A 53,654-nucleotide genomic window follows, 5' to 3' on the forward strand; every position below is an offset into this window, starting at 1 on the left:
GCAAACCCGCGCCCAACCAGCGGCTGGTCTTCAACAACAAACCGCAAGCGGGGTACCCGCAATGAAGCGCCCGCTTCTCGCCTTTTTGATCTTTGTCTTATCCGGATGTGCCGGTGCATATGGCCCTCCAGACATCCCATACAAACGCTGGCGTGTAGGTATAGGTGCACCCCGCTTCATGGAGGTCTGGGTGGAACGCGTGGATGTCATCGATCGCCGTGGTTATGCGTACTTCGATATCCACGGCGGTGTGGTGGCCTACAACGACAAGACGCCCGGCTGGTACAACGGTGGAGGGAAGATGATGCCGGCCAGCAATGTCGACTTGCCCGAGACTCTATTCGTGCGCTGGCAGTCCCTGGTGGAACCACAGACCTACAAGCTACGCATCGATATCCCGCAGTGGGTGCGCGACGAGATGCTCAAGCCGCGGCGGGCTTTCTGCCGAGCCGATGGCGAATGGGTCGATAACCTGTACCGATATGACATCTCCATCGGCATGGCCCCCGGCGGCATCGTCAAGGCCTGGGTGGGTGGGCCGTGCCTGTCGAATATCGAGATCGGGCGCTACCAGGCCAAGGTCGATACGAGGGGCCCCTATGAGGGCAACTCCAATGGGCGCTATTACCGCCCCCCCACTGAGGCCGCGCAGGCCTATATCGAACAACACGGTATCCCTTATGAATCCTGGTAATCGCCACGCTTGGGCAGGCAGCCGGCTGGCAGAACGGCTCCCCGACACCCGGGTCATCCTCAACAACAAACCGCAAGCGGGGTACCCACAATGAAGCGCCTGCTGCTGGCCCTTGTCATCCTTGCCCTGGCCGGTTGCGCGGCAGGCTCCAGCCGGCCGAGGCTGCCCTATGACTACTGGTATGTCGGGATAGGCGCACCCCGCTTCATGGAGGTTTGGGTGGAAAGCGTGGATGTCATCGATCGCCGTGGTTATGCGTACTTCGATATCCACGGCGGTGTGGTGGCCTACAACGACAAGACGCCCGGCTGGTACAACGGTGGAGGGAAGATGATGCCGGCCAGCAATGTCGACTTGCCCGAGACTCTATTCGTGCGCTGGCAGTCCCTGGTGGAACCACAGACCTACAAGCTACGCATCGATATCCCGCAGTGGGTGCGCGACGAGATGCTCAAGCCGCGGCGGGCTTTCTGCCGAGCCGATGGCGAATGGGTCGATAACCTGTACCGATATGACATCTCCATCGGCATGGCCCCCGGCGGCATTGTCAAGGCCTGGGTGGGTGGGCCGTGTCTGTCGAATATCGAGGTCGGACGCTACCAGGCCAAGGTCGAGCCACTGGGGCCCTCACAGGGCAAAACCAATGGGCAGTACGCCTGGCCCGCGCTTGAGCCTGAATCGGCGGCTTATATCAAGCAACACGGCATCCCTTATGGGTCCTGGTAGTTGCCTCGACTTTCCCCAGCGCCCACCTGAGCCAACCCCGCGCCGCCCGTGCCCTGCGGCGTGTGGGCATGATGTTTCAAGATGATTATGCGTTTTGTGCAGTATGCGAATCTTAAAACATGAAACATTTTAATATTTGCATATGCTCAAAATGTATTTCTCTTATCAAATTCGGCCCCATAGGATGGCTCCACATAGAGCTATTTCGTAGCTCGACAGCATTGATTGATAACCGGATGCGATATCCGGCAGCAGCCAGGGAAGGGCGCCATCGGGCGATCCGTGCCCGGTGGAAGGGAATCAAGGAGAGTGCCTGCAATGCCTTTGACCAGACGACAGCTCATCGCCCGTATCGGTGCCGTGGGGGGCTACCGGGCCGCCACGGCGGCCATGGGCATGCTCGGGGTGATGAGCCCGGCCTTGGGCGCCAGCCAGGAGAATTACGCGGCGCTGCAGCCGGCCAGCGGGCTGGGGCAGGGCGCCAGCGTCACCGTGGTCGGCGCCGGCATCGGTGGGCTGGTGGCGGCCTATGAGCTGCGCAAGGCGGGCTTCACGGTGAACCTGCTGGAGGCCCGCGAGCGGGTCGGCGGGCGCAACTGGACGCTGCGCAAGGGCGATCGCGTCGAGTACACCGACGGCACCACCCAGGTCGCCGAGTTCGACGAGGGCTTCTACTTCAACGCCGGCCCCGCGCGCCTGCCCAGCCACCACCAGCTGATGCTCGGCTACTGCCGCGAGCTGGGTGTGGAGCTGGAGGTGCTGGTCAACACCAGCCGCAACGCCCTGGTGCGCCCGGACCTATCTGCGCCGCCGATGCAGATCCGCCAGGCGGTGAACGACAGCCGTGGCCACCTGGCCGAGCTGCTGGCCAAGGCAGTCAATCGCCAGGCCCTGGACCAGGAACTGAGCGCGGATGACCGACGCAACCTGCTGGGCTTCCTCAAGACCTGGGGTGATCTGTCGGAGAAGCTCGAATACCTCGGCTCGGCGCGCTCCGGCTACAAGGTCTGGCCCGGCGCCGGCGACCAGCTGGCGCAGAAGAACGAGCCGCTGCCGCTGCGCACGCTGCTCAACCCGGCCCTGGGCACGGCGCTGATGATCGACGAATACCCGGAGTTCTCGCCCACCATGTTCCAGCCGGTGGGCGGTATGGACCGCATCCCGGCGGGATTCCAGCGCCACCTGCAGTCCTCCCTGCGCCTGGGCGCCGAGGTGCGCTCGATCCGTAACCATGAAGACCGCGTGGAGATCGCCTACCTGGACCGCCGCAGCGGCCGCGAGCAGCGGGTGACCAGCGACTACGCGGTGATCGCGCTGCCCCTGCCGCTGCTGGCGAAGATCGACGCCAACTTCACCGCGCCGGTGCGCCAGGCGATCTCGGCGGTGCAGTTCGGCTACGCCAACAAGGTGGCCTGGCAGTCGCGGCGCTTCTGGGAGACCGACTACCAGATCTACGGCGGGCTGTCCTTCCTCAACCAGGAGTCCTCCGGCCTCTGGTACCCCAGCGGCGGCTTCAACCAGGCGGAGGGCATCCTCATCGCCGCGTACAACAACGGCGAGGTGGCGCGCAAATTCGGCGACAAGGGCATCGACGAGCAGATCGCCCTGTCGCGCCAGGCCGTGGAGCTGCTGCACCCCGGCCACGGGCAGGACCTGCGCAAGCCGCTGGCCATCGCCTGGAACCGCATTCCCCACAGCCTCGGCCCGTGGATCAGCCACGAGGTGGCGGAGCCCGACTACGGCCTGCTCAACCAGGCCCAGGGCCGGGTGCACCTGACCAGCGACGGCCTCGCCCACAGCGGCGTGGGCATCTGGCAGGAAGCCGCCGCCGGTGCTGCCCGGCGCGTAGTGCGGAATATCTTCGAGCGTGCGCAAGGCACGTCGCAACACCGGCAAACGGCCTGAACCACGCCGCGCCGCATCCATAACCAGAACCTAGTTGCCAGGTAGCGGACCTCCGAGGCTGGCGTTGAAAACCTTGGAGCTTTCGTGATGCCTTTCAAACACGCCCTTCTGGGGTTGGGGGTCCTTTTCGCCGCCGCTGGCCACGCCGCGGAGATCGAGCGGGTGCCTTCGACCTATCCCAACTCGCCGATCCTGCAGTCGGCGACCCTGCCGGCCGGTACGGCGCTGACCTTCGTCTCCGGCATCCTCCCGGACCCGGCCGACCCCAAGGCCGCCAAGGATGACCTGCGCGCCGCCGGCGACACCGAGGCGCAGACCATCGCCGTGCTGCGCAAGGTGGAGGCCGCCCTGGCGCCGCGCGGCCTCGGTCTGGGCGATGTGGTGCAACTGCGGGTGTACCTGGTGGGCGACCCGAAGCTCGATGGGCGCATGGACTTCGAGGGCCTGCAGCGCGGCTTCCGGCAGTTCTTCGGCAGCGAGAAGCAGCCGCTGAAGCCGACCCGCACCACGGTGCAGGTGGCCGGGCTGGTGTTGCCCGGCGCGCTGATCGAGGTCGAGGCGGTGGCCGCCAAGGCCCGCTGACCCACTCCCTCCCCATTGAACGAGCCAGATGCGGCCGGGTTGCGGTCGCCTACAGGAAGTCCCGTGATGCGTAACGCCTTCAGCAAGACCTTCTCGCTTTCCCCGATCAGCGCCGCGCTGCTCCTCGCCCTGGGCGGCGAAGCGCTGGCCGCCAGCGACCCGACCCTGTCCACGGTGGTGGTGACCGGCGTGCGCGGTAGCCAGCAGCGCACCGTGACCGACAGCCCCGCGCCGGTGGATGTGATCTCCGGCGAGCAACTGAAAACCAGCGGCCAGAACGGCCTCAAGGACATGCTCACGCGCCTGCTGCCGTCCTTCAACGCCCCCACCATCAACGGCGGTGGTACCGCCTTCCTGGTGCGCGGCATCAGCATGCGCGGCCTGGGCGGTGACCAGGTGCTGATCCTGGTGAACGGCAAGCGCCGCCACAACACCGCGATGATCAACAACAACGCCCGGGTCGGCACCGCCGCCGTGCCGGTGGACCTGGACCTGATTCCCACCGCCGCCATCGAGCGCATCGAGGTGCTGCGTGACGGCGCCGCCGCCCAGTACGGCTCCGACGCCATCGCCGGGGTGATCAACATCATCCTCAAGAAGGACGCGGAAGGGATCACCTCGGACAGCTCCCTCGGCCAGTACTACAGCGGCGACGGCACCACCGGCCACGAGGCGGCCAACTTCGGCTTCGGCCTGGGGGAGGGCGGCTTCTTCAACCTCTCCTTCGACGCCAAGGTGCAGGAACCCTACGACCGCGCCGGCGCCGTGCGCGGCAACTTCGGCACCCTCGCCAACGGCCAGCCGGACCCGCGCATCACCCAGCGCCACGGCTGGGGCGAGGAATACGGCCTGGGCCGCGACCGCACCTACAGCAGCGCCTACAACCTGGAGCTGCCCCTGGGCGAGGACCTCAAGCTCTATTCCTTCTCCACCCTGAGCTACCGCGACGGCAAGAAGGTGCTCGGCCACCGCGCGCCCACCGACATCACCGCCACCAACTGGCTGCCCAACGCGCCGTACCCCAAGGGTGGCCAGGCCACCCGCGAAGTGGAGGAGACCGACTACCAGTTCCTCGGCGGCATCAAGGGCCTGGCCGCCGACTGGGACTGGGACCTCTCCACCACCTACGGCCGCGACAAGGCCAAGCTCTACACCGACAACAACATCAACCTCTCCAACGACCCGCTGCGGAGCCAGCACCGCTTCCACCTGACCGACGAGATCTTCGACCAGTGGACCACCAACCTGGACTTCAGCCGCGCCCTGGACATCGGCTGGAGCAGCCCGCTGGAAACCTCCTTCGGCATCGAATACCGCTGGGAGAAGTACGAGCTCACCGAGGGTGAACCCAACTCCTACAACTACGGCAGCTACGTGATCCCCAGTGGCCCCACCGCCGGCACGCGCCCGGACCCGGGCCTGTTCTCGGTCAACGGCACCACCCCCGAGGACGCCGGCGACATGATCCGCCACAGCGGCGCCGCCTATGTGGACTTCGGCCTCAACATCACGCCGGAGTGGTACACCGCCTTCGCCCTGCGCCACGAGAAGTACAACCAGGACATCGGCGAGACCACCAGCGGCAAGTTCACCACCCGCTACGAGTTCGCCCCCGGCTATGCGGTGCGGGCGGCGGTGAGCAACGGCTTCCGCGCGCCGTCCCTGGCGCAGAACGTGTTCTCCTCCACCAGCTCGGTGACCATCTTCGGCAGCGGCGGCACTACCACCACCGCGCGCACCAAGCAGATGCGCCCCGGCTCGCCGGAAGCCATCGCCCTCGGTGCCGAGACCCTGGAGCCGGAAACCTCGCGCAACTACAGCCTGGGCTTCACCGCCGAACCCACCGACCGCCTGCGCCTGACCGCCGACTTCTACCTGATCGACATCGACGACCGCATCCTCCAGACCGGCGTGCTCACCGGCTCCGCGGTGTCGGCGATACTGGTCGCCAACGGCCTGTCGCCGAACCTCTCCGGCCAGTACTTCGCCAACGCCGCCGACACCCGCACCAAGGGCGTCGACCTGGTGGCCGAGTACCGCCAGCCGCTGGACGAATACGGCACCGTGCGCTGGAGCCTGGCCTACAACCACAACAAGACCACCATCCGCGACCTCGCCGAGACGCCGTCCGAGCTCTCCAGCCTGGGCGCCGGCTACGTGCTCTTCGACCGCCAGCAGCAGACCGACCTGACCAAGGCCACGCCCAAGGACAAGTGGATCCTCAACACCAACTACAAGGTGGACGACTGGACCCTGAACCTGACGCTGACGCGCTACGGCGAATACACCGAAGGCTCGAACATCCCGGCCAACGATCGCACCTACAGCGCCAAGTGGATCACCGATATCGACGTCGCCTACGACGTCACCCAGAACCTCACCGTGGCCCTGGGTGCCAACAACCTGTTCGACGAATACCCGGACAGCATCGGCATCGTGCCCTGGGCCGGCACCTACGAGTACGGCATGTTCTCGCCCTACGGCCTGGGTGGCGGCTACTACTACGGCCGCGTGAGCCTGGCGTTCTGATGATGGGCAAGGGCCGTGTGCTGCTGGGCCTGCTGTGCCTGGCGCTGGGTTCTGCCCCCGCGCTGGGCGCCGAGGCGCTGCGTGTGTCGAGCCAGAAGAACTCGCTGAAGGTGCTGCTGCAGGCCGCCGGCGAGCTGGACGAGGTGCCGTACCCGATCGAGTTCGCCTCCTTCGGTGCGGCGGCGCCCACGGCCGAGGCCCTCAGTGCCGGTGCTGTGGATATCGGCACCCTGGGTGTCGCGCCCTTCGTCTTCGCCGCCTCGGCCGGTGCCGGGCTGAAGACGGTGGGCGTGGTGCGCCTGAAGGTCACGCCCAGGGCCGTGGCCATCGTGGTGCCCGAGGGCTCGCCCCTCACCGACGCAGCGTCCCTGGTGGGCAGGCGCATCACCACCACGCGGGGCTCCATCGGCCACTACCTGGCGCTGGCCGCCCTGCGTTCGGTGGGCCGCAGCGGGCGCGATGCGCAGTTCGTGTTCCTGCAGCCGGGTGAGTCGCGCAGCCTGCTGGCCAATGGCGAGGCGGATGCCTGGGCCACCTGGGACCCCTACACCAGCATGGTGAAGATGGAGGGCGGCACGCGGGTGCTGGTCAGTGGCGAGGGGCTGTTCGCCGGCAACATGTTGCTGGTGGCCAACCCGGCGGCGATCCGCGGCAAGCCCGAGCAACTGCGGGACTTCCTCCAGCGTGTGGGCCGCGCCTGGGACTGGGCCAATGCCCATGTCGAGGAATTCTCGACGCTCCAGGCGCAGCAGAGCGGCCTGCCACTGGAGGTGCATTTGCGCTCCAACCGCTACTCACAGCCCCGGCGGGTGGACGTGGACGAGGCCCTGGTCAGGGACCTGGCCGACACCGCGCGGCTGTACCAGGACGAGGGCGTGATCGGGCCGGGATTCGAAGCCGAAACCCAGGTGGATCGACAGTTCAACAGTGCCCGATAAGTTGGCCGCAATCGCATTTCAAGTTGCTGTTTTGCGCAACTTTGAACTGTAACTTTCATAATCTTCATGCGTGGCGTTAATAGTTGTTCGGGTTGATTTGAAATAACCCCGTATTAATTGGAAACAAAGTTTGGATGCTAGAGAAAATCGATATTTCACAAGCCCTTGGAGCTTGTTGAATATGCAAGCCAGGTGATCATTCGATCACGCACACATAACAGGCAGGGACGCCTGCTGTTAATCCGAATGACAACTTTCAGGGATACGCAAGGAGTCTTCATGCTGACCATTACCACGGTCGAAGAATTGACCGCAGCGCATATACAAGATGTTATCCACGCCCGCACTTACGGCATCCTCATCAAAGGCTTCGCTTCGGCCGATACCGTGGCCCTGGCGCTCGACCGCCTGAGCCGGCACGAGCTGCGCGGCGCCTTCAGCGAGCAGACCGAATTCGTGCGTCTGGGCAAGGCCTATATCGAAATCGGTGACGAGGCCAGCCGGGTCGAATACCACGCCCAGGCCATCACCAATATCCGCAAGATCCGCAGCGTGTTCAGCCCCCTGGCGTCGCCCATCGACGAGCTGCGCCTGCTGCTCGACGAGGCCTGGCCCAAGGGCGCTCGGCTGCTGGATGTGAACGGCGAGAAGTGCTTCGTAGGCATCGCCCGCTTCCAGGGCAATGGCGTCGACCTCACGCCCCACACTGACAACCTGGAGCGCAACGCGCCCCAGGACCACGAGCCGAAGCTGCTCACCCAGCTCTCCACCAACATCTACCTGCAGATACCCGAAGACGGCGGCGAGCTGGAGATCTGGGGCATCCACCCCGACGAGATCGAGTACGACCGCCTGCGCGGCGAGCGCGCCTATGGCATCGAGCGCCACCTGCTGCCGCCGCCGGACCTGGTGATCAAGCCCGAGCCCGGCGACCTGATCTTCCTCAACCCCCGGCTGATCCACGCGGTGCGCCCCTCGGCCACCGCCACCCGGGTCACCCTCGGTGTATTCATCGGCTATTTCGGCGACGACCAGCCCCTTGCCTACTGGAGCTAAAGACATGAGCGATGTGGAAGCGATCAACCTCAAGGCCTATTTCAACAAGGGCGGCGAAGAACTGGATTTCACCGGCAAGCACTGCGTGCTGGCCGTGAGCGTGGGCCAGGAATACCACGAGGAGCAGAAGCTCAGCTCCACCGTGCACCTGATCAACAAATCCGGCTTCAGCCGGGTGAAGGTGGTGGTGGCCGACACCCTGCAGCGCCACAACAAGCACGGCAAATCCCCGGGGGAGGCACTCTCTGCCTCCATCCGTGACGGCGATGCCTGGCTGGCGCGCAACCGCAAGTACCTGGCCGGCCTGGAAGCGCCGGTGACCATCAGCCGCTGGAACCAGGAGCTGGCCTCCGACCGCTACGCCGAACTGCGCCAGCAGGTGAACCAGCTGTACCGCGAGAGCGAGGACCTGCGCGGCGCCATCGAAGCCACCATCGGCGTGTTCATCGAGCGCCTCCGATTGCGCGACCCGGACGCCGACACTGAGCGCGCCGCCGCCCAGTGCCGCGAATACATCCTCGAAGAGGTGCCGATCATCCTCCCGCTCTGGGCGGAGGAGGGCTACGACTACGTCATCTACCCGCAGCAGATGACCAACGCCATGGCCACCGCCCGGCGCCTGCTGATCGAACCCCATGCGCCGGACCTCGTGCACTGGCTGCCGCTGAAGTTCAAGAAGCGCGGCATCCCGATCCCCTTCACCCTGCCGGGCGCGGTGCACCCGGCCTGGGCCGGGAGTGCGATTGCGATCTAGCCAAGCATCGCGAATGAATTCGCTCCCACACCGCCAACCCGGCACGCACCTGTGGGAGCGGATTCATCCGCGAATAAAGCGCAGCCCTTCGGGCTGCATGGGCGAATGAATTCGCCCCTACAAATTCCCAGTACCAAAAACGGCCCCACGCCACACGGACGACGGCCTCCAACCTGAATGACGGATAGGAGTTTCCATGAGCGTTTTTGCGCAACAGCAACGCAAATGGTGGGCCTTGCTCGGTGTGAGCATCGCCAGTTTTCTCGGCTGCGTGGATTTCACCATCGTGAACACCGCGCTGCCGGCCCTGCAGGCCGACCTGAATGCCTCGGTGGGCGGGCTGCAATGGGTGATCAACGGTTTCATCCTGGCGCTGTCCAGCGCCATGGTGCTGGTGGGCCGCCTGGCCGACCTGCATGGCCGCCGGCGGGTGCTGAACATCGGCCTGGCAGTATTCGGCCTGGCTTCCCTCGGCGCCGGGCTGGCATCCGATATCGATACGCTGGTGGCGGCGCGGGTGGCCCAGGGGCTGGCCTGCGCGGTGCTCTACACGGCCTCCGGCGCCATCGTCTCGGCCACCTTCGCCAGCGAAGAACAGGGCAAGGCCTTCGGCGTGCTGTTCGGCGTCAACGGCGTCGGCCTTGCCGTGGGGCCGGTGCTCGGCGGGGTGATCACCAGCGCCTTCGGCTGGCAGTGGATCTTCCTGGTCAACGTGCCCTTCGTGCTGCTCAGCCTGGCGATCATCGCCCTGGCGGCGGACGAGTCTCGGGCCGAGCAGGATGGCGCGCGGCTCGATTGGGCCGGCGCTGCATTGCTGCTGGTGGGGCTGCCGAGCCTGGTGCTGGTAATCGTCCAGGGTGGCGCCTGGGGCTGGGCCTCGGCCACCACCCTGGGGCTGATCGGCCTGGCGGTGCTGGCCTTCATCGCCTTCGTCGCGGTGGAGCTACGGGTACGTGCGCCCATCGTCGATTTGCGGCTGTTCGCCAACCGCCGTTTCGTCGCGGCCGTCAGCGCCAGCTTCGGCCTGGCGCTGTTCTACTGCGTGGCCTTCTTCGTGATGCCGCTGTACCTGTCGCTGATCCGTGGCGAGAGCGTGCAGGCCAGCGGCCTGTTGCTGCTGCCCACCACCCTGGGCGTGGCGCTGCTCTCGCCAGTGGTGGGGCGGCTGGTGGACCGCAAGGGCCCGGCGCTGCTGATCCAGGCCGGGCTGTTGTTCTTCGCCTTGTCGGCGCTGCTGCAGGCCGGCTTCAGCGAAGGCACCTCACTGCCGCACCTGCTCAGCGCCTTCGCGGTGATGGGCCTGGGCTGGGCCTGCATCCTCGGGCCGTCCACGGTGCTGGGCATTTCCTCGGTGCCGCAGCACGTGGGCTCGGTGGCCATGGGCTCGCTGATGACCCTGCACAACGTCGGCGGCGGCCTCGGCCTTGCCGTGGGCGTGGGCATCTACCGCGGCTTCGCCGCCCACGAGCTGGCCGGCGCCACGGGCGTGTCGGCGGATACCGACTGGCTGGCCCGTGCCGCCGCCGCGCCGGAGCAGGGCGCTGCACTGCTGGGCGAGCACCTGGTGCAGGCCCCTGAGGTGCTACAGGGCTGGGTGCACGGCGCCTTCCTCCAGGGCTACCAGGCGGTGATGCTGTTCCTCGCCGCCAGCGTGCTGCTGGTGTGGGCCAGCGTTGCCGTGCTGCTGCGGGCCAAGGCCGCTGCGCCCGTCGAGGCGGCTGCCGAGCAGGAGCCCAGCCATGGCAAGGCGTGACGGCCGCCTGCGCCTGGGTGCCTTTCTCTCCGGCTCCGGCGCCCACGCCGGCAGCTGGCGGCACCCCCGGGCGGATGCCGACGCCTCGATCAACTTCGAGCGCTACCGGCACTACGCCCAGACCCTGGAGCGCGGGCGCTTCGATGCGTTGTTCCTCAACGACAACGTGGCGGTGGGCGAGCTGGACCCGCGCGTGCTGCGCAGCAGCGCCTACAGCCTGCGCTGGGACCCCTTGACCCTGTTGCCGGCGCTGGCGGTGACTACGCAGCACATCGGCCTGATCGCCACCGCCAACACCAGCTACAACGAGCCCTACAACATCGCCCGCAAGTTCGCCTCGCTGGATCACCTCTCCGGCGGGCGCGCCGGCTGGAACCTGGTGACGGCGCTGATCGGCGGGGAGAACTTCAACCGCGCCGAGCACCTGCAGCATGCGGATCGTTACCAGCGCGCCGGGGAGTTCTTCGAGGTGGTCACCGGGCTCTGGGACAGCTGGGCGGACGACGCCTTCCCCCTGGACAAGGCCTCCGGCACCTGGCTGGAGCCGGCGCGCATGCGCGTGCTCGAACACGAGGGCGAGCACTTCCGCGTGCGCGGCCCGCTCAACGCGCCACGGCCCCTGCAGGGCTGGCCGGTGATCGCCCAGGCCGGCTCCTCCGAGGCCGGCCGCGCCCTGGCGGCACGTACCGCCGAGCTGGTGTTCACCGCGCAACAGACCCTGGAGGAGGGCAAGGCCTTCCATGCCGATATCCACCGCCGCCTGGCCCGGGCCGGGCGCGGGGAGGATGAACTCAAGGTATTCCCCGGCCTGGCCCCGGTGGTGGGGCGCACGGCCAGCGAAGCCGAGGAAAAGCACGAAGAACTTCAGGCCCTGGTGGACCCGGAGGCGGCGCTCAAGGCGCTGTCCTTCCTGGTGGACATCGGCATCGACCTGGAACGCCTGCCGCCGGATGCGCCGGTGGTGTTGCCCGACCCGCTGCCGCTCACCGAGCGCCACAAGAGCCGCCAGCAACTGGTGGTCGACCTGATCCGCCGCGAGAAGCCCACCGCCACACAGCTGCTGCGCACGCTGGGTGCCGGCGGTCATCGCCTGCTGGTGGGCACGCCGAGCCAGATAGTCGAAGAGATGGCCTGCTGGTACGAAGAACGTGCGGCCGACGGCTTCAACCTGCTGTTCACCCACCTGCCCGGCGGGCTGGAGGACTTCGTCGACCTGGTGATCCCCGAGCTGCAGCGCCTGGGCCTGTTCCGCCGCGAATACGAAGGCCGCACCCTGCGCGAGAACCTCGGCCTGCAACGCATCGCCAACCGGCATTTCTCGTAGATGCGCTGGCTGCTATCCGCATGGGTTTCGCTGTGCTCTACCCATCCTACGAAGAGCACATCACCTGGGCCGTAGGATGGGTAGAGCTATGCGAAACCCATCATCCAGGTCGCCACCGATCAACGCCCAACGGTGGGCGGTGAGACCACCCGGGCAAGCAGATCGAGCCCTGCGCACATCACGAAATACAGCAGCGCCACGAAGAGGAACACTTCGGTGGGGTGCACCATCACCCGGTTGCTCACCTGGGTGGCGACGAAGGACAGCTCGCCAACGCCGATGACGTAGCCCAGGGAGCTGTCCTTGATCAGCGACACCCACTGGTTGAGGAAGGAGGGCAGCATGATCGGCAGCGCCTGGGGCAGGACGATCAGCCGCAGCACCTGCCAGGGGCGCAGGCCCAGGGCGCGGCCGGCGTCCCACTGGCCCGGCGGCAGGCTCTGGATGCCGGCGCACACCGAGTGCGCCAGGTAGGCGCCGCCGATCAGCGACAGCGCGCAGACCACGGTCGCCAGCGCCGGCACATCCATCTGGAACAGCACCGGCAGCAGGAAGTAGCTCCAGAAGATCAGCATCAGCACCGGAATGGCACGGAAGAAGCCCAGCACCGCCAGCAGCACCAGGCGCGGCCGGCCTTCGAGCACCGCCAGGGCGATGCCCAGGACCAGGCCCAGTGCCGCCGAGGCGATGCCCGAAAGCAGCGACAGCAGCAGGGTCAGCGCGGCGCCGCCCAGGGGGCCATCGGGCCAGGCACCGAGCAGGAAATAATCGAGGTTGTCGAGAATCACCGAGAAATCCATCTCAGGCCTCCCCGCGCACGTGGCGGCGGTGCTGGTGGATCAGCGTGCCGGCCACTTCGATGGCGATCGCGGCGCCCAGGTAGAGCAGGGTGGCGATGCCGAAGGCCTGGAAGGTCTTGAAGGTTTCCGTCTCCACCTGGCGCGAGGCGTAGGACAGCTCGGCAAGGCCGATGGCCATGGCCAGGGAGCTGTTCTTCAGGGCGTTCATGTACTGGCCGAACAGCGGCGGCAAGGCCGTGTGCAAAGCCTGGGGCAGGATGATGTAGCGCCACACCTGGCCCGGTCGCAGGCCCAGGGCCATGCCCGCTTCGCGCTGTTGCGGGCGCACCGAGGCGATGCCGGCGCGCAGCTCTTCGGCGATGAAGGCGCTGGTGTAGAGCGACAGGCCCAGTGCCGCGGCGAGGAATTCGAAGGAGGGCCAGGCCAGCGTGACCGGGCCCAACGCCAGCTCATGGGGCAGGTTGAGCCAGAACACCAGCTCCTCCGGCAGCAGCGCGGGCACGCCGAAGTACCAGAAGAACAGCTGCACCAGCAGCGGTGTGTTGCGCAGCACCGAAAGGTAGCTGCGTGCCGGCCAGGACAGGCGGCCGGGCAACTGACGGCCGACGGCGACCAGGGCGCCGAGCAGGGTGCCGATGACGCAGACCAGCAGCGAGGTGCCGAGGGTCAGCAGGAAGCCGTCCAGCAGCCAATGCAGGTAACGGAGAGCGAGGAGGTCGCCGAACATTGTCGAGGTCTTTCAATGGGTGATCCCCGCATAGGCGGGGATCGGGGAGGGAAGGCGTGCGGTGTGGTCCGTGGGCTCCGGGCGCGGGCCCACCGGTTCATGGCGCGATCAGTGCACCGTGCCGATCTTGTACAGGCGCGCCAGCGGGGTCTTGGTGTCCGGGCCGAACCAGGTGTCGTAGATGGCCTGGGCGCGGCCCTTGTCTTCCAGCTCCTGCAGGGTCTGGTTGACGTACTCGGTCAGCGCGGTTTCACCCTTGGGAATGCCGACGCCGATCAGGTCGCTGGAGATGGTGAAGGGCGGGACTTCGTACTTGTCCTTGTCCGGCACGTTGGCCAGCAGGCCGATGAGCTTGGGGCCGTCCTGGGTGATGGCCTGGACCTGGCCGTTGCGCAGGGCGGTGAAGGCGAAGGGGGTGTCGTCATAGGCCACCACCTTGGCGCCGGGGAATTTCTCCCGCAGCACGCCTTCGTTGACCGTGCCCTTGTCGACGCCCACGCGCCATTTGTTCAGGTCGTCGGTGTTCTTCAGGGTGCCTTTCCTGACGATGAACTGCTGCCCCGAGGAGAAGTACGGAATGCTGAAGTTGACCTGTTCGGCGCGCTCCGGGGTGATGGTGAAGTTGGCCAGCACCAGGTCGACCTTGTTGGCCACCAGCAGCGGCACGCGGTTGGCCGGGTTGGTGGGTTGCAGCTGCAACTTGACCCCGAGCTTGTCGGCGATGGCGCGGGCGTAGTCCACGTCCAGGCCGGCCAGTTGCTTGGTCTCGCCATCGACGAAGCCGAAGGGCGGGTTGCTGTCGAACGCCGCGACGCGCAGGACGCCGGCCTTGCGGATGTCATCGAGGCGGTCCGCCTGGGCCAGGCCGGAGAGGGTGGCAAGGGCGAGTGCGAGGGCGGTGAGGGCAGTCAGCTTCTTCATGAATATTCAGCTCCTTTGGCGGGCCCTGGCGCGCATGGCCGGGCTCCGCTCATCTGTCGGGGGCGGTCGCTTCCGGGTGGGAAGCGCCGCCGTTCGCCGGAGGGGGTTGCCCGCTGGCGAGGCGATTCTGGCAGGGGGCTGGAGCGGACAAAAAAGAATTAATTTGTCTTTTTAAATTCGATAAACGAATAAGCAGGAGCGGCGCGGGCTGCGCTGAAAGTGGCGGGCTAGAGCGGTTGCCTGGCGCGGCTCAGGGCGCCGGGCGTTGCGGCTGCACCGAGTGGCCGAAGTTGGCGCCCATGCGCACGCCGGTAGCGGCCGGCGTGGCGAGGCCCAGCTGGTTGGCCGGGCGGCGCTCGATGGGCACCTGCAGGGCGGCCTGGTTGCGGCGGGCCGCCTCGGCGCCCTCCGGGTTGGCCAGGCGCTGGCTCAGGCAGTCATAGGACAGGGCCTTGTAGCCGTTCACTTCGGCGCTGATGCAACTGCCTTGCGGGGTGCCTTCATCGGCGCTGGCCAACAGCGGCGCAAGGGCGAGAACGAGGCCGGCGAGGGCGATGCGTGCGGGCATGATTGCCTCCAGATGCTGGATCATTGCCGGGAAATCTACGGTAAAAGCGCCGTCATCGCTGCGAAGTCTTTTTTGCAGGGGCCGTCACACAATCGACATGAACAGACCTCAGGATTGCCTTCCTGGGTCAAGCCAGCAACGCATCGACACGCAGTACGGGTCGGAATCCGCCTATGTCAATGGAAGCCGTGGCGAGGGGCTGCCTCGCGCCAGCGGTGCTGATCGTCCTCCTCGTCGCAGCCTGCTGCCTGGCGGCTTTGCCATGCATGGCGCTCGCGGGTGAGGGCCGGGCCGAAGAGGGCTCGCTGGAGTTCGACCTGCCGGCTCAGGACCTGTCCCAGGCCCTGGAGCGTTTCAGCGAGGTCACCGGGATGGCCATCCTGGTGGACCGCGAACTGACGCGCGGGCGGCGCTCGGCGTCGGTCAACGGCCGGCTCGGCGCACGCCAGGCCTTGGCCAGGCTGCTGACCGGTACCGGGCTCATGGCCCAGCACAGCGAAGGCCGGGCCTTCACCGTGTTGCCGGCCAAGGTTTCGACGGCGCCCTCAGGGCGCAACCACGGCGCGGCGACGCGCTGGGAACAGGGCAGCTTCGCGGCGGCCCTGCAGGGCGCGTTGGCAAAGGCCTTGTGCCGTTCACCGTTGACCCGGCCCGGTGGCTACCGCGCCGCGTTGCAGCTCTGGATAGGCCCCGTCGGCCTGGTGGAGCACAGCCGCCTGCTGGGGCCCACCGGCAACCTGCGGCGCGATGCGGCACTGGTGGAAAGCCTGCGTGGCCTGATGATCGACAGGGCGCCACCGTCATCCTTGCCCCAGCCGGTCACCGTGCTGGTGGTTCCGGAGGCGGCCGCCAGCATGGAATGCAACAAGTGGGAAGGAGCTGCGGGGGCATGAATAACAAGGAGCGTGGCACCATGCTCAGGCTGTTTCTGGCCTCCTACGAGGAGTTCAGGACGCGCCTGAAGCGGCGCCTGGGGTCGGATGACCTGGCCAACGATGTGCTCCACGAAACCTACCTGCGCCTGGATCGCATGGACGAGCCGGAAGGCGTGCAGAAGCCCGGTGCCTACCTCTATCGCATGGCCCTCAACGTCGCCGCCGACCGCCGCGCCCAGGACGCGCGCCTGCTCACCGGCGAGGAGGTCGAGGACCTGCTGCACCTGGCCGAGGAGCACCTCGACCCGGCAGTGATCGTCGGTGGGCAGATCGAGATCCGGGCGCTGGTCACGGCGCTGGCGGAGCTGACGCCACGGCGCCGGCAGATCCTTATCGCGGCGCGCATGGAGGAAGTGCCGCACCTGGAGATTTCCCGGCGTTTCGGCATCTCCACGCGCATGGTGGAGAAGGAACTCAAGGCCGCACTGGGCTACTGCGCGGCACGCCTGGAAAGAAAAGTGGTGCAACGGTTCGGTCCCGGCGCCGGAAAACAGTCATAGGGTCGAGGGGCTGAACGAGCGCCCCGCGATCACTCCCGAGAACAGCTGCGGTTGAACGACGACGCCATGACAGCACCCGATTCCGGCACCGCCGGGCAGACCCGGCTGGAGGAAGAAGCCCGAGCCTGGTTGCTCCGCCTCACCTCCGGCCGCGCCACCACCCGTGACGCCGAGGCCTTCCGCTTGTGGTGCGCGCAAAGCGAGCGCCACAGCGCAGCCTTCACCCGTGCCCGGGAGCTGTGGCAGGCCCTGGCGCCCGCCGCGCTGGCGTTGCAGCAGCCTGCGCCGCCGGTGGCCAGCCTGCCGCCCCGGCGCTTCGGCCGGCGTGCCTTCCTCGGTGGTGCCATCGCCGCGTCCCTGGCCGTGGTGCTGGTCCGGCCGTCGTTGCCGGGCTCGCTGTCCGGCATGGGCGCCGACTACAGCACCGCGGTGGGTGAGCAGCGCCGTGTGGACTTCGCCGAGGGGCTGACCCTCGAACTCAACACCCTCACCCGCATCAACCGACGCCCCCTGGGCGGCGGCGTCGCGGGCATCGAACTGCTCGAAGGCGAGGTGGAAGTGCTGGCCAAGGCGCCGATCCGCGTGGTGGCCGGGACCGGCACCCTGGATGCCGCCGGCGCACGCTTCAACGTCCGCGCCGTGGGCGACTCCATCTGCGTCACCTGCCTGGAAGGCAGCCTGGCGGTGGAAGTGCGCGGGCGCAGCGTGCTGCTGCCGCCTGGTCGCCAATTGACCTATGACGAAGGCGGCCGCAGCGAACCGATCGCTTTCGACCCGGCGGTGGTCATGGCCTGGCGCCAACAACTGCTGGTGTTCGACGACGCGCCCCTGGCCACGGTGATCGACGAGATCAACCGCTACCGCCCGGGGATGATCCTGCTGGTCAACCAGGAACTCGGCCGGCGCAAGGTCCAGGCGCGCTTCCGCCTCGACCAGCTGGCCGAAGTCGCCGCCCTGATCCGCGACGCCTACGGCGCCACCGTCACCGAGCTGCCGGGCGGGGTGGTGCTGGTCAGTTGATCGGTGCCACGCGCATGCGCACGTAGGTTGGGCTGAGGTACGAAGCCCAACGTAGCGATGTCGAGCACCGCACCGTTGGGCCTCGCTGCGCTCGGCGCCAACCTACGGTTTGTGCACCCCAACAACACAACGGCCCGGATAAACCGGGCCGTTGGCGTTTCAGGTGGCTTCATCCTCCGCAGGTGGCGGCTTGCGGGGCTCGCGCAGGTGGTCGAAATAGAACAGCACCAGGCCAAAAGCGATGATGAGACCGATGATGACCAGGCCGATATGAGCGTTCTGCATCGCGGATTCCAGTTCCAGGAAGGCATGGGCTCAGGGCTGCGGGGGATTGTCGGCCAGGCGCCATTGGCGGGGCCAGCGGCGTTGCGGAAAAAGGCTGTAGGGAAGGGCGGAGCGAAAGCGGGGCCGCCAGGACAGCGGCCCCGCGTGCGGGTCAGACGAAGCCTTGCTCGCCAAAACCACGGGGCAGGCGCTGGCGGCCGGGCAGGGCAGCGAGGCGCTGCTCCCAGCTGCTGCGCCAATCGTTCGCTGCATTCTCGGCCTTGGCCTTGCGGGCGGCACGCCGTGCGGCATTGCGCGCGGTGCGACGGGCCTCCTTGAAGACCTCGGTGTTGCGGCAGCTGCGGCACTTGACCCGTGCCAGCTCGGTGGTTGAAACCAGGTTGTTGCCGTGGTGGCCGCAGGCGAGATGGCCGGCGACCTTGTAGTGAGTGACCATCGGTGGGGCTCCTTTGTACGGCCGCACCGCGCCCGATGCCTCGGTCACGGTTGGCACGCTATTGGGTCCTACCTGGTTTCGACTGCGGAGGATGCCGAGGGGTTCGAATCATCGAAGCGGTGGAGGGACTGCGAGCCACCCGAGATACCAGCGAATACCGCCTTCAGGTCGAATTGCGTGCCATGGAGGGTTGATATACCTTGCTTTCGCTGGCGTATAGCCACTATGCAAGGGAGGGCAGACATGGAATTTTCGAAGGCCGCTCTACTGGGGTTGGTGCTTCTTCAGTCGGGGTGCAGTTTCTGGACTCAAAAGTCGGATACGGTGCTGATTCGAGAGCCGAAGGATACAAGCTATAGCGTTCACAATGATCTGGGGAAAATAGCTCGCGAATACTGGCGATACTCAGCGCTTGCAGCTAATGCCTATCAGTTGGCCTGGCCTACCTACGAGAAGAAACTGGAAGTAGCCAACGATAAATCTCAGCTCCCACCCCTGGGTGAACAGTTCGAACTGGCTTGCCGTGACAACAGCAAGAACATGCTTCCCACTCCAGGTTGGTACGCTTGGGAGAACTTTCCGAATGAGGACCTCCTGAAACGGGCAGAAGACGCCAAGCTATTTTTCAGCGTCTGGGAGCGTCGCACGAAGAGCGGGAAGGTTGCGGAGATTGCGATAGTTTTTCGAGGCACCGAGGGGGACCAGCGGCAGGATTGGTTTTCCAACCTGAGGTGGTTCATTCCAACCCGATTCAGAGGGGAGGACCAATACGACATAACCCGTTTCTGGGTCTCAAGAGCCTTCGAAGCCGAACTGCAGGAGCGGATGCGGCGCAATGAAGTACCAGAGGACGTGAAGATCGTCGCGATTGGTCATTCACTTGGAGGGGGCCTCGCCCAGCAGTTGGCCTATGCACTTCCACGTAATGCGTACCATCCAATCCGGGTCGGCAAAGTCGTCGCCCTCAACTCGTCTCCGGTCACCGGTTGGTACACGACGGATAATCCTCCGCGAGATGAAAACACTCGTGGCCTGAAAATCGATCGAGTCTTCGAGCATGGTGAAGCACTGGCCTACATTCGCCTGAGCATCAATCTTGTTTTCCCGCCCTACAAGAGTGCTTCGGATGTCAGGGACCTGAGGTTCAACCTCGAAGAAACGGCCGGTGGCTTCATCAATCACCAAATCCAGTTCTTTGCCTGTCGCCTCGCCGAAAAGGCAGGAGCGACGCAGGGCGTCATTCATACGGAGAACTTCAACAGCGACGAAGTGGCTGCTGCAGATGCAGAAGAGAAACAATAGATTCTGCGACGTCAAAATTGGAGCAAATGGCCCGGATGACCCTTGCCAACCCGCCCCGTAGCCGACCGATCCAGTGGAGGATCGAGCGTTGCGCGGGCGGTTCAAGCGAGCGACGGTTATTCGGTCTTGAACCTGATCCGGTTCACCCGGTACTCGATCATGCTGCTGTGGGCCACCATGGATTTCAGCCATTCATCCGCCACCTCCTTGCGGGTGAATGCGCCCATGGAGGCGACACGCTTCCAGTTCTTCTCCTCGCGCAGGCGTGACTCCACGACATACACCGCCTCTATGCCCGGGTCCTGGTACCAGGCGAGCGGGGCATCCTTGCGCTGTTCCAGTTCGCGCAGCTGCTTGAGCAGGTTTTTTGCCTTGGCCTCCCATTCCCGCGCCTTCTGTTCCGCCAGGGTCTGAACCAGAAGAGCCAGGTCGCGCTGAGCGCGCAGCTGTTCGCTGCTTTCGAGGGTTTGCTGGGCTCGCTCATTTACCGTTATGGCCTCGGCGTTACGCTTTTCCGCCTGGCGCTCGCGGTAGGCGCGTTGGCGCTCGGCGTTGCTCATGGCGTTGCCGGTGGCGGGGCGGCCGCGTTTGCGGGATTCGGGGGTGTTCATGGGGCCGTTCCTGGGGAGACGGCGCAATTCTAGTTACGTAACGGAAAAAAGAAAGCGTTACGTAACGAAAATATCCCGTGGCGGCAAGCATGCCGCCACGGGAGACCCGCCTCTAGAGGTAGCCCTGCAACGGCACCCGCCGTATGCGCCCGTCCAGTGGCGCGGTGCCCCCACCGGGGAGGGGCAGGGGGCGGCCGTGGAAGCCCATGCCTTCGCTGACCAGTACAGCGTCGTCCAGCAGGCAGAGGTTGGAGGGGGTATCCAGGCCGGTGGCGAGGACGCGGGTGGTGCCGGTGGCCAGGTCGCAGTGCAGCAGGCGGCCGCTGAAGCGCTCGAAGCCGCCGTGGCGGGCTTCGCCTTGCCAGTCCGGACCGAGGGGCTGCTGCAGGGAGCGGCACAACTCGAGGATCAGCAAGCCGCCGCCCGGTGTGAGGGCCAGGCCGGTGGGCAACTGCAGGCCGGTGATCAGCGGCTGGATGCGCCCGTCCTCCGGCCACACGCGGATCACCTGGCCGGCCCGTTCGACGAAGTCGATGCCTTGGCGCGTCGGGTCCAGCCGGCGTTCGCCGGAGAACAGGCTGACCAGCAGGGCGCCGGTGGTGGGTTCGTACACCAGGGTGACCGGCACCGCGTCCTGGCCCTGGTTCATGTCGGGTATCTGGGCCACCACCCGTTCGCCCTGGTCGTCGAATTCCACCACCTGGTTGGTATCGGGCTTCACCGACAGCCAGGTGCGTCGCCTGGGGTGGAAGCACAGGGCGTTGAGGTTGCCGCGGCTGTGGAATACCGCCTTGGGCGGGTTCTGCGCCAGGTCGAGCACCCGCGAGCCTTCGACATAGTCGGTGAGGCTGGCCAGGCAGCGGCCGTCGGCGCAGGCGATGTCCGAGAGCCCCATGATCTCGTCGCGCAGCATGCGCACCTGCATGTTCATGGAGCGATAGCCCTCGGCGATGGGCTCGGCGGCCAGGTAGGCGCCGGGGCTGCCCGGCGCCGGGCGAAGGCGGCTGATACGGCCGCTGAAGGGCGCGTCCGGGTGGCCCGAGCCGGCTTCCACCAACAGCAGGCTGCCGTCGGCTTGCAGGCACAGGCCCCGGGGGTTGATCAGGCCTTCGACGACCACGGTGGCGCGGCGCAGGTCTTCCTGTGGGGCGGGGGGGATGGTCACGGTCATGGGTGCCTCCTGCTCATGGCTGCCAGGGTGTGCTGGTGAGGTACGCCTTGAGCAGCGCCCGCTGGCTCGGCGACATGGAGCGCACCACCGGCATGTACAGGGTGGTGCCGCGATAGGCATCGGCGGTGCGCGCGATGATGGCCTGGCGGGCGTTCCAGATGGCGTCCTGCTGGTTCAGCGGGATGAACCGCGACATGGCCGGGAAGGCCAGGTAGTGGAAGCGCAGCACGGCCGGGTAGACCTGGTCCCAGGTGGGAACACTGCCGGCGGGTATGCCGAAGTCGGTGGTGGAATAGAAGCGGAAGTTGCTGAAGCCTTTGCCATCGCCCAGGGAGAAGGCGAGCTTGGTATAGCCCGCCTTGGCGGAGGTTGCTTCCTTGCGCGTGAGGGGAATCGACACGCTGGTCTGGCCCTGGCTGATCGGGACATTGGCGTGGTACTGCAGCAGGTTCCAGTTGTTCGGGTCGACGAGGGCACCCGGGAAAGAGCTTTTCAGGGCGATGCTGCCATTGGCCGGCACCGGCCCTCCCAGGTAGCGCACCTGCAGGTCGAGGGTGACGCCTTCCGGATACTCGTCCATGTACAGGTTGCGTTGGTCGCTGTAGAGCCGGTAGGTCACTTCGGCTACCGCCAGGGTGGTGCCATCGACGCTGTTCGGCGCCGTGATGGAAAGGGCCGTGGCCTGTGCTGCCGCCGACTGGGTGGAGGTCAGCGGCAGGTCGACGATGCCGCCATAGAGGGAATAGTTCACCAGGTAGGGGCTGGTGTTGGGCAACGTCGCCAGCAGGGTGCTGCCGGCATTGATGCTGACCGGGCCGTAGTCGATGTTCGGGCCTATGGGGCTGGTGATGTCGGTGCGCACCGTGCGGAAGTTCGCCTTGGGGATCAGGTTGACCATGTCCAGGCTCAGCATCGCCTGGTTGCTCAGGCTGTACTGCTGGGCATAGCCCGCGCCGCCGGTGCCGCCGTTCACCAGTTGGCGGCCGACCGGGCAGATCAGCGGCTCGCCGGCAAAGGCCGGGGCCAAGGTGCCGATGACCCGTCCAATGCTGGGGTTGGGGGTGTACTGGCCGGCGGCATAGTCGGCATCCAGCTGGGGCGTGGTCATGCCCGGGCACATCTCGAACATCACGAAGCGCACCACGATGCCGGTGGCACCGGGCGCCTGGATGATCGACTTGAGCATCGCGCTGTTCTGGTTCCAGCTGACGATGGCGCTCAACGGGAAGGTGACCTGGAAGGTGCCCGACAGCGGCGATGAGCCCGGGGCGTCGTCTTCGCCATTGAGCAACCTGGGGGCCACGTCGAAGCTGCTGGCCACCGCATCGCCCTGGATCAGCAGCTGCGGGCTGCTGGTGCCGCCGATCTGCAGGCCGCCGAGGTAGATCTGCGTGGTGATGCCGCTGGAGGGGTCGAGGTCCACCATCATCGGGCCGGAGACCGGCGGCTGCTTGGTCACCGGGTCCCTGGAGCCCAGCAGGTAGACCGGTTGCCCCACCAGGTCGCCGGTGGTGCTGATGGCGCCAGGGGTGCCCTGGGAGCTGATCAGCACGTTCTGCATGTCCACCACGTGCTGGCCGTAATGGTTCCAGCCGCCGGCGGTGTAGTAGTCGCCGGTCGGGGCGTTGATCCATTCATTGAGCTGGTCGTCGCTGTAACCGGCGGCTTCGGACGCGATCTGCGAGTTGGGCAGGTCGAACAGGTGCAGCTTGCGATTGCCCTGGGGAATGGTCGGCGAGTTGTTGGGCAGGCTCACGTCGGTGCGGATGCCGCCCCAGAAGTTCAGTCGGGGTCCGTTCAGGATGCTCATGGGGTCATTCCTCGTCCTTGTGGGGAATCGTGGCGGGGGCCTTGGCGAATTTGAACAGGTAGGAGAAGTCGGACTTCACCGCGCTCTTCACCGGTGTCGCCATGGAGTGGCAGTTCATGCAGCTGCTGTTGGGCTGGATGTAGCTCTCCATGGTCACGTTGGCCGCCAGGGCAGGCGTGGGCTGGCCCAGGGGGTTGCTGGGGTTGTCCGGCATCAGTGGCCGCTGGGTGGTCACCAACTGGTAGTAGCGCAGCACATTGGTGCCGAGGTTCTGCTGGTAGACGGTATTGACCGAGGCGGTACTGCCGGCGATGGGAGTGACGCGGCTGAGCGGGTCGGGGGTCTGGAAGGTGGCGCCGGACTTGGGCGTGCACACCAGCTGGCTGCCCTGTTGCTGCCAGTTGCAGGGCGACTGGTTGACGCTGGCCGCCGGGGCGTTGGCGTTGTAGTAGCTGTAGGTGCCGTTGCCGGCCGTGGACCCCGGAACGTTGTCCACCTGCTCGAAGGTGGACCAGATCCACTGCGGGTAACCCGGCGCCTTGACGATGATATGCAGCCCCACCAGCCCCAGAGTGGCCGTGGTGGTGCCGCCGGTGGGCTGGCCCTGGGCGTTGAACTGCGCCACCTGGGCCTGGGTGGTGAGGTAGCGGCTGGCGTCGTCCTGGCTGGTGAGTATCCGCCAGGCGGCCTTGACCTCGGTGGCCTGGGCCGGGAACGCGATGTTCTGCGCCTTGGCCACGGTGTCGGCGTTGTAGAAGCCGTTCGCCACGATGTAGTCGTAGGAGGCCTGGTTGGCGGAGATGTCGTAGTAGGTGGGGTTGCCCTTCTGGTCGATGAGCCAGCCACCGACGGCCTGGTCCACGGCCTGCACCACCGAGGTGTTCTTCAGGGCGGCGATGTTGATGATGCCGAGGCGGTGCTGGCCCAGCGGCGCGTTCCAGGGCCCGGGGTTGGCGCCACCGGGCAGGAAGATTTCGCTCACCGTCTTGTAGCTCTGCCAGACGGTGGGGCCGCCGCTGCCCAGGGGCAGGGCGCAATCCGGCTGCCCGCGCTGGCCGGCCCGGGCGGGCCAGTTGAGGGCGATGAACAACTTCCAGCTGTAGTCATCGAAGGCCTGCTGGCTGGCATTGGCGGCGGGGGCTGCCGTGGGCGGCTGGCAGGCCGTGCTGATCGGGGCGGGCGTGGTGGGCGCGGGTGCCTGCTCGCGCACATTGCAGCTGGCGCAGGCGAAGGCCAGCAGCGCCAGGCCGGTGAGGCGGAAAGTGGGGTTCATGGCGGCTCTCCTTGCCGGTCAGGGCTTGCGGGACTGGAGTTTGTTCCACTGCGCTTCGGCGCCGTTGTCCTGGGAGGCCGGCGGGTCGAACAGCTGGCAGGGCTGCGGGTTCACCGGGCACTTCTTGGCCACCTGGTCCCAGGTCTGCGCCGGGTCGGGCTTGTCGGTGCGGAAGTTGACGTAGTTCTGGCTGACGATGGGGGCGTTGGCCACGCTGGCATCACCGGAGAAGTAGAAGGACTGCGGGTGACGGAACAGCGGCTGGTCCTTGGCGGCGCGGGTGGCCTCCTTGTAGAAGGCGTAGCCGAACAGGATCGGCCCCTGGGGCGACTGCACGTCCAGGGCATAGGCCTGCACGGTGCCGCCCAGGTTCTGGCTGCGCGCGGGGCTGTAGGGCAGGTGCTGGACGAAGTCCTGGCGCGCCGGGTGGTTCTCCGGCGAGAAGGAGCAGCACTCGGGCATGTCCTTGGGCCGATCCTCGTAGGTGAGGAAGAACGCCTTGTTGCCCAGGGAGATGAAGGAGCAGCTGTAGTTGTTGTTCTTGATCGGGAAGATCGGCAGGCAGTACTTCTCGTAGTGCTCCATCATCGCGCCGTAGCCGTCACCATCGGCGGGGATGTAGGTGGTGTCGTAGTAGCTGGTGCCCTTGGAGACGGTGTAGTCCGCGGGCTTCAGGGTGCTTGGCGGGTTGCTGTAGGGCGGCGGGTTCTTCTCGTAGTTCTGGGTGACGCGGAACATGGTCCAGTCGCTGATCCAGGTGGCAGGGAAGAACGGATCGCTGGGCTCCCCGGGCTTGCGCTCGGCGATGCAATTGCCGTTGCTGGCGTCGCAACCGAGGGTGTTGTGCACGCCGTTGGTGAAGTACACGGCCTCGTCGTCATCGGCGGCGAGGAGGGGTTGGCTGAGCAAGGCGAGGGGCAGCAGCCAGGCGAGCAAACGGGCTTTTTTCATCAGAACACTCCTTCGTAACGGGCAGGGCGGGCGAGCGATGCCGGCCCGCCTGCGGGTTCCAGGTAATCGACGGTTCAGGTCAGGGGCCGGGGCGGGTAATTGAGCTTCACCAGCGCGTTGGCCCAGCGTTCCAGCACCGCGCGCCGGCTCTGCGGCAGGTCACGGGTGATGGGCATGGCGAGGGTGCTTTCCTCCTGGTAGGGCTTGCTGACCAGGGTGATCAGCTGGTCGATGGCGCCCTCGATGCGCTGCAGGGAGTTCAGCGGCATGTACTTGTCCATGATCGGGTAGAGGTAATAGAACGGCTCGAAGATGCGCGGGTAGATGAAGCTCTCCCAGATCTGCACCCGCGCATCCTGTTGGCTGTACACCTTGTTCCAGGCCGCGACGAACTCGCCCATCAGCCCGGGCTCGTCCGGCAGCACCCGCAGGGGCGCGAGGAAATCGGTGTAGGCGGTCGGGTAGTCGAAGCTGAAGGGCACCGCAGGCGCAGCGCCAGGGCCGTCCTGGACGAAGAAGCGCAGGGTCGGGAAGCCGGCGGCGATGGCCTTGACCGTCACCTGGGCGATGCCGTTGGCGTAGGTGGTGATCTGCGTGAGGCTGTAGTCCACCGTGGCGCCGTTAGCCAGCACGCCCGTGCGCGGGATGGACGGGACGAATTGCAGGCAGGGCGCCAGGCTGACGCCGGCCGGGGTGGCCTTGACGTGCTGGTAGTTGATCGTGGCCGTCGGGGCGTCGCTCGTCGTTAGCACTCTCTGCAGGCTGCGACCGGCGCCCTCGCTGACCAGGCTTGCCGGCGCCTGGGTACCGGCGAACTGCGGCAGCAGCGTGGCGTTGTTGTTGCGGTTCGCAGGGTCGTCTGCGATCAGCCCGAAGTCCACGTCGTTGCTGAAGGCCAGGAAGTAACTGCTGGTGGTCAGCATGTAGGGGTTGTTGTATTCCGCCACCCACAGGGTGGTGCCGGTCGGTGCGGGCAGGCCGTCGTACTGCACCATGATCTGCAGGGTGCGGGTGTCCCCCACGTCGATGAAGGTGCCGCTCTCGATCACTTCGGCGGTCCACATCTGCTGATTGGCGACGAGCACCGGCTTGGCGGGGGCGGTCACCTTGGTCTGTATCGCCAGGGTGCCGGCCTGGAGCTTGTCGGCGGCGCCGGCCAGAGGTAGGTCGACAAGGCCCGAGCGCTTGTCGAAGGCGGCCTGGGCGTACTGCTGGTAGCTCAGGTCGACAAGGCCCTGGAAGTTGCCGTTCTGCTGGATACCGACCTGGAAGTCGCCGAGCTGGACCCGCTCGCATTCCGGCACGGTCGCCTCGCTGGCCGCCAGGGGGTAGAAGGGGAAACCCGTACCCAGGTCGAGGGATAGCACGTCATCCTGGGCCTGGGCGGAGATCACCCCCAGCGGGAGCGACTTCAGATTGTGTGTGTTATCCGGTATCGGCTGCAGGATCGGCGCCGGATTGGCAGCGACGAGCCGGCGGCCCGCCGGGGCGGTGGGGTACTCGTCCGCGAACCACAGGCCCAGCACCCCGGAGGTACGACTGTAGGCGGGGTTGAAGAAGATGTCGGCAACGTTGTCCAACCCCTTCTGGTACATGTCCTGCAGCGCCTGCTGCTGCACGGCCAGGGCCTTCAGGCACTGCTGGCAGTCAGCGCACTGGGGATCGGTCGCGCAGGTGTCGCAGCCCGTCCCGCCGGTGCGGGTCACCACCTTCGGGTAGTCGTTGAAGATGCCGTTGCGGTCGTAGTAAGTCAGGTAGGTGGTGAAGCGGAACATCAGCCCCTGGGCCTTCTGCGCGATCATTTGCTGCTGCAGGGTCTTGAGCAGGCTGGAGTCGCCCAGCACCCATTCCAGGTTGGCGGCCGGGAAGCAGGTTTGCCAGGTGGTGGTGACGGTGTTCAGGCCCTGTACCGCCCCCCAGTTGAAGTTGAGGAAACGATCGAGCATGCGGTAGGCGCGCTTGGCCGTGAGGCCGCAGGTGGCGTCGCCCAGCACCAGGCGGTCGAAGTACATCGCGGTGAAGGTGTTCTGCCAGGGGCTGATGTCGACGAAGCGCGCCGGGGTGGGCTTGTCGCTGCCGAATGGGTTGCCCAGCAACTGGTAGCTCTTGCCCACCAGGGCGTCCTGGGCGATGTAGCTGTTGGCTTGCAACTCGCCGCCGATGATGCGCGACTGGATGTCGTTGTAGCTCACCGTGCCACAAGCGTTGTCGCCGAACAGGTCCCATTCCGCAGGGATCTGCGGCAGGCCGCTGTTGGCACTGTTGTTGGGTACCTGCAGCACGTAGTCCGGCACCTGGGCCTCGGGCAGCGGGGCGATCATCCAGGGCATGACCTTGTCCCGCGCGTTGGCGGGATTGATGCCGAAGCTCTCCAGGAAGGGCCAGTTCAGGTCCATCTTCGCCGCATCGTAGAGCGGGTAGATGTCGTTGTTGTTGGCCGTTGGCGGGTTCCAGAACATATGGCCGTTGAGGTACAGGCGAGGGAAGTTCAAGACGCTCATGGGTCGTCCTCCTTAACGTTTCCACTGGGCGCGTTTCAGCGACCAGACGAAGTCCAGTTTGTTGTATCCGTTGAAGGCTGAATCCGGCAGCGGTTCGGTGGGGTAGACGATCCCGCCCTGCTGCGGCAACGCGAAGTTGAAGTAGCCCTTCTTCGCTGAATAGGCCGCGGTGTCGTGGCAGGCGAGGCAGGACGACTGGCTCTGGAAGGCCGACTCCAGTTGCGAGTTGGCCAGCAGCTTGGGCGCGCCGCCCGCCGTGTGTTGCACACCGATCAGCTCGTACTGCGCCAGGCCGGGGTTCTGCGCCTGGAAGCTGGCGTTGACCGGTTGCGCGGCACTGGTGGGCCCGGTGCTGTTGGTCATGGGCTTGGGCGGGATGTCGTTGGTGACGCTGTACTTGCTGTTGTTACGGTTCTCGAAGGTGGTCCAGGCCCAGTCCTGGGTGAGCTTGTTGATCACGTGCATGCCGCTCAGGGCTGCGTAGCCCACCTGGTACTGGCTGCCGTTCTGCAGGTAGTAGGCCTGGGCGATGTAGTAGCCATCGTTGGCCAGGGTCTTCATGAAGGCCTGGTCGTTGCCGATCCAGAACCAGGACGTTTTCAGCTCCCAGGCAGCGGCGGGGAAATTCAGGTTGGCGGTGAGCGCGGCCTGGCCGTCGACGTTGTAGACGCTCTTGTCGAGGATGTAGCTGAAGGTGTCCCTGCCCATCAGCAGTTGGAAACGCACCGGCTGGCCTTTCTGCGCGGCCGGCACCTGGCCGCCCATTTCCAGGATCAGGCCATCCACCTGCTGGGTGCTGTCGAGGTTGTGGAAGGTGCGCTTGGTGTCCATGCCCATGGCCTGCGCGGCCTTGATCACCGCGACCGGCGTGGGCTCGCGCTGCTCATAGGGCAGGGGCTGGCTGCCGTCGGGCAGGAACACCTGGTCGGTGGGCTTGAGGTCCTCCCAGACACGGTTGGCACTGCCGGCCATCTCCGGCTGGTTGAGGCAGGTGAACCAGTTCCAGGCCATCGTCTCGGGTGATTGTTCGAACGCCTTGCGTACATCTTCCGGCTTGCCTCCGTACTCGAAGAAGCCGGTGCAGTCGAAGGCGGGTGGGTTCTGGGCCTGGGCCAGTCCGGCCAGTGCGCTCAGTACTGCAAGGGGAAGGGCTCGTTGCATGGGGTCTCCTTGGCTATGGCCTTGTCGAGAGTTCGGTGCCCCAGGAAGTACTGCAGGAGCAACTGTTTTACCGCGGTGACCGGTAACCGGTCCGGTAAAGGCAAGTCGCAATCGGTGATGAGCAGCGGGCCGTCCTGGTCGCTGCGGGGAAGGCGTCCGTGGCTCCCGCGTACCAGGCGGGTGTCCAACGGGATCAGGTCCATGTAGTAGCGGAACCCCAGTTTCTTGCGCAGCAGGCGCCGCGCCACCCGGAGTTTCGGCAGTGAAATGGCAGGGTCGATGAACAGTTCCAGCGGGTCGTAGCCGGGCTTGCGGTGGATGTCGACGGTGCGGGCGAAGTCGGGCGCTTTGTCGTCATCGAACCAGTACTGGTAGTCGAACCAGTGGCCGGGGGCGGCGATCGCCACCAGGTCGCCGCTGCGGGGGTGCTCCAGCTGCCATTCGCGCTGCTCGGCGCGGTCCAGCACCCGCTCGATGCCGGGCTCGCGCTCCAGCAGGGCGCGCACCTTGGGCAGGTCCCGCTCGCGCTGCAGGTAGACATGGGCCACCTGGTGGTCGGCCACCGCGAAGGCGGCGCTGGCGCCCGGGTCCAGCAGCTCCCAGCCGAGGGACTGGCGCACCTGCAGCCAGCCATCGGCGCGCAGCAGGCGGTTGATGGAGACGGAGCGTTGCACCGCCTCGATGCCGTATTCGGACACCAGCATCACCGCGGCGCCACGCTCCTGGGCGAAGGCCAGCAGGCGGCCCACCTCGGCATCGATGGCGCGCACCTCGGCGGCGATGCCGGGGTGGTCGGGGCCCAGGCGCTGGAGGTCGTAATCCAGGTGCGGCAGGTAGATCAGCTGCAGGTGCGGGCGGTTGATCTCGAACTCGGCCATGGCGCAATCGACTATCCAGCGGCTGGAGCCGATGCCGGCGGCCGGCCCCCAGAAGTGCTGGAAGGGGAAGGTGCCGATGCGCTCCTCGATCGCCTGGTGCAGGGTGGCGGGCGCGGAGTAGAGGCCGAATTCCTTGCGCCCGTCGGCAGGGTAGTGGGGGCGTGGGGTGATGGAGGCGCTGATGTCGGCGTACATGTTGTACCACCAGAACAGCTGGCTGCAGCGGAAGCCGGGCAGCTCGCGGGCCAGCACCTCCCAGACCTTCTCGCCCTGGACCAGGGCATTGGGTTGCAGCCAGAAGCGCACCTCGGCCTGGTCGCGGAAATACCATCCATTGCCGACGATGCCATGCCCGGAAGGCGGCAGCCCCGTGAGCATGGACGACTGCACCGTGGTGGTGACCGCCGGGAACACCGGCTGCATGCAGGCCATGCGGCCACGGCCGAGCAGGGCGTTGATGTGCGGTGTGTTCTCACCCAGCAGGGAGGGCGTCAGGCCGACCACGTCGACCAGCAGCAGGGGCCGTGGCTCAAGCATGCTGCACCTCCCGCAGCGGCTCGCCGGCGAGGGCGCCGTGCCGTTGCAGCTGGGCTTCCACCCATTCCAGTTCGGCGGCGATACCCCGGGCCAGCGCGGGTTCGGAGCCGGGCCGCAGGGCTTCGGGCAGCACCATCCAGCTGTAGGTTTCCACCTCCAGCACCGGGCGGAAGTCCGGGTTCTGGGCCAGGTATTCGAAGACGCGCCCCAGGGCCTGCTGGCTGCCGCCCAGTTCCGGCAGTTGGAAGCGCTCGCTGAACAGGGGCACGTGGAAGTGCACGCGCAGTTCGCTGCAACCGGCCAGGGCCGTGTCGAGGAGGGCGGCGGGCAGGTCCGCCCAGGCCAGCAGCTGGCCGCTGCGATGGCGCGCCTTGACCTGGTGCAGGTAGGTGCCCTCGGCGAAACCGGCGAGCACCTCCAGCACCTCGTCGCGGTGCTGCTCATCAACGGGCAGGCGGCACACCAGGGCGTTGGAGAGCTGGATCTTGCCAATGACGATGCCGGCCTGGTGCAGGCGTGACAGGGCCGCGTGGCAGTCCTCGAACAGCACCGCCTGGTGGCAGACGTCGAAGCACAGCGCCAGGTGCGCGTGGTTCGGGTCCAGCGCCTGCCAATGGGCGAAGAAGGCCAGGGCCTGGTCGGTGCGTTCCAGCACGCAATCGGGCTCCATCTCCAGGCACAGGCGGATGGTCTTGCCGGTGCCGTGCTTCAGCTCGGCGAGGGCCGCGGTGAGCTGCAGCAAGTGTGCTTCGGCACGGGCCTGGCGCTCGTCCGTCCAGTCGGCGGCGTAGCCCAGGGGCACGCTGGAGATCACCCCCTCGTCGCAGTCCTCGGGCAGCGCGGCGGCCAGCAGCCCGGCCAGTTGCAGGCTGTAGTCCAGGCGCTGTGGCTGGGACCAGTCCGGCCGGTAGACCGCGGCCTTCACCTCATCGCCATGGAAGCGCCCGTAGGGGAAGCCGTTGAGGGAGGTCAGGCGCAGACCGCTGTCACGCAACAGCGCGAGGAAGGCGGCACGGGCGGCGGGTTGCTGCAGCTCGGCGGCGGCCTGGGCGCTGATCCACAGGCCGCTGTCCTGGTTCTGCAGCCCGCGCTGGCGGCGCACGGCCTGGAAGGGCCCGGCGATGGAAGCGCGCAGGGCAGCCAGGTCATGGGCCGGGTGCACGTTGCCGCAGTAGCCGAGCTGGGTCGGGGTCCATCCCATGGCGGGGCTCATCGCACTATGGGCTCCTGGCCACGCAGGGCGGAGTTTTCCTGCCACTGGCGACGCTGGTCGATGGGCAGCAGGGTGGCGACGGCGGCCTTGTCCAGCTGGCCGCTCTGGGCGAAGAAATCCACCGGGTTGTCGAACAGCACCTGTTGCACCTGGGCGTCGCTGAAGCCCGCCTGGCGCATGGCTTCGCCCGTCTTGGGCACCTTGAGCGGGTCGCTCACGCCCCAGTCGGCCGCGCTGTTCACCACCATCTTCTCGGTGCCGTACTGCTGCAGCAGGGTGACCATGCGCTGCTCGGACATCTTGGTGTTGGGGTAGATGGAGTGCCCGCGCCAGCAGTCGCTGTCCAGCACCAGGGGCAGGGTCAGCTCGTTGAGGTGGTCGATCAGCACGCGGTCTTCGGCGATGCCGACCTCGCGGATCACCGCCAGGGTGCGCCTGGTGCCGCCGATCTTGTCGCGGTGCGGGGTGTGCACCAGGACCGGCAGGTCGAACTGCCTGGCCAGGTCCAGTTGCAGGGCGAGGAAGCGGTCCTCTTCCGGGGTGATGTCGTCGTAGCCGATCTCGCCGACGCCGACCACGCCGTCCTTCACCAGGTAACGAGGCAGTATTTCCAGAACTTCGTTGGCCAGCCCGTAGTTGTTGGCCTCCTTGGGGTTGAGGCCGATGGTGCAGAAGTGGTGGATGCCGAACATGCTGGCGCGGAAGCGCTCCCAGCCCAGCAGGGTGTCGAAGTAGTCCACGAAGCTGCCCAGGCTGGTGCGCGCCTGGCCTTGCCAGAAGGCCGGCTCGATCACCCCGGTGATGCCGGCGGCGGCCATGTTCTGGTAGTCGTCGGTGGTGCGGCTGACCATGTGGATGTGCGGGTCGAAATACGTGGGCATGGCGACGTCCTTTTGCTTTTTTTGTCAGGTTCGGAACGGGAAATCACTGGGCAGCCAGCCAGGCGGCAGGCGGCCCTGGCGCTGATGTTCGGCCAGGCGTTGCAGCTGTTCGGCGTCCAGCTGCTGCCAGGCGAGCAGATGAGCGATGCCCGGCGGCGCGGGGCGGTCGGCGGCGAGGCGTTCCTCCAGCATGTCCAGCGCCAGCTGGTTGAGCGTGGGGCCACGGCGCGGGGCCAGGCCCTCGACCTGGCGCAGGTCCAGTTCCATGCCGACGCCCTTGAGCATCAACAGGTGGAAGGCCCGCTCGGGGTAATGGCGGGCGGGGTAGGGGTTGTTCAGGGCGAGGGCGGCGAACACCTCGCAGCTGTTGGTGCGCCCGGCGAACAGGGCCAGTTCCAGGCAGGCGCCCTGGCCGTCCAGCCAGTCCATTGCACGCAGCGCGGCGGCTTTTTCCTGGTCGTCGCCCCAGTCGAAATAGCGTTGCAGCAAGGCTTCGCGGCCCGGGCCGGGGTCGGCTTCCAGGGCCTGCGCCAGCAACAGGGCGCGGGCCAGTCCGGCCCGGGTCCAGGGCAGGCCGGGCATGGGTGCGTCGCCGACATGGCGCCGGCAGGGGCCGCTCAGAAGCATCAGCGTCTGGGCATCGGGCTGGGCGGCAAGGCGTTGTTGCGCCTGGTTCCACCAGTCCAGGGATGCGCCGCTCAACTCATCGAGCAGGCTCTGGCGCAGGTCGGCGATGCGGTCGGTGCCGAGTTGGAGTGTGGTCGTCATGTCGGCTTCACCCATTGCTGCAGGCGCGGTAGCAGCAGGAACACACCCACGCAGGCCAGGCTGCCCAGGGGCTGGCCTGCCAGGGCCAGGACCATGGCGTCGATCAGCGGCAACGCGGTGAGCCCGGCGCCGATGAAGGCCCGTACGTTGCGCCGCTCGGGGTTCGCCAGGTGGCGGCGGTAGCTGAGGCCGAGCCAGCCGAGCCAGAGCGCCAGCAGCGGCCAGAACCACAGGCCCTGGGCATAGACCGCCAGGGCCAGCGGGCTGAGCATGAGCAACACGGGGGCGAGGCTGGCCAGTTGGTTGAGGTGTTCCTGCCGGGCCACGTAGGTCAGCCCGCTGATGTAGGTGCCCAGCAGCAGGGCGCAGAGCCACAGCGGCGCCGGGGGTGCAGCGAGGCTGGCGGCGGCGGTAAGGTAGAGCGCCGCGCGGCAGCCGCCCATGAGCCAGACGCTGTGGGCGTGGCGCTTGTGCAGCAGGTTGTAGGCGACGATCAGCCCCAGCAGCAGCGCGGCACTGCCCAGCAGCCAGCCAGGGTGCTCCAGTTGCAGGCTCAGGCCCAGCAGCGCGGCGGCGGCCAGCAGCAGGAGCGCCGCGCTGGCCAGGGCCACCTGTTGCCGGGTGACCAGCCCCAGGGCGATGGGCCGGGGGTTGTGGTGGCGGCTGTCCCAGTCGGCGTCCATCAGGTCATTGAGCAGCATGCCGGCCAGGTACAGCGCCGAGGCAGCCGCCAGGAGCAGGACCCAGGCCAGGGGGGAGGGCGGGGCGAGGGCGCTTGCGCTGCTGGCCAGCAAGGCGGCGGCCAGGGCATTGGTCCAGACCGTGGGCAGGTTGGAGATGCGCCCGAGGGTCATCCAGGTCTGCAGGCTCGGGGTTGGCTGGCTCATCGTGCGCAGCCCTCGGTCCAGGCGGGCTCGACGACTTGCAGCTGGGCCAACTGGCGCAGCGCCTGCTGCATGCTGGGCATGTCGATGTGGTGCACGTCCAGGGCGTGGCCGATGCGTTCGAGCATGGGGATGGAGAGTTCGCCGCCCAGGTGTTGGCGGAAATCCTCCAGCCCCTGCAATACGCGCAGGTTGCCCTGGTCATTGGCCAGGGTCAGTTCCGGTGGCGACAGGTTGAAGCCGAGTCGGGTCAGCAGGTCCAGCAGGCGTTGCGCTTCGCTGGGTGCGAGCAGGCCCAGGGCCTTGGCGTAGAGCGCATCCAGGGCCATGCCCACGGCCACCGCTTCACCATGGCGCAGGCGATGGCGGCTGAGTTTTTCCAGCTTGTGCGCGGCCCAGTGGCCATAGTCCAGCGGGCGGCCGTTGCCACGTTCGAAGGGGTCGCCGCCCCGGGTGATCTGCTCCAGGTGCAGCTCGGCGCAACGGCGGATGGCGTGGCGGCTGGGATCGTGGGCGAAGGCGGCGAGGGCGTCGGCGTTGTGCTCCATCCAGGTGAAGAACGCGGCGTCCTTGATGGCCGCGACCTTGACCGCTTCCGCCAGCCCGGCCAACTGGTCGCGCCGGGACAGGCCGAGCAGCAGCTGGAAGTCGTTGATCACCGCATCGGCGGGCTGGAAGGCGCCCAGCAGGTTCTTCTGCTCGAAGGCGTTGATGCCGTTCTTCACCCCGATGCCGGCGTCGTTCTGCGCCAGTACGGTGGTGGGGATGCGGATCAGCCGCACGCCTCGGTGGAAGGTGGCGCAGGCGTAACCCACCGCGTCCAGCAGCGCGCCACCGCCCAGGGCCAGCACGTAGCAGTGGCGGTCCAGGCCCTGTTCGAGCATCAGCCCGTAGAGGCTCTGCAGCACCTCGGGGGTCTTGCAGGCTTCGCCGGCCGGCACTGCGACCGGCCCAGCCAGCAGGCGCAAGTCGTCGGCGCGGGATTGGAAGTAGCGGGTGATCTGCTGCTCCAGGGCCGGATTGCCACGCAGCAGGCCTTCGTCGGCGAAAACCATGACGGTCACCGGGCGCTTGCCGCTGGCCATCAGCTGTTGGTGCAGGCAGTCGTTATGGACGGCGAACAGGTGCTCGGTGAACAGCACCGGGTAGCGGTAGGTGACGGTGAAGGCGCCTTCCAGGTGGGCCGGTTTCGCTGTGGCGGCGGAGCGCTCGCGTCGCCATGCCAGCAGCCCGCGCCCGGCGAGGAACAGCGCCGGCAGCAGCATGCTGGCCAGCACTGCCAGGAGCATGGCCTGGTCCTCGGCGATATAGCTGCCCAGCGCGCTGTAGACCAGGGCCAGGCCGGCGTTGGCCAGGGTGGTGATGACCAGGAAGCGGCCCAGCGGGTAACGCTGCATGCCGGCGGCCAGCACCGAGGTTTCCGCCAGCACGGGCACGCCGCGCAGGCAGATCAGCGACAGGGTGTTGAGGCGGTTGGCCAGGCGCCCGGCCTTGCGCCAGTCCTCGATATCCAGCAGCCCGGAGGCGATGCGGAAATACCCGGCCCCTAGCCAGTAACCCAGCAGCGAACCCAGGCACAGGCCGATGAAGATCACCAGGTAGCCGCCGACAGCCCCGAGCATGGCCACCGCTAGCAGCGACACCATGCTCGACGGCACCGGCAGCACCACATCGAGGGCCAGCAGCGCCACCAGCAGGACGGCGAGATTGAATGCGCGGACAGGGTCGGCAGGATGCTGGCCGAGGCTTTCCAGCAGGTGCTGCATCTGCTCTTCGAAGAGCAGGAAGCTGATGATCACCAACCCCGCGAACAGGGCAAGCGACAGGCAGAAGTGTTCCAGCGGTCCTCTCCGCGAGAGGACGTGACTCATCAGGCGCTTCATCAAGATCCCTTTGCTCAGGCTGATTTCCTTATCGCTGTCGAAGCTGTGCTTCGACAGGGCCAGCGTTCACTTCCTAATGCCCGGCTGGCTTCGCTTATCTACGGCGACTGCGTAATTGCACCGTAGACAGTGGGGTTATTTTTGCAAGCAAGCGGATGGCGGCGGCAAAGGCCGAAGACGACCCGCTGAAAGCTGCCCAGGCGATCAGGAAATGGCGAGCGCAGATGCAGACCACGAAATCCGGGACCTGTGGTGAAGCGCGAATTCGTTTGTGGAACGCAGCGTCAGGTATCCGGTTATGGATAGCGAAAAACTGATGAGGAATGGCTCTAGAAAGTTGAGATGCCGATGATTCAGGTGCGTTACAGGAACAGCGGGTGCGAACGATGGACGCGGATGAAAACCAAGGAGCTGACATGGCGGAGTACGCACATGGAAAATCGGATCAGCAGATTGAAGTGATGAGATCACCAATGGAGGTTGTCGAAACGCAGTGAGGAGCAGAATGATCGAAACCGTGAAAGTGGCCATTTTGAGCGTTGAAATCTGTGCCCTGGGCGCCTGCTGAGAAAATACGAAATTACCTATAATGTAGGCCTTATGTTGAGCGCCGTCCGGACAATGCCAACGGCTCCGGGCGTCGCGTAACATAGGGTCCATTATGAGTGACCCCATACCCCTCTTGATTCCGCTTCACCTGGTGCGTGACGCACGCCTCTACGCGAAACCTGGTTCCGACCTCGATGCTGTTTGCTACGTCCTGGAGCGATACCCCGGCCTTGTTGGTGAGATCCGCCAGTTGCGCCGCCGGGTAGCGCAGCTGGACGAGGAGGGCGCTGAATTCGACGCCCGTTTGGCGCTCCTGCAGGATGCCTGCAGGGCTATTCTCGAATTAGGGTAACGTTACTCGTCGTTGTCGATCAGCTCGGCCGCTGGCTGGTCGCGATGGCGCTTCACCTTCGGCTTTTGGCTTCTAATCGTCTCGACCAACCGTTCATTTTGCTCTAGCAACATTTGCCACTTCTTTTCCGATACATGAAGGCGAAGCCGCAGCTCCCGAAGCTCTTCTTTCGCTTCATTGAGCTCGACAATCAGAATCCCCATTTCGTTGGACATCGCCTGAATGGTGGCGTGATTCGGTGACGTTTCTTTTTGGTCACGTAACCCTTTTTGGCGCTCGCGGTAGGCGCGCTGCTTCTCGGCCGGCGTCATGGCCTTGCCTGTGGATGGACGACCACGGCCGCGTTTGACGGGCATCTCGTCCAGGGCCAATGCCTGGGTGGCTTTGTCGTTTGCATCGATCACGACCAGGCTCCCACCAGGGCGACGCCCAGGATCACGACGACGATGATTCCCATGGTGATGTTCATCAGGGTTGCGGCGGTCTTGCTGGTGGCGGGCTGGTTTTCCCAGTCCTTGGGCAGGCGGCTCATGCTGTTGGCTCCGTGCTGTTGGGCATGGAGTAATTATAGTCACGTTACCGTAAATACGCTATTGGTAACGTTACCAATAATAGACCGTTCGTCGGTTATTATGGTCACGTTACCATTAATGGCCACAGCCCCTCGGTGCACGTCCGCGAACACGGCGCCGCCGCCGCTCCAGACCCACCCCGCGCCATGATCACCCCTCGGGTGCGTACTGCGGCAGCGCATAGCGCACGCTGCTGATGCACGCCCTGGTGCGACAGAACTCCGAGGAAAAATCCCGCCGGTCTAGCCCAGCTGGGGCGGCTCGAGTTCGATGCGGCCGGACACTCTATCCGGGCCTGCGGACTGGTGAGCCTCGTAGGTCCGTTCCATGTAGCCGTCGTCTTCGTCCTGGCCTTCGTCCAGGGCGTTAGCCCACTGCTCGTATTCTTCCCGGTCGTTCATGATTTAGAACACTTGTGTTCGCCGTATTGCACGGTCTGGGGTGGGGGTGCTGTTACACCCCCACTTTGGTATGCGATCGCGTACCGCGACCTCCGTTTCGGACTACCTCAACGCCTCTTGCTCGTATCCAAATAGCACGCCCTTCAGGGCTATGCGCGCTTGGTTCCTGATATCCAGTGGCAGGGCGTCAAAACGCCTCAGGATGGGCGCAAGGTCCTCGGATACCGTCCTCTCTTGATCGGTAAGCAGCAACTCATCTGTAGTCACCCCCAGCACCTTTGCCAGCCTGACAATGATGTCTCCGGTTGGGTCTGAGCGGCCCGACTCATACGCGGTGTAGCTCGATTTGCTCACGCTCGCCGCTTCCCACACTTCGCGCTGGGTGAGCTTCTTCGCTTCCCTGAATCGCTTCAGGTTAGTTGCAATGGTCATGGCTCTTTCCTGGCTGTGTTGGCTCATGACCGCATCCTAGACACTGGGGTTTCGTACAGTTCCGGTATACCGGTACTTTTCTGCTTGCATTCTGGCAATTGTCGGTCCTATTATCCCGTCCATTCGGTATTGCTTTTCCGATATTGACAGGGAATTCCATGTTCATCGACTGGCTAAGCGTTTCGCAGGAACACGATCACGATCTACCGGTCGTCTGTGACGTATTCACGCTCACCATCGATGCCAACACTCATGAGGTGCTCAGCACCCGCCAGCCCTGGTTCAAGCACGAAGGCAGCTACTCCACCTCGATCAAAATCAGCGTTCAGGGCCGTAAGGTCCGCGTCGATGGCAACCCCAGCAAGGTCAATCGCCTGGACAACCTGTTCGGCTACGAAACGATTGGCCAGTGCATCAACGTCTACAACCAGTTGCTGGCCGAATATGGCCTCCCGCCGTTCACCAAGTGCACCCGTGTTGAGCTTCGCCAGGGCGCCTCTGGTGCTCGTGCTGGCGACTGGCTCGCCGATGGCTGCTCTCTGGAGCGAATCGACCTGACGACCAATGTCGCCGTAGGGGAGGGCAACGCACTGGCCTATCTCCGCGGGCTCTCGACCCAGCGCATTGGCCACTCCATTGGCTACCTGTACCCCAACGGTCGCACTGTCGACTGGACTGCAGGCGGCAAGCGAAAAGGTGGCGTCCGCCTCCAATATCGGAAGGTCTACGACAAGGCCTTCGAAATGTCAGAGCACGCCAGGTCTCGCGTTCTGCGCATGTTCGGCGAAGCGTCACCCGAGCTGGAATATGTCGACCAGCTCATTTCCTACTGCAACCAGCATGGCGTTGTGCGGCAAGAGCAGGAACTCAAGCAAGAGTTTCTCGCCCGCGAAGGTCTTCGCTACTGGGGCCTGTTCAAAGAATCCCGTCTCCGCACCATTCACGACGACTTTCTCGCGGTGGACACCAAGCTGAAGGTAACGGCCATGGACATAACGACGATTGCGGGCCAGCTCCTGGCCGAAGGCGTAGTAGACAGCACCTATGCGGCCAATATGACCGCCATGGTGGCCTTGAACTGGAGCAACGGCGAGGTCTTTGACCTAGCTAAAAGTGCCGTCAAGAAACATCGCGCACGCCTGCGCAAAATCGGTATCGACATCGCCAACCCCTGCGACACCTCCCGGTTTACCCCGGTCATCGTTCGCCAGGCTCGCGAGGTCACCAAGAGCTACGACCTGCCGATTCCGGCCTGGTACCGCCGTCCTGCTGGTCACCTGCAACTGGTGGCCGCATGAACCTGACTCTGTTCGTTCAGGTTGTCTCCGGGCGCTTTGTTCAGCCTCACCAGCTCAAGGCCGACTGCATGCCTGGCTGGGATGACGAATCCGGTTGTCGCTACACCCCGATCAAGTGGTCGCCCCTGGCTGCTGTCGCGCAACCAACTGGTGTCGTTCATAGCCTGCAGGGCACCGCCCTTAGCTCGTCCGAACGCCGCTCCCTGGAACAGCAGCAGGCCATTGCCCGGACCTTCGTTAATCCGGTCCTGCAGAAGCAAATCGAACAGACCTTGGTAGCCACCCAGGCCGCCAAGGAATCGGGCAAGCGCGAACGTGTCTGGGAGGTCATTTTCGAGGCCCGTGGAACCCCCTGCATTGCCGAATACATGTTCCCCACACTGACCGAGGAATACGCATGAAAGCCCCTACGCGCTTCCTGTTCGGCTGGGTGATTTACCTGGCTCTGTTCATGGCTATTAACCCTGTTATGGCCTTCCTGTTCCAGCTCGCAAACGACCAGCCGTTGGCCCTGACTATCGCGTCGGCCACCTTCGCCCTGGTCGCGCTGTGGGCCTCCTTCTTCCTGTTCCTGCGCCGCTTTTGGCGCTGGGCAGATAAACCCCGGGCAACCGCCCAAAACCTGCCGGGCGATACCGCCCAATCCAACTGAGGAACCACCAAATGCCATTCATCTACCTCGGAATCACTCGCGACGCCGGCACCTCGAAAAAGACGCAGAACGCCTACGACATGGCCTTCGTGCACTACGCCGATGACGCGACCAACAACAGCCGTCCTGACCGTAAGCAAAGCCTCGGCCTGGAAGGTAAGACCATCGCCATTGCTCATGAGGCAATTAGCAAGTTCCAGAACCTTGAGCCCATGTCGGTCATCAATTTCGAGTTCGAGCCTGACCCCCGCCGCATGGAAAACAATCGTGTCTGTGGCTTCCGGCTCGTCTCCAAGGCCCCCTCGGCCGACCTGGCTAAGGCCAGCTAATCATGATGCCCCTCTGCATCGTCATCGACTCCACCGGCGCCCTGGTCTCCCAGGGCGAATTCACCGGTGAGTGCAACGGCTACGTGTTGATGACGGCTGCGGACTACGCGGGGTCCATGACCATCGCTCAGCTCTTCGGGTGGCCTGATCCGGCTGCCTTTGGCACTGCCTTCATGACGTCGTTCGGGATCGTTCTCGGATGCGCCGTGGTGGCCCATACAGTCGGCTCTGTGGCCGGCTTTTTCGACTCTTCCAAGGAGGAAGAACTATGAAACTGTTCAACCGCATTTCCCGCAATCAACTCGCCGTCGCTGTCGCCCTGGTAGTGGCCTCGCCGCTGTCCATGGCTGCTGCTGGCGACCTCGACTTCGCAACCATGATCGCTGCCGTTTCCGGCGCTGCTGTCATCGCCGCCTTTATGTCCATGGGCGTCGTGAAACTCGGCCCCAACTTCGCCAAATGGGCGATCAACAAGGTGGCTGGTTTCTTCGGTCGCTAATTGCAACTCGGCGCAATGCCTGGGCGCCTTCGGGCGCCCTTTTTGTATCCGGAGTTCACCATGGATGCTGATCTCAACTTCGCAATTATGATCGCTGAAATAACCGGGCAAGTTATCGGGGTTGTTGCTGTTTTACTTGCCATGGGTGGTGTTCGCGGCATCGCTGATTTTTGTCAGTGGTGTATCAATCAAGTTGTCATGTTCTTCGAAGACCCGAACGACCCTGACAATTACTGGCAATAACATCCGCGCCCTTCGGGGCGCCTCTCAATTGGTGGAATTATGATATGGCTCGTAATAGCGGCATTCGGCGGCTTGGTTTGCGGTGGGGTTTCGGCATTTGCATTCTATGTGCGTCAGTAACTGCGTTCGGCGCAACTCGCCAGAATGTAACCATCCCTAATAACACCGATATCACCGCACCTGGGCGAGCTGTTGCAACTAAGGGCTCCGGTGTTGTTCATGTCGCCGCCCAGGAAGGCGAATACATTGCGGCCAGCAACTTAAACAAGCGCGTTCCCGTAAAGGTCCTGAAGACCGTTGATTACTCGATTCCCAGGACGATAAATCAGGCAAAAGGTATTCTTAAAGGCAATCTCGCTAACTTGGTTGTGGGCGGTCTTATTGCGGGTGGTGTTGCTGCTGTTGGCTGGGTCATGGATGAGGGGACTAAGACTGTTAAAAAGCCAGTGCCTGAAACCATGTATGAGCCAATAACCAATACTGGTTGGTGTATGGGTACGTATTCATCTTGCCAATCCCCAACTGGGACCGCTGACACTCGGGCGGCAACTGCGACGGGCTCTGCTGCGCTGGTTTTAAAAGACTTCCAGAGTTTTCAAGATCATCCGACTTGGCATAACGGCGCTCATTACGAAATTATTTCTTGTGAGCCTAACTATTGCCAAATGGCGCTTGTAGGCGGGCAGGGTGGTTATTGGACTTTCAGTGTTCACAAATACGGTAATTGCGATTCCTGGGAGTCCGGACCAGGTGGTGGCTGCCCATCTAAAGACCCGCAATATGTTCCTGTAACTGATGCCGATCTTGACTCAACGTTTACGGACTATGCGAACGGGCAGGGCGCTGACTGGCTTAAGGGTCTTATTCGTGAGTCTTGCGCGGGATCAAGCAACCCTGAAGGCTGCATGCAGTCATTGCGCGATAACGTCACGACCTCTGGTCCTGCAACCGTATCCGGTGGCACTACTACCACCACAGGAACATACCTAAAGCCTGACGGAACATACGGTTCGACTCGAACTGATATAACGACCAATTACAATATCAAGTATGGCCCGACCTATTTCGACTACACGGAGAATAAGACGTCTACGTCCTACAAGGATGGTGAGAAAACGTCAGAAGAAACCACCACTGATGATGAGGAAGTCACGGATGACAAGCCTGCTGAGGAAGAAGACAAGGAAGTCGCCGATCCGTGCCTTTCCGGCTGTGATGGCCCGGCTTATCAGGATATGTATTCGCCTAGCGATAAGACCAAGGAAGATGAGATAGATAGTTACTCCAGTCGAGTAAAGAACATTCCCATTATGAAGGCTGTTGTCGGCTTGTTCGATGTTGACGCCGGTTCCTCAGCATGTCCGGTATGGGAAACGCACACTGAGGCGCAAATATGGGGCCATATGTTCCAAATTGACTTGGTGTTCGACTATCACTGTCTCCCCTGGTTTGTTGATCTACGCATGTTTGTACAGGCAATCGTCATGATTGGGTTTGCGTATGTCGCTATTCGTATAGGACTCCTATAAATGATTGCCACTATTAAGAGTTGGTTGTCTGCTTTAATTGCCTGGGTGGGCCGCATTTTTGAATGGCTCAAAGGTCTCTTTGCAGACTTTATGGAGTTTGTAATTGATCTCCCTACGAAGATATTCGGCGGAATCCTTGACGGCATCATTTACATACTGTCTCTAATTCCCGTACCTGATTTCTTGCAGCAGGGCCTCTTGCAGACACTGTTTAGTTCTTTGGGCTCTGATGTCCTCTACTTCGTCGACTTCTTTGGTATCGATAAGGGGCTTGGCGTGATAGGTGCCGCTATTGTTTTTAACCTCACTCGCAAAGCGTTGACGCTTGGCCAGTGGTAAGGGGAGGGTAGTGCAATGATATTCGGTCACGAAGGCCTGCCGCGTTCTGGCAAATCCCTGGAAGCTATGCAGCATGTTGTAGATGCACTTCGGCATGGTCGCCATATTGTCACCAACGTGCACGGCATTAATAAGCGAGCTATTGCCGACTACACGGGTATTCCAGTGCATTCCATTGAATTGCTTATTACGTGCCTGGAAGCACCAGAAGGTCTCGACGAAGACGAGCAGCTTGCTTGGTACAAAAAGGCGTTCTGGAACCACAGGATCAATGACAGCCTGTGGATATGGGACGAGATAAACCAGTTCTTCCCGCCGGACCGCCAGCCGCTCACCGCCGATTGGGCCAAGTTTGTCACTGAGCACGGGCACCTTGGTATTGACGTGCTTATCATGGGTCAGGATTTAACCGAGCTTCATAAGACGTGGCGTAACCGCCTTCAGCGTTATACGCGGTTTACCAAGATGGATATGATGGGAAAGGAAGACCATTACCACTGGGCGACACTTACGAACGTCTCTCGTGGCCGATTTAAGCAAACCGCCCAGGGCAAGAAGCCTTATAACAAGGACTTCTTTGGGTTCTATAAGAGCCACCGCGATGAGACTACGAACAAGGGTAACTATAAGGATGGGCGATTCGCCGTATTTCAGGCCAAACATAAGTTTTGGGCTGTAGTATTTGGCATTGCCCTGGTGGTCGCTCTTTGGAATATCTGGACGTTCTGGAACCCGCCAGCACCGACCAAGCCAAAGGTCGAGTCGGCTGCTACGGCGAAGCCGGTTGGGCCTGTTGATCAGCAGGTCTCAAACGCATCGCCTCCGCCAGCTGCTGCCGTGTCGAAGTCGTCGGCCCCGACTGATATCGCCGCCGACCACATCAAGGCGCCTGAGCCAATCGACTACCTCGACCAGTTCGCTATCAAGTACCAGCTCCGGCTATCGGCGATCATGGACCGTAAGGAGGCCGAGGAGGGCAAGGCCGCTTTCGAGTTCGTCATCGACTTCCTTGACCCTGCGTATAGGGTCAAAGAACGCATGTCGCGCCGCGACGTTGTTAGCCTTGGGTGGCGTGTCGAGCGGTTCGATTACGGCCTTCTAATCAGCAAGGACGACCGATCCTATGTCGTCAGGCCCTGGCCCCTGGACAACTTCGGCAAGGCCCCTCAGCGCGAAATCAACGCCCTGAAGCCCGCTGGGGTCACGTCTGCGCTTGCGCAGCCGTGACCCAGCTGGCGAAGCCGTCTTCCTTCTCGCTGATCTCCTTGCCCCTTGGCCTTGGCCAGCTCCTGACGCTAGGCTGTTCGGCCTTCGCCCTGGAGTACTTCGAATGGATTCGCGTTCTGCTGCAAATGACCCCCTGGCTGCGCCTGCCGGCTCTTCTGATGCCATTTGGCAGGTCCGCATTGCTAGGGCCGTTGAGCGTGAGGGCAAGCGCGCGTTTCGCTATGGGCTTTTCGTTGGCATCGCAATCGGCGTTCTGCCTGGCCTGGTCAAAATCGCATTTCACCTGGTGAATTCCTGATGGTCTGGCTCAGGCGTTCGTTACTGTGGTTACTCATAATGTAGGCCTTATGTTGAGCGCCGTCCGGACAATGCCAACGGCTCCGGGCGTCGCGTAACATAGGGTCCATTATGAGTGACCCCATACCCCTCTTGATTCCGCTTCACCTGGTGCGTGACGCACGCCTCTACGCGAAACCTGGTTCCGACCTCGATGCTGTTTGCTACGTCCTGGAGCGATACCCCGGCCTTGTTGGTGAGATCCGCCAGTTGCGCCGCCGGGTAGCGCAGCTGGACGAGGAGGGCGCTGAATTCGACGCCCGTTTGGCGCTCCTGCAGGATGCCTGCAGGGCTATTCTCGAATTAGGGTAACGTTACTCGTCGTTGTCGATCAGCTCGGCCGCTGGCTGGTCGCGATGGCGCTTCACCTTCGGCTTTTGGCTTCTAATCGTCTCGACCAACCGTTCATTTTGCTCTAGCAACATTTGCCACTTCTTTTCCGATACATGAAGGCGAAGCCGCAGCTCCCGAAGCTCTTCTTTCGCTTCATTGAGCTCGACAATCAGAATCCCCATTTCGTTGGACATCGCCTGAATGGTGGCGTGATTCGGTGACGTTTCTTTTTGGTCACGTAACCCTTTTTGGCGCTCGCGGTAGGCGCGCTGCTTCTCGGCCGGCGTCATGGCCTTGCCTGTGGATGGACGACCACGGCCGCGTTTGACGGGCATCTCGTCCAGGGCCAATGCCTGGGTGGCTTTGTCGTTTGCATCGATCACGACCAGGCTCCCACCAGGGCGACGCCCAGGATCACGACGACGATGATTCCCATGGTGATGTTCATCAGGGTTGCGGCGGTCTTGCTGGTGGCGGGCTGGTTTTCCCAGTCCTTGGGCAGGCGGCTCATGCTGTTGGCTCCGTGCTGTTGGGCATGGAGTAATTATAGTCACGTTACCGTAAATACGCTATTGGTAACGTTACCAATAATAGACCGTTCGTCGGTTATTATGGTCACGTTACCATTAATGGCCACAGCCCCTCGGTGCACGTCCGCGAACACGGCGCCGCCGCCGCTCCAGACCCACCCCGCGCCATGATCACCCCTCGGGTGCGTACTGCGGCAGCGCATAGCGCACGCTGCTGATGCACGCCCTGGTGCGACAGAACTCCGAGGAAAAATCCCGCCGGTCTAGCCCAGCTGGGGCGGCTCGAGTTCGATGCGGCCGGACACTCTATCCGGGCCTGCGGACTGGTGAGCCTCGTAGGTCCGTTCCATGTAGCCGTCGTCTTCGTCCTGGCCTTCGTCCAGGGCGTTAGCCCACTGCTCGTATTCTTCCCGGTCGTTCATGATTTAGAACACTTGTGTTCGCCGTATTGCACGGTCTGGGGTGGGGGTGCTGTTACACCCCCACTTTGGTATGCGATCGCGTACCGCGACCTCCGTTTCGGACTACCTCAACGCCTCTTGCTCGTATCCAAATAGCACGCCCTTCAGGGCTATGCGCGCTTGGTTCCTGATATCCAGTGGCAGGGCGTCAAAACGCCTCAGGATGGGCGCAAGGTCCTCGGATACCGTCCTCTCTTGATCGGTAAGCAGCAACTCATCTGTAGTCACCCCCAGCACCTTTGCCAGCCTGACAATGATGTCTCCGGTTGGGTCTGAGCGGCCCGACTCATACGCGGTGTAGCTCGATTTGCTCACGCTCGCCGCTTCCCACACTTCGCGCTGGGTGAGCTTCTTCGCTTCCCTGAATCGCTTCAGGTTAGTTGCAATGGTCATGGCTCTTTCCTGGCTGTGTTGGCTCATGACCGCATCCTAGACACTGGGGTTTCGTACAGTTCCGGTATACCGGTACTTTTCTGCTTGCATTCTGGCAATTGTCGGTCCTATTATCCCGTCCATTCGGTATTGCTTTTCCGATATTGACAGGGAATTCCATGTTCATCGACTGGCTAAGCGTTTCGCAGGAACACGATCACGATCTACCGGTCGTCTGTGACGTATTCACGCTCACCATCGATGCCAACACTCATGAGGTGCTCAGCACCCGCCAGCCCTGGTTCAAGCACGAAGGCAGCTACTCCACCTCGATCAAAATCAGCGTTCAGGGCCGTAAGGTCCGCGTCGATGGCAACCCCAGCAAGGTCAATCGCCTGGACAACCTGTTCGGCTACGAAACGATTGGCCAGTGCATCAACGTCTACAACCAGTTGCTGGCCGAATATGGCCTCCCGCCGTTCACCAAGTGCACCCGTGTTGAGCTTCGCCAGGGCGCCTCTGGTGCTCGTGCTGGCGACTGGCTCGCCGATGGCTGCTCTCTGGAGCGAATCGACCTGACGACCAATGTCGCCGTAGGGGAGGGCAACGCACTGGCCTATCTCCGCGGGCTCTCGACCCAGCGCATTGGCCACTCCATTGGCTACCTGTACCCCAACGGTCGCACTGTCGACTGGACTGCAGGCGGCAAGCGAAAAGGTGGCGTCCGCCTCCAATATCGGAAGGTCTACGACAAGGCCTTCGAAATGTCAGAGCACGCCAGGTCTCGCGTTCTGCGCATGTTCGGCGAAGCGTCACCCGAGCTGGAATATGTCGACCAGCTCATTTCCTACTGCAACCAGCATGGCGTTGTGCGGCAAGAGCAGGAACTCAAGCAAGAGTTTCTCGCCCGCGAAGGTCTTCGCTACTGGGGCCTGTTCAAAGAATCCCGTCTCCGCACCATTCACGACGACTTTCTCGCGGTGGACACCAAGCTGAAGGTAACGGCCATGGACATAACGACGATTGCGGGCCAGCTCCTGGCCGAAGGCGTAGTAGACAGCACCTATGCGGCCAATATGACCGCCATGGTGGCCTTGAACTGGAGCAACGGCGAGGTCTTTGACCTAGCTAAAAGTGCCGTCAAGAAACATCGCGCACGCCTGCGCAAAATCGGTATCGACATCGCCAACCCCTGCGACACCTCCCGGTTTACCCCGGTCATCGTTCGCCAGGCTCGCGAGGTCACCAAGAGCTACGACCTGCCGATTCCGGCCTGGTACCGCCGTCCTGCTGGTCACCTGCAACTGGTGGCCGCATGAACCTGACTCTGTTCGTTCAGGTTGTCTCCGGGCGCTTTGTTCAGCCTCACCAGCTCAAGGCCGACTGCATGCCTGGCTGGGATGACGAATCCGGTTGTCGCTACACCCCGATCAAGTGGTCGCCCCTGGCTGCTGTCGCGCAACCAACTGGTGTCGTTCATAGCCTGCAGGGCACCGCCCTTAGCTCGTCCGAACGCCGCTCCCTGGAACAGCAGCAGGCCATTGCCCGGACCTTCGTTAATCCGGTCCTGCAGAAGCAAATCGAACAGACCTTGGTAGCCACCCAGGCCGCCAAGGAATCGGGCAAGCGCGAACGTGTCTGGGAGGTCATTTTCGAGGCCCGTGGAACCCCCTGCATTGCCGAATACATGTTCCCCACACTGACCGAGGAATACGCATGAAAGCCCCTACGCGCTTCCTGTTCGGCTGGGTGATTTACCTGGCTCTGTTCATGGCTATTAACCCTGTTATGGCCTTCCTGTTCCAGCTCGCAAACGACCAGCCGTTGGCCCTGACTATCGCGTCGGCCACCTTCGCCCTGGTCGCGCTGTGGGCCTCCTTCTTCCTGTTCCTGCGCCGCTTTTGGCGCTGGGCAGATAAACCCCGGGCAACCGCCCAAAACCTGCCGGGCGATACCGCCCAATCCAACTGAGGAACCACCAAATGCCATTCATCTACCTCGGAATCACTCGCGACGCCGGCACCTCGAAAAAGACGCAGAACGCCTACGACATGGCCTTCGTGCACTACGCCGATGACGCGACCAACAACAGCCGTCCTGACCGTAAGCAAAGCCTCGGCCTGGAAGGTAAGACCATCGCCATTGCTCATGAGGCAATTAGCAAGTTCCAGAACCTTGAGCCCATGTCGGTCATCAATTTCGAGTTCGAGCCTGACCCCCGCCGCATGGAAAACAATCGTGTCTGTGGCTTCCGGCTCGTCTCCAAGGCCCCCTCGGCCGACCTGGCTAAGGCCAGCTAATCATGATGCCCCTCTGCATCGTCATCGACTCCACCGGCGCCCTGGTCTCCCAGGGCGAATTCACCGGTGAGTGCAACGGCTACGTGTTGATGACGGCTGCGGACTACGCGGGGTCCATGACCATCGCTCAGCTCTTCGGGTGGCCTGATCCGGCTGCCTTTGGCACTGCCTTCATGACGTCGTTCGGGATCGTTCTCGGATGCGCCGTGGTGGCCCATACAGTCGGCTCTGTGGCCGGCTTTTTCGACTCTTCCAAGGAGGAAGAACTATGAAACTGTTCAACCGCATTTCCCGCAATCAACTCGCCGTCGCTGTCGCCCTGGTAGTGGCCTCGCCGCTGTCCATGGCTGCTGCTGGCGACCTCGACTTCGCAACCATGATCGCTGCCGTTTCCGGCGCTGCTGTCATCGCCGCCTTTATGTCCATGGGCGTCGTGAAACTCGGCCCCAACTTCGCCAAATGGGCGATCAACAAGGTGGCTGGTTTCTTCGGTCGCTAATTGCAACTCGGCGCAATGCCTGGGCGCCTTCGGGCGCCCTTTTTGTATCCGGAGTTCACCATGGATGCTGATCTCAACTTCGCAATTATGATCGCTGAAATAACCGGGCAAGTTATCGGGGTTGTTGCTGTTTTACTTGCCATGGGTGGTGTTCGCGGCATCGCTGATTTTTGTCAGTGGTGTATCAATCAAGTTGTCATGTTCTTCGAAGACCCGAACGACCCTGACAATTACTGGCAATAACATCCGCGCCCTTCGGGGCGCCTCTCAATTGGTGGAATTATGATATGGCTCGTAATAGCGGCATTCGGCGGCTTGGTTTGCGGTGGGGTTTCGGCATTTGCATTCTATGTGCGTCAGTAACTGCGTTCGGCGCAACTCGCCAGAATGTAACCATCCCTAATAACACCGATATCACCGCACCTGGGCGAGCTGTTGCAACTAAGGGCTCCGGTGTTGTTCATGTCGCCGCCCAGGAAGGCGAATACATTGCGGCCAGCAACTTAAACAAGCGCGTTCCCGTAAAGGTCCTGAAGACCGTTGATTACTCGATTCCCAGGACGATAAATCAGGCAAAAGGTATTCTTAAAGGCAATCTCGCTAACTTGGTTGTGGGCGGTCTTATTGCGGGTGGTGTTGCTGCTGTTGGCTGGGTCATGGATGAGGGGACTAAGACTGTTAAAAAGCCAGTGCCTGAAACCATGTATGAGCCAATAACCAATACTGGTTGGTGTATGGGTACGTATTCATCTTGCCAATCCCCAACTGGGACCGCTGACACTCGGGCGGCAACTGCGACGGGCTCTGCTGCGCTGGTTTTAAAAGACTTCCAGAGTTTTCAAGATCATCCGACTTGGCATAACGGCGCTCATTACGAAATTATTTCTTGTGAGCCTAACTATTGCCAAATGGCGCTTGTAGGCGGGCAGGGTGGTTATTGGACTTTCAGTGTTCACAAATACGGTAATTGCGATTCCTGGGAGTCCGGACCAGGTGGTGGCTGCCCATCTAAAGACCCGCAATATGTTCCTGTAACTGATGCCGATCTTGACTCAACGTTTACGGACTATGCGAACGGGCAGGGCGCTGACTGGCTTAAGGGTCTTATTCGTGAGTCTTGCGCGGGATCAAGCAACCCTGAAGGCTGCATGCAGTCATTGCGCGATAACGTCACGACCTCTGGTCCTGCAACCGTATCCGGTGGCACTACTACCACCACAGGAACATACCTAAAGCCTGACGGAACATACGGTTCGACTCGAACTGATATAACGACCAATTACAATATCAAGTATGGCCCGACCTATTTCGACTACACGGAGAATAAGACGTCTACGTCCTACAAGGATGGTGAGAAAACGTCAGAAGAAACCACCACTGATGATGAGGAAGTCACGGATGACAAGCCTGCTGAGGAAGAAGACAAGGAAGTCGCCGATCCGTGCCTTTCCGGCTGTGATGGCCCGGCTTATCAGGATATGTATTCGCCTAGCGATAAGACCAAGGAAGATGAGATAGATAGTTACTCCAGTCGAGTAAAGAACATTCCCATTATGAAGGCTGTTGTCGGCTTGTTCGATGTTGACGCCGGTTCCTCAGCATGTCCGGTATGGGAAACGCACACTGAGGCGCAAATATGGGGCCATATGTTCCAAATTGACTTGGTGTTCGACTATCACTGTCTCCCCTGGTTTGTTGATCTACGCATGTTTGTACAGGCAATCGTCATGATTGGGTTTGCGTATGTCGCTATTCGTATAGGACTCCTATAAATGATTGCCACTATTAAGAGTTGGTTGTCTGCTTTAATTGCCTGGGTGGGCCGCATTTTTGAATGGCTCAAAGGTCTCTTTGCAGACTTTATGGAGTTTGTAATTGATCTCCCTACGAAGATATTCGGCGGAATCCTTGACGGCATCATTTACATACTGTCTCTAATTCCCGTACCTGATTTCTTGCAGCAGGGCCTCTTGCAGACACTGTTTAGTTCTTTGGGCTCTGATGTCCTCTACTTCGTCGACTTCTTTGGTATCGATAAGGGGCTTGGCGTGATAGGTGCCGCTATTGTTTTTAACCTCACTCGCAAAGCGTTGACGCTTGGCCAGTGGTAAGGGGAGGGTAGTGCAATGATATTCGGTCACGAAGGCCTGCCGCGTTCTGGCAAATCCCTGGAAGCTATGCAGCATGTTGTAGATGCACTTCGGCATGGTCGCCATATTGTCACCAACGTGCACGGCATTAATAAGCGAGCTATTGCCGACTACACGGGTATTCCAGTGCATTCCATTGAATTGCTTATTACGTGCCTGGAAGCACCAGAAGGTCTCGACGAAGACGAGCAGCTTGCTTGGTACAAAAAGGCGTTCTGGAACCACAGGATCAATGACAGCCTGTGGATATGGGACGAGATAAACCAGTTCTTCCCGCCGGACCGCCAGCCGCTCACCGCCGATTGGGCCAAGTTTGTCACTGAGCACGGGCACCTTGGTATTGACGTGCTTATCATGGGTCAGGATTTAACCGAGCTTCATAAGACGTGGCGTAACCGCCTTCAGCGTTATACGCGGTTTACCAAGATGGATATGATGGGAAAGGAAGACCATTACCACTGGGCGACACTTACGAACGTCTCTCGTGGCCGATTTAAGCAAACCGCCCAGGGCAAGAAGCCTTATAACAAGGACTTCTTTGGGTTCTATAAGAGCCACCGCGATGAGACTACGAACAAGGGTAACTATAAGGATGGGCGATTCGCCGTATTTCAGGCCAAACATAAGTTTTGGGCTGTAGTATTTGGCATTGCCCTGGTGGTCGCTCTTTGGAATATCTGGACGTTCTGGAACCCGCCAGCACCGACCAAGCCAAAGGTCGAGTCGGCTGCTACGGCGAAGCCGGTTGGGCCTGTTGATCAGCAGGTCTCAAACGCATCGCCTCCGCCAGCTGCTGCCGTGTCGAAGTCGTCGGCCCCGACTGATATCGCCGCCGACCACATCAAGGCGCCTGAGCCAATCGACTACCTCGACCAGTTCGCTATCAAGTACCAGCTCCGGCTATCGGCGATCATGGACCGTAAGGAGGCCGAGGAGGGCAAGGCCGCTTTCGAGTTCGTCATCGACTTCCTTGACCCTGCGTATAGGGTCAAAGAACGCATGTCGCGCCGCGACGTTGTTAGCCTTGGGTGGCGTGTCGAGCGGTTCGATTACGGCCTTCTAATCAGCAAGGACGACCGATCCTATGTCGTCAGGCCCTGGCCCCTGGACAACTTCGGCAAGGCCCCTCAGCGCGAAATCAACGCCCTGAAGCCCGCTGGGGTCACGTCTGCGCTTGCGCAGCCGTGACCCAGCTGGCGAAGCCGTCTTCCTTCTCGCTGATCTCCTTGCCCCTTGGCCTTGGCCAGCTCCTGACGCTAGGCTGTTCGGCCTTCGCCCTGGAGTACTTCGAATGGATTCGCGTTCTGCTGCAAATGACCCCCTGGCTGCGCCTGCCGGCTCTTCTGATGCCATTTGGCAGGTCCGCATTGCTAGGGCCGTTGAGCGTGAGGGCAAGCGCGCGTTTCGCTATGGGCTTTTCGTTGGCATCGCAATCGGCGTTCTGCCTGGCCTGGTCAAAATCGCATTTCACCTGGTGAATTCCTGATGGTCTGGCTCAGGCGTTCGTTACTGTGGTTACTCATAATGTAGATTATGTTAAATCGCATATTGAGGTGTTAGGCCGATGAACTCATCAGCCCTCCCTGATTCGTCAAATCGGTGATTTCCCGTCCTTGGGATCTTCGCCAGTTGGCCGAACGCTAGAGATGGAAATCGCCTGCCGCTTCCGGCTGGTACAGCACCTTCCTGATTTCGATCCGGCGCGTCCGATCAGCCACTCGCCAATCGATGGCATCGCCCTCCTGGTAACCGAGGATGGCGGCACCGATGTCGGAACACACGGAATGCTTCCCGGCGCTGGCGTTCGCGTCTTCGGGATACACCAGGGCCACTTCGATCTCTTCGTCGTCAAGTAGCAGCAACGCCCTGGAGTTCATCGTCACGACATTGCGTGCCACCTGCTGCGGAGTGACGACAATCGCGCGCTCAATCTCATGCTCGAGTTCCACGACGGCCGGGCCTTGCTCGAGCACG

At 63.2% G+C, this 53,654-nt stretch carries 64 protein-coding genes (1 of these 64 running past the window's edge); 36 read left to right on the top strand and 28 right to left on the bottom strand.

Going from position 1 to position 53,654, the window contains the following annotated elements:
* The 10 genes from OEJ36_RS12375 to OEJ36_RS12420 all read left to right on the top strand — a co-directional run.
* Window positions 1-694, top strand: a 694-nt coding sequence (locus OEJ36_RS12375) for a DUF2931 family protein (protein ID WP_317891577.1), incomplete at its 5' end; no start/stop codon positions are given.
* Between the two features lie 90 nt (window positions 695-784).
* Window positions 785-1,420 carry a DUF2931 family protein gene (locus tag OEJ36_RS12380; RefSeq protein ID WP_263401733.1) on the top strand — a complete coding sequence of 212 codons (636 nt, stop codon included), beginning with the start codon at window positions 785-787 and terminating at the stop codon, window positions 1,418-1,420.
* Between the two features lie 318 nt (window positions 1,421-1,738).
* A complete protein-coding gene (locus OEJ36_RS12385; protein WP_263401734.1) occupies window positions 1,739-3,325 on the top strand; it encodes a flavin monoamine oxidase family protein in 1,587 nt (528 codons plus the stop codon).
* Between the two features lie 87 nt (window positions 3,326-3,412).
* A complete protein-coding gene (locus OEJ36_RS12390; protein ID WP_021221894.1) occupies window positions 3,413-3,907 on the top strand; it encodes a RidA family protein in 495 nt (164 codons plus the stop codon).
* A gap of 66 nt (window positions 3,908-3,973) precedes the next feature.
* Window positions 3,974-6,436, top strand: a complete 2,463-nt coding sequence (locus tag OEJ36_RS12395; protein WP_263401735.1) for a TonB-dependent receptor plug domain-containing protein — start codon at window positions 3,974-3,976, stop codon at window positions 6,434-6,436.
* A gap of 2 nt (window positions 6,437-6,438) precedes the next feature.
* Entirely contained in the window at window positions 6,439-7,374 is a 936-nt protein-coding gene (locus OEJ36_RS12400) for an aliphatic sulfonate ABC transporter substrate-binding protein (protein ID WP_263401736.1), read from the top strand.
* A gap of 279 nt (window positions 7,375-7,653) precedes the next feature.
* Window positions 7,654-8,430, top strand: a complete 777-nt coding sequence (locus OEJ36_RS12405) for a 2OG-Fe(II) oxygenase (protein ID WP_263401737.1) — start codon at window positions 7,654-7,656, stop codon at window positions 8,428-8,430.
* 4 nt (window positions 8,431-8,434) lie between these two features.
* Complete coding sequence (locus OEJ36_RS12410) at window positions 8,435-9,184, top strand: tRNA-dependent cyclodipeptide synthase (protein WP_263401738.1); 750 nt, start codon at window positions 8,435-8,437, stop codon at window positions 9,182-9,184.
* A 196-nt stretch (window positions 9,185-9,380) separates the two neighbouring features.
* Window positions 9,381-10,937 carry a DHA2 family efflux MFS transporter permease subunit gene (locus tag OEJ36_RS12415; RefSeq protein ID WP_263401739.1) on the top strand — a complete coding sequence of 519 codons (1,557 nt, stop codon included), beginning with the start codon at window positions 9,381-9,383 and terminating at the stop codon, window positions 10,935-10,937.
* Entirely contained in the window at window positions 10,924-12,261 is a 1,338-nt protein-coding gene (locus OEJ36_RS12420) for an LLM class flavin-dependent oxidoreductase (protein ID WP_263401740.1), read from the top strand. The genes OEJ36_RS12415 and OEJ36_RS12420 overlap by 14 nt, the downstream gene beginning before the upstream one ends.
* Before the next feature lie 119 nt (window positions 12,262-12,380).
* On the opposite strand, the gene OEJ36_RS12425 is transcribed toward OEJ36_RS12420, so the two are convergent.
* The 4 genes from OEJ36_RS12425 to OEJ36_RS12440 form a co-directional block, all read right to left on the bottom strand.
* A complete protein-coding gene (locus tag OEJ36_RS12425) occupies window positions 12,381-13,061 on the bottom strand; it encodes an amino acid ABC transporter permease (protein WP_263401741.1) in 681 nt (226 codons plus the stop codon).
* 1 nt (window position 13,062) lies between these two features.
* The gene (locus OEJ36_RS12430) at window positions 13,063-13,788 is read right to left on the bottom strand and encodes an amino acid ABC transporter permease (protein WP_263401742.1); all 726 of its coding nucleotides are present in this window, start codon (window positions 13,786-13,788) and stop codon (window positions 13,063-13,065) included.
* Window positions 13,789-13,896: 108 nt separating this feature from the next.
* On the bottom strand, window positions 13,897-14,709 hold the full coding sequence (locus OEJ36_RS12435) for an ABC transporter substrate-binding protein (RefSeq protein WP_263401743.1): 813 nt from the start codon (window positions 14,707-14,709) through the stop codon (window positions 13,897-13,899).
* Between the two features lie 250 nt (window positions 14,710-14,959).
* Window positions 14,960-15,277 carry a hypothetical protein gene (locus tag OEJ36_RS12440; RefSeq protein ID WP_021221904.1) on the bottom strand — a complete coding sequence of 106 codons (318 nt, stop codon included), beginning with the start codon at window positions 15,275-15,277 and terminating at the stop codon, window positions 14,960-14,962.
* 173 nt (window positions 15,278-15,450) lie between these two features.
* Here OEJ36_RS12440 and OEJ36_RS12445 point away from each other — a divergent pair, with 173 nt between their 5' ends.
* From OEJ36_RS12445 to OEJ36_RS12455, 3 genes are all read left to right on the top strand, one after another.
* A complete protein-coding gene (locus OEJ36_RS12445; protein WP_263401744.1) occupies window positions 15,451-16,170 on the top strand; it encodes an STN domain-containing protein in 720 nt (239 codons plus the stop codon).
* Complete coding sequence (locus OEJ36_RS12450) at window positions 16,167-16,712, top strand: RNA polymerase sigma factor (protein WP_184490438.1); 546 nt, start codon at window positions 16,167-16,169, stop codon at window positions 16,710-16,712. Before OEJ36_RS12445 ends, OEJ36_RS12450 begins: the two co-directional genes overlap by 4 nt.
* A gap of 66 nt (window positions 16,713-16,778) precedes the next feature.
* Window positions 16,779-17,732: a FecR family protein gene (locus tag OEJ36_RS12455; RefSeq protein ID WP_263401745.1), complete on the top strand. Its 954-nt coding sequence runs from the start codon at window positions 16,779-16,781 to the stop codon at window positions 17,730-17,732.
* A gap of 159 nt (window positions 17,733-17,891) precedes the next feature.
* On the opposite strand, the gene OEJ36_RS12460 is transcribed toward OEJ36_RS12455, so the two are convergent.
* Entirely contained in the window at window positions 17,892-18,017 is a 126-nt protein-coding gene (locus OEJ36_RS12460; RefSeq protein WP_021221908.1) for a hypothetical protein, read from the bottom strand.
* Window positions 18,018-18,168: 151 nt separating this feature from the next.
* Window positions 18,169-18,453 (bottom strand): hypothetical protein, encoded by a 285-nt coding sequence (locus tag OEJ36_RS12465; RefSeq protein WP_263401746.1) that lies wholly within the window; start codon window positions 18,451-18,453, stop codon window positions 18,169-18,171.
* A gap of 243 nt (window positions 18,454-18,696) precedes the next feature.
* Here OEJ36_RS12465 and OEJ36_RS12470 point away from each other — a divergent pair, with 243 nt between their 5' ends.
* The gene (locus OEJ36_RS12470; protein ID WP_263401747.1) at window positions 18,697-19,755 is read left to right on the top strand and encodes a lipase family protein; all 1,059 of its coding nucleotides are present in this window, start codon (window positions 18,697-18,699) and stop codon (window positions 19,753-19,755) included.
* 116 nt (window positions 19,756-19,871) lie between these two features.
* Here OEJ36_RS12470 and OEJ36_RS12475 read toward each other — a convergent pair whose 3' ends face one another.
* The 17 genes from OEJ36_RS12475 to OEJ36_RS12555 form a co-directional block, all read right to left on the bottom strand.
* A complete protein-coding gene (locus tag OEJ36_RS12475; RefSeq protein ID WP_263401748.1) occupies window positions 19,872-20,366 on the bottom strand; it encodes a hypothetical protein in 495 nt (164 codons plus the stop codon).
* A gap of 112 nt (window positions 20,367-20,478) precedes the next feature.
* Window positions 20,479-21,537 carry a hypothetical protein gene (locus tag OEJ36_RS12480; protein WP_263401749.1) on the bottom strand — a complete coding sequence of 353 codons (1,059 nt, stop codon included), beginning with the start codon at window positions 21,535-21,537 and terminating at the stop codon, window positions 20,479-20,481.
* A gap of 13 nt (window positions 21,538-21,550) precedes the next feature.
* The gene (locus tag OEJ36_RS12485; protein ID WP_263401750.1) at window positions 21,551-23,347 is read right to left on the bottom strand and encodes a hypothetical protein; all 1,797 of its coding nucleotides are present in this window, start codon (window positions 23,345-23,347) and stop codon (window positions 21,551-21,553) included.
* Between the two features lie 4 nt (window positions 23,348-23,351).
* Window positions 23,352-24,620 (bottom strand): hypothetical protein, encoded by a 1,269-nt coding sequence (locus OEJ36_RS12490; protein ID WP_263401751.1) that lies wholly within the window; start codon window positions 24,618-24,620, stop codon window positions 23,352-23,354.
* Window positions 24,621-24,638: 18 nt separating this feature from the next.
* A complete protein-coding gene (locus tag OEJ36_RS12495; protein ID WP_263401752.1) occupies window positions 24,639-25,571 on the bottom strand; it encodes a hypothetical protein in 933 nt (310 codons plus the stop codon).
* A gap of 74 nt (window positions 25,572-25,645) precedes the next feature.
* Window positions 25,646-28,072 (bottom strand): hypothetical protein, encoded by a 2,427-nt coding sequence (locus tag OEJ36_RS12500; protein WP_263401753.1) that lies wholly within the window; start codon window positions 28,070-28,072, stop codon window positions 25,646-25,648.
* Between the two features lie 12 nt (window positions 28,073-28,084).
* Window positions 28,085-29,233, bottom strand: coding sequence for a hypothetical protein (locus OEJ36_RS12505; protein ID WP_263401754.1), 1,149 nt, complete (start codon window positions 29,231-29,233; stop codon window positions 28,085-28,087).
* Window positions 29,203-30,648, bottom strand: a complete 1,446-nt coding sequence (locus OEJ36_RS12510; protein WP_263401755.1) for an alkaline phosphatase family protein — start codon at window positions 30,646-30,648, stop codon at window positions 29,203-29,205. Before OEJ36_RS12510 ends, OEJ36_RS12505 begins: the two co-directional genes overlap by 31 nt.
* Window positions 30,641-31,861, bottom strand: coding sequence for a metabolite traffic protein EboE (eboE, locus tag OEJ36_RS12515; protein ID WP_263401756.1), 1,221 nt, complete (start codon window positions 31,859-31,861; stop codon window positions 30,641-30,643). Before eboE ends, OEJ36_RS12510 begins: the two co-directional genes overlap by 8 nt.
* Window positions 31,858-32,742: a TatD family hydrolase gene (locus tag OEJ36_RS12520; protein WP_263401757.1), complete on the bottom strand. Its 885-nt coding sequence runs from the start codon at window positions 32,740-32,742 to the stop codon at window positions 31,858-31,860. Before OEJ36_RS12520 ends, eboE begins: the two co-directional genes overlap by 4 nt.
* Before the next feature lie 24 nt (window positions 32,743-32,766).
* The gene (locus OEJ36_RS12525; protein WP_263401758.1) at window positions 32,767-33,510 is read right to left on the bottom strand and encodes an EboA domain-containing protein; all 744 of its coding nucleotides are present in this window, start codon (window positions 33,508-33,510) and stop codon (window positions 32,767-32,769) included.
* Window positions 33,507-34,397 carry a UbiA family prenyltransferase gene (locus OEJ36_RS12530; protein WP_263401759.1) on the bottom strand — a complete coding sequence of 297 codons (891 nt, stop codon included), beginning with the start codon at window positions 34,395-34,397 and terminating at the stop codon, window positions 33,507-33,509. Before OEJ36_RS12530 ends, OEJ36_RS12525 begins: the two co-directional genes overlap by 4 nt.
* Window positions 34,394-36,277 (bottom strand): 3-dehydroquinate synthase, encoded by a 1,884-nt coding sequence (locus OEJ36_RS12535; protein WP_263401760.1) that lies wholly within the window; start codon window positions 36,275-36,277, stop codon window positions 34,394-34,396. The genes OEJ36_RS12530 and OEJ36_RS12535 overlap by 4 nt, the downstream gene beginning before the upstream one ends.
* Before the next feature lie 903 nt (window positions 36,278-37,180).
* Window positions 37,181-37,582, bottom strand: coding sequence for a hypothetical protein (locus OEJ36_RS12540; RefSeq protein WP_263401761.1), 402 nt, complete (start codon window positions 37,580-37,582; stop codon window positions 37,181-37,183).
* Window positions 37,579-37,710: a hypothetical protein gene (locus OEJ36_RS12545; protein WP_263401762.1), complete on the bottom strand. Its 132-nt coding sequence runs from the start codon at window positions 37,708-37,710 to the stop codon at window positions 37,579-37,581. The genes OEJ36_RS12540 and OEJ36_RS12545 overlap by 4 nt, the downstream gene beginning before the upstream one ends.
* A 282-nt stretch (window positions 37,711-37,992) precedes the next feature.
* The gene (locus OEJ36_RS12550; RefSeq protein ID WP_263401763.1) at window positions 37,993-38,151 is read right to left on the bottom strand and encodes a hypothetical protein; all 159 of its coding nucleotides are present in this window, start codon (window positions 38,149-38,151) and stop codon (window positions 37,993-37,995) included.
* 102 nt (window positions 38,152-38,253) lie between these two features.
* Window positions 38,254-38,583 (bottom strand): helix-turn-helix domain-containing protein, encoded by a 330-nt coding sequence (locus tag OEJ36_RS12555; protein WP_263401764.1) that lies wholly within the window; start codon window positions 38,581-38,583, stop codon window positions 38,254-38,256.
* A 158-nt stretch (window positions 38,584-38,741) separates the two neighbouring features.
* Between OEJ36_RS12555 and OEJ36_RS12560 the strand changes: the two genes are divergently transcribed.
* The 11 genes from OEJ36_RS12560 (at window position 38,742) to OEJ36_RS12610 (ending at window position 44,997) form a co-directional block, all read left to right on the top strand.
* Complete coding sequence (locus tag OEJ36_RS12560; RefSeq protein WP_263401765.1) at window positions 38,742-39,881, top strand: phage/plasmid replication protein; 1,140 nt, start codon at window positions 38,742-38,744, stop codon at window positions 39,879-39,881.
* Window positions 39,878-40,282 carry a hypothetical protein gene (locus OEJ36_RS12565; protein ID WP_263401766.1) on the top strand — a complete coding sequence of 135 codons (405 nt, stop codon included), beginning with the start codon at window positions 39,878-39,880 and terminating at the stop codon, window positions 40,280-40,282. Before OEJ36_RS12560 ends, OEJ36_RS12565 begins: the two co-directional genes overlap by 4 nt.
* On the top strand, window positions 40,279-40,533 hold the full coding sequence (locus OEJ36_RS12570) for a hypothetical protein (protein WP_263401767.1): 255 nt from the start codon (window positions 40,279-40,281) through the stop codon (window positions 40,531-40,533). Before OEJ36_RS12565 ends, OEJ36_RS12570 begins: the two co-directional genes overlap by 4 nt.
* 11 nt (window positions 40,534-40,544) lie before the next feature.
* Entirely contained in the window at window positions 40,545-40,862 is a 318-nt protein-coding gene (locus OEJ36_RS12575) for a hypothetical protein (protein WP_263401768.1), read from the top strand.
* Window positions 40,863-40,864: 2 nt separating this feature from the next.
* The gene (locus OEJ36_RS12580) at window positions 40,865-41,134 is read left to right on the top strand and encodes a hypothetical protein (RefSeq protein ID WP_263401769.1); all 270 of its coding nucleotides are present in this window, start codon (window positions 40,865-40,867) and stop codon (window positions 41,132-41,134) included.
* The gene (locus OEJ36_RS12585; protein ID WP_263401770.1) at window positions 41,131-41,361 is read left to right on the top strand and encodes a hypothetical protein; all 231 of its coding nucleotides are present in this window, start codon (window positions 41,131-41,133) and stop codon (window positions 41,359-41,361) included. Before OEJ36_RS12580 ends, OEJ36_RS12585 begins: the two co-directional genes overlap by 4 nt.
* Window positions 41,362-41,421: 60 nt before the next feature.
* Window positions 41,422-41,604 (top strand): hypothetical protein, encoded by a 183-nt coding sequence (locus tag OEJ36_RS12590; RefSeq protein WP_263401771.1) that lies wholly within the window; start codon window positions 41,422-41,424, stop codon window positions 41,602-41,604.
* Window positions 41,605-41,648: 44 nt separating this feature from the next.
* Entirely contained in the window at window positions 41,649-43,133 is a 1,485-nt protein-coding gene (locus OEJ36_RS12595) for a hypothetical protein (protein WP_263401772.1), read from the top strand.
* Window positions 43,134-43,472, top strand: coding sequence for a DUF2523 family protein (locus tag OEJ36_RS12600; protein WP_263401773.1), 339 nt, complete (start codon window positions 43,134-43,136; stop codon window positions 43,470-43,472).
* Between the two features lie 15 nt (window positions 43,473-43,487).
* Entirely contained in the window at window positions 43,488-44,699 is a 1,212-nt protein-coding gene (locus tag OEJ36_RS12605; protein WP_263401774.1) for a zonular occludens toxin domain-containing protein, read from the top strand.
* 103 nt (window positions 44,700-44,802) lie between these two features.
* Window positions 44,803-44,997, top strand: coding sequence for a hypothetical protein (locus tag OEJ36_RS12610; RefSeq protein ID WP_263401775.1), 195 nt, complete (start codon window positions 44,803-44,805; stop codon window positions 44,995-44,997).
* A 352-nt stretch (window positions 44,998-45,349) separates the two neighbouring features.
* Here OEJ36_RS12610 and OEJ36_RS12615 read toward each other — a convergent pair whose 3' ends face one another.
* From OEJ36_RS12615 to OEJ36_RS12630, 4 genes are all read right to left on the bottom strand, one after another.
* Window positions 45,350-45,751 carry a hypothetical protein gene (locus OEJ36_RS12615; protein ID WP_263401761.1) on the bottom strand — a complete coding sequence of 134 codons (402 nt, stop codon included), beginning with the start codon at window positions 45,749-45,751 and terminating at the stop codon, window positions 45,350-45,352.
* Entirely contained in the window at window positions 45,748-45,879 is a 132-nt protein-coding gene (locus OEJ36_RS12620) for a hypothetical protein (protein WP_263401762.1), read from the bottom strand. The genes OEJ36_RS12615 and OEJ36_RS12620 overlap by 4 nt, the downstream gene beginning before the upstream one ends.
* Window positions 45,880-46,161: 282 nt before the next feature.
* Window positions 46,162-46,320, bottom strand: a complete 159-nt coding sequence (locus OEJ36_RS12625; RefSeq protein WP_263401763.1) for a hypothetical protein — start codon at window positions 46,318-46,320, stop codon at window positions 46,162-46,164.
* Between the two features lie 102 nt (window positions 46,321-46,422).
* Entirely contained in the window at window positions 46,423-46,752 is a 330-nt protein-coding gene (locus OEJ36_RS12630; protein WP_263401764.1) for a helix-turn-helix domain-containing protein, read from the bottom strand.
* 158 nt (window positions 46,753-46,910) lie between these two features.
* On the opposite strand from OEJ36_RS12630, the gene OEJ36_RS12635 reads away from it, so the two are divergent.
* The 11 genes from OEJ36_RS12635 to OEJ36_RS12685 all read left to right on the top strand — a co-directional run bounded on the left by OEJ36_RS12635 (window position 46,911) and on the right by OEJ36_RS12685 (window position 53,166).
* Window positions 46,911-48,050, top strand: a complete 1,140-nt coding sequence (locus OEJ36_RS12635; RefSeq protein WP_263401765.1) for a phage/plasmid replication protein — start codon at window positions 46,911-46,913, stop codon at window positions 48,048-48,050.
* Window positions 48,047-48,451 carry a hypothetical protein gene (locus OEJ36_RS12640; protein WP_263401766.1) on the top strand — a complete coding sequence of 135 codons (405 nt, stop codon included), beginning with the start codon at window positions 48,047-48,049 and terminating at the stop codon, window positions 48,449-48,451. The genes OEJ36_RS12635 and OEJ36_RS12640 overlap by 4 nt, the downstream gene beginning before the upstream one ends.
* The gene (locus OEJ36_RS12645) at window positions 48,448-48,702 is read left to right on the top strand and encodes a hypothetical protein (RefSeq protein ID WP_263401767.1); all 255 of its coding nucleotides are present in this window, start codon (window positions 48,448-48,450) and stop codon (window positions 48,700-48,702) included. Before OEJ36_RS12640 ends, OEJ36_RS12645 begins: the two co-directional genes overlap by 4 nt.
* An 11-nt stretch (window positions 48,703-48,713) precedes the next feature.
* Window positions 48,714-49,031, top strand: coding sequence for a hypothetical protein (locus OEJ36_RS12650; protein ID WP_263401768.1), 318 nt, complete (start codon window positions 48,714-48,716; stop codon window positions 49,029-49,031).
* A 2-nt stretch (window positions 49,032-49,033) separates the two neighbouring features.
* Window positions 49,034-49,303 (top strand): hypothetical protein, encoded by a 270-nt coding sequence (locus tag OEJ36_RS12655; protein ID WP_263401769.1) that lies wholly within the window; start codon window positions 49,034-49,036, stop codon window positions 49,301-49,303.
* On the top strand, window positions 49,300-49,530 hold the full coding sequence (locus OEJ36_RS12660; protein ID WP_263401770.1) for a hypothetical protein: 231 nt from the start codon (window positions 49,300-49,302) through the stop codon (window positions 49,528-49,530). The genes OEJ36_RS12655 and OEJ36_RS12660 overlap by 4 nt, the downstream gene beginning before the upstream one ends.
* 60 nt (window positions 49,531-49,590) lie before the next feature.
* Window positions 49,591-49,773: a hypothetical protein gene (locus OEJ36_RS12665; protein WP_263401771.1), complete on the top strand. Its 183-nt coding sequence runs from the start codon at window positions 49,591-49,593 to the stop codon at window positions 49,771-49,773.
* Between the two features lie 44 nt (window positions 49,774-49,817).
* Complete coding sequence (locus OEJ36_RS12670; RefSeq protein ID WP_263401772.1) at window positions 49,818-51,302, top strand: hypothetical protein; 1,485 nt, start codon at window positions 49,818-49,820, stop codon at window positions 51,300-51,302.
* Window positions 51,303-51,641 (top strand): DUF2523 family protein, encoded by a 339-nt coding sequence (locus OEJ36_RS12675; RefSeq protein ID WP_263401773.1) that lies wholly within the window; start codon window positions 51,303-51,305, stop codon window positions 51,639-51,641.
* 15 nt (window positions 51,642-51,656) lie between these two features.
* The gene (locus OEJ36_RS12680) at window positions 51,657-52,868 is read left to right on the top strand and encodes a zonular occludens toxin domain-containing protein (protein ID WP_263401774.1); all 1,212 of its coding nucleotides are present in this window, start codon (window positions 51,657-51,659) and stop codon (window positions 52,866-52,868) included.
* 103 nt (window positions 52,869-52,971) lie between these two features.
* Complete coding sequence (locus OEJ36_RS12685) at window positions 52,972-53,166, top strand: hypothetical protein (protein WP_263401775.1); 195 nt, start codon at window positions 52,972-52,974, stop codon at window positions 53,164-53,166.
* Between the two features lie 154 nt (window positions 53,167-53,320).
* On the opposite strand, the gene OEJ36_RS12690 is transcribed toward OEJ36_RS12685, so the two are convergent.
* Window positions 53,321-53,654 carry the final stretch of a bifunctional GNAT family N-acetyltransferase/nucleoside diphosphate kinase regulator gene (locus tag OEJ36_RS12690; RefSeq protein WP_263401776.1) on the bottom strand. 629 nt of this gene lie beyond the right edge of the window, so the window shows 334 of its 963 coding nt (coding positions 630-963); its start codon lies off the right edge, out of view; its stop codon occupies window positions 53,321-53,323.

Origin of the sequence: Pseudomonas sp. PDM13 (assembly GCF_025685765.1) — a bacterium.
GTDB lineage: Bacteria > Pseudomonadota > Gammaproteobacteria > Pseudomonadales > Pseudomonadaceae > Metapseudomonas > Metapseudomonas solani.

Excerpts from the sequence above, each read along its gene's own strand:
- OEJ36_RS12620 (WP_263401762.1), bottom strand. The coding sequence starts at position 45,879 with ATGAGCCGCCTGCCCAAGGACTGGGAAAACCAGCCCGCCACCAGCAAG.
- OEJ36_RS12480 (WP_263401749.1), bottom strand. The coding sequence starts at position 21,537 with ATGACCGTGACCATCCCCCCCGCCCCACAGGAAGACCTGCGCCGCGCC.
- OEJ36_RS12435 (WP_263401743.1), bottom strand. The coding sequence starts at position 14,709 with ATGAAGAAGCTGACTGCCCTCACCGCCCTCGCACTCGCCCTTGCCACC.
- OEJ36_RS12560 (WP_263401765.1), top strand. The coding sequence starts at position 38,742 with ATGTTCATCGACTGGCTAAGCGTTTCGCAGGAACACGATCACGATCTA.
- OEJ36_RS12430 (WP_263401742.1), bottom strand. The coding sequence starts at position 13,788 with ATGTTCGGCGACCTCCTCGCTCTCCGTTACCTGCATTGGCTGCTGGAC.
- OEJ36_RS12570 (WP_263401767.1), top strand. The coding sequence starts at position 40,279 with ATGAAAGCCCCTACGCGCTTCCTGTTCGGCTGGGTGATTTACCTGGCT.
- OEJ36_RS12660 (WP_263401770.1), top strand. The coding sequence starts at position 49,300 with ATGAAACTGTTCAACCGCATTTCCCGCAATCAACTCGCCGTCGCTGTC.
- OEJ36_RS12465 (WP_263401746.1), bottom strand. The coding sequence starts at position 18,453 with ATGGTCACTCACTACAAGGTCGCCGGCCATCTCGCCTGCGGCCACCAC.
- OEJ36_RS12555 (WP_263401764.1), bottom strand. The coding sequence starts at position 38,583 with ATGACCATTGCAACTAACCTGAAGCGATTCAGGGAAGCGAAGAAGCTC.
- OEJ36_RS12675 (WP_263401773.1), top strand. The coding sequence starts at position 51,303 with ATGATTGCCACTATTAAGAGTTGGTTGTCTGCTTTAATTGCCTGGGTG.
- OEJ36_RS12605 (WP_263401774.1), top strand. The coding sequence starts at position 43,488 with ATGATATTCGGTCACGAAGGCCTGCCGCGTTCTGGCAAATCCCTGGAA.
- OEJ36_RS12655 (WP_263401769.1), top strand. The coding sequence starts at position 49,034 with ATGATGCCCCTCTGCATCGTCATCGACTCCACCGGCGCCCTGGTCTCC.
- OEJ36_RS12455 (WP_263401745.1), top strand. The coding sequence starts at position 16,779 with ATGACAGCACCCGATTCCGGCACCGCCGGGCAGACCCGGCTGGAGGAA.
- OEJ36_RS12405 (WP_263401737.1), top strand. The coding sequence starts at position 7,654 with ATGCTGACCATTACCACGGTCGAAGAATTGACCGCAGCGCATATACAA.
- OEJ36_RS12385 (WP_263401734.1), top strand. The coding sequence starts at position 1,739 with ATGCCTTTGACCAGACGACAGCTCATCGCCCGTATCGGTGCCGTGGGG.
- OEJ36_RS12505 (WP_263401754.1), bottom strand. The coding sequence starts at position 29,233 with ATGCAACGAGCCCTTCCCCTTGCAGTACTGAGCGCACTGGCCGGACTG.
- OEJ36_RS12500 (WP_263401753.1), bottom strand. The coding sequence starts at position 28,072 with ATGAGCGTCTTGAACTTCCCTCGCCTGTACCTCAACGGCCATATGTTC.
- OEJ36_RS12530 (WP_263401759.1), bottom strand. The coding sequence starts at position 34,397 with ATGAGCCAGCCAACCCCGAGCCTGCAGACCTGGATGACCCTCGGGCGC.
- OEJ36_RS12460 (WP_021221908.1), bottom strand. The coding sequence starts at position 18,017 with ATGCAGAACGCTCATATCGGCCTGGTCATCATCGGTCTCATCATCGCT.
- OEJ36_RS12645 (WP_263401767.1), top strand. The coding sequence starts at position 48,448 with ATGAAAGCCCCTACGCGCTTCCTGTTCGGCTGGGTGATTTACCTGGCT.
- OEJ36_RS12425 (WP_263401741.1), bottom strand. The coding sequence starts at position 13,061 with ATGGATTTCTCGGTGATTCTCGACAACCTCGATTATTTCCTGCTCGGT.
- OEJ36_RS12520 (WP_263401757.1), bottom strand. The coding sequence starts at position 32,742 with ATGCCCACGTATTTCGACCCGCACATCCACATGGTCAGCCGCACCACC.
- OEJ36_RS12685 (WP_263401775.1), top strand. The coding sequence starts at position 52,972 with ATGGATTCGCGTTCTGCTGCAAATGACCCCCTGGCTGCGCCTGCCGGC.
- OEJ36_RS12450 (WP_184490438.1), top strand. The coding sequence starts at position 16,167 with ATGAATAACAAGGAGCGTGGCACCATGCTCAGGCTGTTTCTGGCCTCC.
- OEJ36_RS12550 (WP_263401763.1), bottom strand. The coding sequence starts at position 38,151 with ATGAACGACCGGGAAGAATACGAGCAGTGGGCTAACGCCCTGGACGAA.
- OEJ36_RS12400 (WP_263401736.1), top strand. The coding sequence starts at position 6,439 with ATGGGCAAGGGCCGTGTGCTGCTGGGCCTGCTGTGCCTGGCGCTGGGT.
- OEJ36_RS12680 (WP_263401774.1), top strand. The coding sequence starts at position 51,657 with ATGATATTCGGTCACGAAGGCCTGCCGCGTTCTGGCAAATCCCTGGAA.
- OEJ36_RS12535 (WP_263401760.1), bottom strand. The coding sequence starts at position 36,277 with ATGAAGCGCCTGATGAGTCACGTCCTCTCGCGGAGAGGACCGCTGGAA.
- OEJ36_RS12495 (WP_263401752.1), bottom strand. The coding sequence starts at position 25,571 with ATGAAAAAAGCCCGTTTGCTCGCCTGGCTGCTGCCCCTCGCCTTGCTC.
- OEJ36_RS12595 (WP_263401772.1), top strand. The coding sequence starts at position 41,649 with ATGGCTCGTAATAGCGGCATTCGGCGGCTTGGTTTGCGGTGGGGTTTC.
- OEJ36_RS12600 (WP_263401773.1), top strand. The coding sequence starts at position 43,134 with ATGATTGCCACTATTAAGAGTTGGTTGTCTGCTTTAATTGCCTGGGTG.
- OEJ36_RS12625 (WP_263401763.1), bottom strand. The coding sequence starts at position 46,320 with ATGAACGACCGGGAAGAATACGAGCAGTGGGCTAACGCCCTGGACGAA.
- OEJ36_RS12610 (WP_263401775.1), top strand. The coding sequence starts at position 44,803 with ATGGATTCGCGTTCTGCTGCAAATGACCCCCTGGCTGCGCCTGCCGGC.
- OEJ36_RS12640 (WP_263401766.1), top strand. The coding sequence starts at position 48,047 with ATGAACCTGACTCTGTTCGTTCAGGTTGTCTCCGGGCGCTTTGTTCAG.
- OEJ36_RS12445 (WP_263401744.1), top strand. The coding sequence starts at position 15,451 with ATGTCAATGGAAGCCGTGGCGAGGGGCTGCCTCGCGCCAGCGGTGCTG.
- OEJ36_RS12510 (WP_263401755.1), bottom strand. The coding sequence starts at position 30,648 with ATGCTTGAGCCACGGCCCCTGCTGCTGGTCGACGTGGTCGGCCTGACG.
- OEJ36_RS12585 (WP_263401770.1), top strand. The coding sequence starts at position 41,131 with ATGAAACTGTTCAACCGCATTTCCCGCAATCAACTCGCCGTCGCTGTC.
- OEJ36_RS12410 (WP_263401738.1), top strand. The coding sequence starts at position 8,435 with ATGAGCGATGTGGAAGCGATCAACCTCAAGGCCTATTTCAACAAGGGC.
- OEJ36_RS12565 (WP_263401766.1), top strand. The coding sequence starts at position 39,878 with ATGAACCTGACTCTGTTCGTTCAGGTTGTCTCCGGGCGCTTTGTTCAG.
- OEJ36_RS12390 (WP_021221894.1), top strand. The coding sequence starts at position 3,413 with ATGCCTTTCAAACACGCCCTTCTGGGGTTGGGGGTCCTTTTCGCCGCC.
- OEJ36_RS12525 (WP_263401758.1), bottom strand. The coding sequence starts at position 33,510 with ATGACGACCACACTCCAACTCGGCACCGACCGCATCGCCGACCTGCGC.
- OEJ36_RS12380 (WP_263401733.1), top strand. The coding sequence starts at position 785 with ATGAAGCGCCTGCTGCTGGCCCTTGTCATCCTTGCCCTGGCCGGTTGC.
- OEJ36_RS12630 (WP_263401764.1), bottom strand. The coding sequence starts at position 46,752 with ATGACCATTGCAACTAACCTGAAGCGATTCAGGGAAGCGAAGAAGCTC.
- OEJ36_RS12420 (WP_263401740.1), top strand. The coding sequence starts at position 10,924 with ATGGCAAGGCGTGACGGCCGCCTGCGCCTGGGTGCCTTTCTCTCCGGC.
- OEJ36_RS12485 (WP_263401750.1), bottom strand. The coding sequence starts at position 23,347 with ATGAGCATCCTGAACGGACCCCGACTGAACTTCTGGGGCGGCATCCGC.
- OEJ36_RS12665 (WP_263401771.1), top strand. The coding sequence starts at position 49,591 with ATGGATGCTGATCTCAACTTCGCAATTATGATCGCTGAAATAACCGGG.
- OEJ36_RS12545 (WP_263401762.1), bottom strand. The coding sequence starts at position 37,710 with ATGAGCCGCCTGCCCAAGGACTGGGAAAACCAGCCCGCCACCAGCAAG.
- OEJ36_RS12650 (WP_263401768.1), top strand. The coding sequence starts at position 48,714 with ATGCCATTCATCTACCTCGGAATCACTCGCGACGCCGGCACCTCGAAA.
- OEJ36_RS12670 (WP_263401772.1), top strand. The coding sequence starts at position 49,818 with ATGGCTCGTAATAGCGGCATTCGGCGGCTTGGTTTGCGGTGGGGTTTC.
- OEJ36_RS12575 (WP_263401768.1), top strand. The coding sequence starts at position 40,545 with ATGCCATTCATCTACCTCGGAATCACTCGCGACGCCGGCACCTCGAAA.
- OEJ36_RS12475 (WP_263401748.1), bottom strand. The coding sequence starts at position 20,366 with ATGAACACCCCCGAATCCCGCAAACGCGGCCGCCCCGCCACCGGCAAC.
- OEJ36_RS12490 (WP_263401751.1), bottom strand. The coding sequence starts at position 24,620 with ATGAACCCCACTTTCCGCCTCACCGGCCTGGCGCTGCTGGCCTTCGCC.
- OEJ36_RS12470 (WP_263401747.1), top strand. The coding sequence starts at position 18,697 with ATGGAATTTTCGAAGGCCGCTCTACTGGGGTTGGTGCTTCTTCAGTCG.
- OEJ36_RS12580 (WP_263401769.1), top strand. The coding sequence starts at position 40,865 with ATGATGCCCCTCTGCATCGTCATCGACTCCACCGGCGCCCTGGTCTCC.
- eboE (WP_263401756.1), bottom strand. The coding sequence starts at position 31,861 with ATGAGCCCCGCCATGGGATGGACCCCGACCCAGCTCGGCTACTGCGGC.
- OEJ36_RS12635 (WP_263401765.1), top strand. The coding sequence starts at position 46,911 with ATGTTCATCGACTGGCTAAGCGTTTCGCAGGAACACGATCACGATCTA.
- OEJ36_RS12590 (WP_263401771.1), top strand. The coding sequence starts at position 41,422 with ATGGATGCTGATCTCAACTTCGCAATTATGATCGCTGAAATAACCGGG.
- OEJ36_RS12440 (WP_021221904.1), bottom strand. The coding sequence starts at position 15,277 with ATGCCCGCACGCATCGCCCTCGCCGGCCTCGTTCTCGCCCTTGCGCCG.
- OEJ36_RS12395 (WP_263401735.1), top strand. The coding sequence starts at position 3,974 with ATGCGTAACGCCTTCAGCAAGACCTTCTCGCTTTCCCCGATCAGCGCC.
- OEJ36_RS12415 (WP_263401739.1), top strand. The coding sequence starts at position 9,381 with ATGAGCGTTTTTGCGCAACAGCAACGCAAATGGTGGGCCTTGCTCGGT.